Below are 56,781 nucleotides of genomic sequence, written 5' to 3' on the forward strand. Positions count from 1 at the left end.
CGAGGAGATTGCTAGCCTTGGACTGTCATGGGAGGCGGTCCGTGGGGGAGCGCTGCCGCTCGGGCCGACTATTGACTTGCTCAAGGAAGCGGCGAAGACATGGACATGACCGGTGCCCAGTGGCGGAAGCCGTCGAAATCGTCAACCAACGGCGGGGCTTGCGTAGAGGTCTCCGACAACCTCGTGGCGGCGGTCTACGTCCGCGACACGAAGGACGACGGGGCCGGGCCGGTCCTGGCGTTCTCCCGCGAATCCTGGGGAGCGTTCGTCGCCCAGCTCGCCGAGCGGGCCTGACCGGCGGAAACTCGACCCCCGTACCGGCGACCGAGCGCACCGGACCTGCTGCGCTGTTAGCGTTCGGGCTGTGCGCGGGGTAATCAGGCTCGATCATTGTGTGATCGCGGTGAGCGACTGGGACAGGTCGGCGGCCTTCTACCGGGACGTGCTCGGTGCCGAGGTCGTCGGGCATCCCGGCGGCCGGGTCGCGTACCGGTTCGGCGACCAGCAGCTCAATGTCCACGGCCCCGGCCTGGACGTCGGGGCGCTGGTCGCTCGTCCTCCTGTCGCCCCCGGCGGTAGCGACCTCTGTTTCTCCTGGCCCGGGACGGTGGACGAGATCCTCGACCATCTGCGGCGGCACGGCGTCGCTGTGGAGACCGGGCCGGTCGACCGGGACGGCGGGCGCGGCCCCGGCAGAAGCGTCTACTTCCGTGATCCCGACGGATCTCTGCTGGAGTTGATCAGCTACCGCTGCCCTTTGGACCTGATGTCGTAAACGACTTGCCGGGGCGATGTCGCAGACGACTCAGCTCCAAAGGCATCCTGCGGAGGGGGCCCGCCTCCGGCAGGGTGCCCCGGCGGCCTCGTCGCGGCTCTCGCCGACCTTGCTCACAGCCTCCGGCTACCGCGGCGGCTAGGCTGGCCGGCCGGAGGTGGTGGCAGGTGCGGCAGTCGGTCGCCGTGGCTAACGCGGCAGGTCTGGTGGCGGGGTACGCCCTTGACTCCCTCCTCGGCGACCCCCGGCGGTGGCATCCCGTGGCCGGCTTCGGCCGGGCGGCCGGGGCGCTGGAACAGCGCGTGTACCGGCCGGACCGTACCGCCGGGGTGGTGTTCACCGCGCTCGCCGTCGGGGTGCCGGTGCTGGTCGGCGCGGCGGCGACGGTGGCCACCCGGCACCGGCCGGTCGGCCGGGCCGTGCTGATGGCCGCCGCGACCTGGACCGTGCTCGGCGGGCGCACGCTGCGCCACGAGGCGAGGGTGATGGGCCGGGCGCTGCGCGGCGGGGACCTGCCGGCGGCCCGCCGCCGCCTGGGGCACCTATGCGGGCGGGACCCGTCGACGCTCGACGAGCCGGAGCTGGCCCGCGCCACCGTCGAGTCGGTCGCCGAGAACACCTCCGACGCGGTGGTGGCGCCGCTGCTGTGGGGGGCGGTCGCCGGCCTGCCCGGCCTGCTCGGCTACCGCGCGGCCAACACGCTCGACGCGATGGTCGGCCACCGGTCGCCCCGGTACGCCCGGTTCGGCACCCCGGCGGCCCGCCTCGACGACGTGCTCAATCTCGCCCCGGCGCGGCTGACCGGGCTGTTCACCATCGCGGTGGCCCCGGCGGCGTACGGGGACCGGGGCCGGGCGTGGCGGGTCTGGCTGCGGGACCGCCACGACCACCCCAGCCCGAACGCCGGACAGTGCGAGGCGGCGATGGCCGGGGCGCTCGGCGTGCGGCTCGGCGGGCGCAACGTCTACTTCGGGCGGTCGGAGGTGCGCCCGTACCTGGGCGACGGGCCCCGCCCGGAGGCGCGGCACCTGAAGCGGGCGGCGAGGATCTCCGGCGCGGTAGGTCTGGTCGCGCTCGGCGTGGCCGCCGCGTACCCGGTCACCGTGGGTCGGCTGGCCGGCGTCTTGGCGCGGGCGGGCCGGCGGGCCGTGGCCGCCCCGGTACGCGGGACGGGGGCGGGCCGGTGAGCGGGGGGCTGCTGGTCGCGGGGACCACCTCCGACGCGGGCAAGAGCGTGCTCACCGCCGGCATCTGCCGCTGGCTGCACCGGCGCGGGGTGCGGGTCGCGCCGTTCAAGGCGCAGAACATGTCGAACAACTCGGCGGTGGTGGTCGGCCCGGACGGCCGGGGCGGCGAGATCGGCCGGGCCCAGGCGATGCAGGCGGCGGCCAGCGGGATCGCCCCCGACCTGCGGTTCAATCCGGTGCTGCTCAAGCCGGGCAGCGACCGGTCCAGCCAGGTGGTGCTGCTCGGCGAGGCCGTCGACACGGTCACCGCCGGCAACTACCACGCCCTGCGGCCCCGGCTCGCCGAGGCGGCGTTCGCCGCGCTCGCCGAGCTGCGCGAGGCGTACGAGGTGGTGGTCTGCGAGGGGGCCGGCAGCCCGGCGGAGATCAACCTGCGGGCCGGCGACTACGTGAACATGGGGCTGGCCCGGCACGCCGACCTGCCCACGATCGTGGTCGGGGACATCGACCGGGGCGGGGTGTTCGCCTCGATGTTCGGCACGGTCGCCCTGCTCGACCCGGCCGACCAGGCGCTGATCGCCGGCTTCGTGATCAACAAGTTCCGGGGCGACCTCGGCCTGCTCCAGCCGGGGCTGGACATGCTGCACCGGGTCACCGGCCGCCCCACGTACGGGGTGCTGCCCTGGCACCTCGACCTGTGGCTCGACGCCGAGGACTCCCTCGCGTACGGCCGGGTGCTCGGCCGGCCGGCGGCCCCGCGCGGCACCGACTGGCTCGACGTGGCGGTCGTCCGGCTGCCCCGGATCAGCAACGCCACCGACGTCGAGGCGCTGGCCACCGAGCCCGGCGTCCGGGTCCGGCTGACCGTGGAGCCCGCCGAGCTGGCCGCCGCCGACCTGGTCGTGCTCCCGGGCTCCAAGTCCACCGTGGCCGACCTGGCCTGGCTGCGCGAGACCGGGCTGGCCGACGCCGTGCTCGCCCACGCGGCGGCCGGCAAGCCGCTGCTGGGCATCTGCGGCGGCTTCCAGATGCTCGGCCGGGCCGTGCACGACGCGGTGGAGAGCCGCGCCGGCAGCGTCCCGGGGCTGGGTCTGCTGCCCGTCGAGGTCACCTTCGAGAAGCGCAAGACCGTCCGGGTCTCGGCCGGCACCGCCGCCGCCGACCCGGGCGTCCCGGTTCGGGGGTACGAGATCCATTACGGGTACGTCTCGTCGGCCGACCCGGCGCTGTCGCCCCTGCTGACGTACGCGGACGGTGCCGGCGAGGGGGCGGTGCTCGGCGCGGTGTGCGGCACCCACTGGCACGGGGCCTTCGAGTCCGACGCGTTCCGCCGCCGGTTCCTCACCGAGGCGGCCCGGATCGCCGGCCGTACCGGCTTCCGGGTCGCCCCGGACAACGCGTTCGCCGCCGCCCGCGAGCGGTCCCTGGACCTGCTCGGCGACCTGGTCGAGGAGCACCTGGACACCGACGCCCTGTGGCGGCTGATCGAGTCCGGCCCGCCCGCCGCTCTCCCGTTCGTCCCACCCGGCGCGCCCGGCTGACCGACCCGCCCGTCGACAGTGACGTGTCGCACATAGCCGGACAGTCGCAGGTTGGCCACCCCGCGTCGATCAAGGGTTCGGCGGAGCGCCGTGACGGGCGGGCGCGCTCGCTAGGCTGCGCCGATGATCTTCAATCGCAGGGGGAAGCTGGCGGACCGGATCGCCGCCGTCGAGGCGGCCGTACGCGGGCGCGACGGCACCGCCATGACCAGGGCCGTGCCGAGGGTCTGGGAGGTGGCGCAGCAGGCGTCCGTCGCGGAACTGGACGCGGTCCTGCCCCGGTGCGTGGCGCTGCTGCCGCAGCTCGGCCCGGGGGCCGGGGGTCAGTTCTCCGTCCTCTGCGGCGCGCTGGTCGAGCTGGGCGCCCGCCCCGACCCGCTGGTCGCCCCGGTGGCCGACGGGTTCGCCGCCGCCCTCGACGGCGCGCACCGGTTCCGGTCCGGCTGGCAGCGGGTACGCGGCGACGAAGCGCTGCCCGACCCCGAGGACCCCGGCACCATGGACGCGGCGCTCGGTGTGCTGACCGAGGCGTACGGCGACGAGCAGCACGCCTTCGACGCGGTCCAGGGCTGGTACGCGGCCGGCACCTGGGCCATGCCCGCGATCACCCTGTTGCAGCAGTCCGCCGCCGTGCGGGCCACGTTCCCACACCGGGAGCGGCTGCTCGCGGTCGGGGCGGAGCTGGCCGGCGAGCGGCCCGACCTGGAATGCGTCCTCGGACTGCTGCGGGTGCTCGACGGCGAGCGGCTGCTCGTGCTGCACCGGGCGACGGGCCGGGGATGGCGGGTCACCATCGACGGCGTCGCCGACAACTTCCAGCTGCACACCCTGTTGGCGGGGGCGCTCGCCGGGTCGGCCGAGCGTGGGCTGATCGAGGGGCTGACCGTCGACCCGTCCTGGGTCGAGGTGGCCACCGACGCCCCCGAGGACCGGTTCGGCGGCACGGTGGTCGGCAGCTTCAACCTGGTCGACGGGCACGGCAAGTGGATCTGGAACGAGGGCGCGCCGGCGGACATCCCGCTCTTCGACGACGCCCGCGTCGTGGTCCTGGACCCGCCGCCGTACCAGCGGAGCTGGAACAACATCCGGCGGTTCCCGCTGATGTCCGCGGCGCTGACCGTGGAGGAGACGCTCGCTGCGACCGAGGCGGCCGACTGGCTGGCCCGGGTGGCCGAGCCCGCCTGACCGCCGCCTTTCGCGGGCCGGATCAGTAACGGATGTCGGCGGGGCGGTCGGACATCGGCAGTCCCGCCTCCCGCCAGGCCTGCACCCCGCCGACCATGTCGGTGGCGCGGTGCAGGCCGAGCGTCCGCAGGCTGGCCACGGCCAGGCTGGAGCTGTAGCCCTGCCGGCACACCAGCACGATCTCCCGGTCGTACCCGGTGGCCTCGGGAACGTGCCAGTCGCTGGCCGGGTCCAGCCGCCACTCCAGCACCGTCCGGTCGATGACGACCGCGCCGGGCAGCTCGCCCTGTTCCCGGCGCTGCGCCTCGGTTCGGGTGTCGACGAGCAGCGCGCCGAGGCGTACCGCCTCGACGGTCTCGTGCGGGGTCAGCCGGCGGACCCCTGCGCGGGCCTGTTCCAGCAGGGCGTCGACGCCCGGGCTCATCACGTTGTGGCGCACGGCACGAGCATGCCCGCCGCCCGGGTGGCCCGTGCGGTGAAACGGCCTCGGTTCGACCGGACGGCGTACCCGCCGTGGGCGGGGCGCCCCGGACCGCTAGCGTCGGGCCCGTGGTGGTTGCGGTCGTCGAGACGTACGCCGAACTGGGCCGGCGGGTGCTGGCCGGGCCGGCGCGGTTGGGGCGTACCCGACTGGTGGCGGTCGACGGGCGCAGCGGCGCGGGGAAGAGCGTCTTCGCCGCGCGCCTCGCGGACGCCCTCGCCGCGCTGCCCGGCGGCGGGCGACCGCCGGTGGTGCACACCGACGACCTGCTCGACGGCTGGGACGACCAGCTCACCTTCTGGCCCCGGCTGGAGGCGCGGGTGCTCGCGCCGCTGCGCGCCGGCCGGCCGGGCGGGTACCAGCGGTACAGCTGGGTACGCCGGTCCTTCCTGCCCCGCGAGGTGCCGGTGCCGCCCGCCCCCGTGGTGCTCGTCGAGGGGGTCAGCTCGGCGCGGGCCGCGGTCCGGCCCGAGCTGGCGCTGTCGGTCCTGGTCGTCGCGCCCGACGAGCTGCGGCTGACCCGGGCGGTGGCCCGGGACGGGCCGGGGATCCTGCCGGAGCTGCGCCGCTGGCACGCCGGCGAGCGGGCGCACTTCGCCGCCGACGCCACGGCCGACGCGGTGGACCTGATCGTCGACGGCGCCCCGGCGGTGCCGCACGATCCCGACCGGGAGTACGTCCGCCTGCCGGCCGGGGGCGGTCGGCGGAGGTAAGGCCGGCATACGATGCCGGTCATGACATCACCGATCATGTCCGACGCCGAGGTGCGGGCCGCCGTCGAGCGGGAACTGCCCGGCGTCCGCGCAGACCTGGAACGACTCGTCCGTATTCCCGGCGTCGCCTTCGAGGGCTTCGACCACTCGCACCTGGAACGCTCGGCCGAAGCCGTGGCGGAGCTGCTGCGCGGCTGCGGCCTCGACGTGCGGATCGTGCGCTCGGGCGGGCAGCCGGCGGTGATCGGGACGAGGGCCGCCCCGCCCGGCGCGCCGACCGTGCTGCTCTACGCCCATCACGACGTGCAGCCGGTCGGCGACCTGTCGCTGTGGGAGTCCGACCCGTTCGAGCCCGTCGAGCGCGACGGCCGCCTGTACGGGCGGGGCGCCGCCGACGACAAGGCGGGAATCATGGCGCACGTCGCGGCGTTGCGCGCGTTCGGCGACCGGCTCCCGGTCGGCGTGGTGCTGTTCATCGAGGGCGAGGAGGAGTACGGCTCGGACTCGCTGGAGCGGCTGCTCGCCGAGCACCGCGACGAGCTCGCCTCGGACGTGATCGTGATCGCCGACTCCGGTAACTGGGACATCGGCGTGCCGGCGCTGACCACCTCGCTGCGCGGCATCGTCAACTGCTTCGTCGAGGTCCGCACCCTGGACCACGCCGTGCACAGCGGCATGTTCGGCGGCGCGGTGCCGGACGCGCTGACCGCGCTGGCCCGGCTGCTGGCCACCCTGCACGACGACGCCGGTGACGTGGCCGTCGTCGGGTTGACCGGGCGCGAGGGCGCGACCGTCGACTACCCGCAGGACCGGTTCCGGGCCGAGGCCGGGCTGGCCGAGGGGGTGTCGTTCATCGGCACCGGTCGGCTCACCGACCGGCTGTGGACCAAGCCGGCGCTCGCCGTGCTCGGCATCGACGCGCCGGCCACCGGTGGGGCCCCGAACGCCCTGGTCCCGGCGGCAAAGGCCAAGCTGAGCGTACGGCTGGCACCGGGCGGCGACCCGAAGCGGGCGTACGAGGCGCTGAAGGAGCACCTCGCGAAGCACGCGCCGTGGGGTGCCCAGGTGACGGTGACGTTCGAGCACGACGGCGATCCGTGCGTCATCGACGCGTCCGGGCCGATGTTCGACGCGGCGCGGGACGCCTTCCGGACCGCCTGGGACGGCACCGAGCCGGTGGACATCGGCATCGGCGGCTCGATCCCGTTCATCGCCACCTTCCAGGAGATGTTCCCGCAGGCCGCGATCCTGGTGACCGGCGTCGAGGACCCGCAATCCCGGGCGCACGGGCCGAACGAGAGCCTGCACCTCGGCGAGTTCGCCCGGGTCTGCGGGGCCGAGGCGTTGCTGCTGGCCAAGGTGGCCGCTGCCGGCACGAACCGGAGTTAGGTGACGAAACGGTAACGCCCCGGTTCGGCGCGGTGGTTCTCGGCGTGTCGGGAGCTGGGCTGTTATAGCGTTTCGAACATGAGTACGAACGAGGTGATGGCCCGGCTCGAGGCCGCCGTCAGCGCTCTGGGGGACATCGACGTCTCCGCGTGGCCCGAGGACACGCTCAAGGAACGGATCGGTGATCTCTCCACCGCCCTGGTCGCGCTCGACGCGGTGCTCTCCCGGGTCGCCGACGAGGTGCGCGCCCGTGGCCTGCGCATCGAGGAGCCCGTTCCGGCCTGATCAAGGTCGTCGCCGGGCTGGTCTGGGGGGAGCGGCCCGGCGTCGGGGGGCGGCTGGGCGGCCGGAAGCGGCAACTTCCGGCCGCCGCCGCGTATCCCCAGCGGTGTCGGGGGTGGCTGGCAGGATGGGAGCGTGCGGTTCCTCGACCTGGCGGCCACCTCCGCCGCCGTGGGTGCCACCAGCGGCCGGCGGGCCAAGGTGGACCTGCTCGCCGCCGCCCTGAGGGCGCTCGACCCGGCCGAGGTCCCGGCGGGGGCGGGCTGGCTCGCCGGCGAGTTGCGACAACGCCAGACCGGTGTCGGCTGGGCCGGCCTGCGCGACCTGCCTCCGCCGGCCGCCGAGCCGACCCTGACCGTCGTCGCGGTCGACGCCGCCGTCGACGAGATCGCGGCGGTGCGCGGCCCCGGCTCCCAGGCCCGGCGCCGGGCGTTGCTCGACGCGCTCTTCGCCGCGGCCACCGCCGACGAGCAGCGCATGCTGCGCGGGTTGTTCAGCGGCGAGCTGCGCCAGGGCGCCCAGGCCGGGCTGCTCGCCGACGCGGTCGCCCGAGCAGCCGACGTGCCGATCGGCGCCGTCCGCCGGGCCCTGCTGCTCGCCGGTGACCTGCGCGCGGTCGCGGTGGCCGCCCTGCGCGGCGGTGCCGTGGCGCTGGCCGACTTCGGGCTCCAGGTCGGCCGCCCGCTCGCCCCGATGCTGGCGCAGAGCGCCCCCTCGGTCGACGAGGCGCTGGCCGCGACCGGCGTCCCCGCCGTGGTCGACGTGAAGCTCGACGGCATCCGCATCCAGGTGCACCGCGCCGGCTCCGACATCGCCGTCTTCACCCGCAGCCTGGACGAGATCACCGCCCGGGTGCCCGAGGTGGTCGCCGCCGTCCGGGCGCTGCCCGCCCGGCAGTTGGTGCTCGACGGCGAGGCGATCGGGCTGGACGCCACCGGCCGGCCGCTGCCGTTCCAGCAGACGTCCAGCCGGGCCGCCCGCCGCACCACGCCGAGCAACACCGGCCCCGTCCCGGTCGCGCCGGCGGTCCTCGCCGCCGCCGGGACCACCGGCGAGGCGGTGCTGACGCCGTACTTCTTCGACCTGCTGCACCTCGACGGGGAGGATCTGGTCGACCGGCCCGGCCGGGAGCGGTGGGCGGCGCTGGCCGGGGCCGTCGACCCGACGTTGCTGGTCGGGCGGGTGGAGGTCGACGGCCCGGAGGCGGCCGGGACGGCCTTCGCCGCCGCCCTGGACGCCGGCCAGGAGGGGGTGGTGGTCAAGTCCCTCGACGCCCCCTACGACGCCGGGCGGCGCGGCGCGGCCTGGGTGAAGGTGAAACCCCGGCACACCCTCGACCTGGTGGTGCTCGCGGTGGAATGGGGCAGCGGCCGGCGCAGCGGGTGGCTGTCGAACCTGCACCTCGGCGCGCGGGACCCGGGCAGCGGCGAGTTCGTCATGCTCGGCAAGACGTTCAAAGGGCTCACCGACGAGGTGCTGCGCTGGCAGACCGAGCGGTTCCTCGCCCTCGCCGTGGAGCGGGGCGACTGGGTGGTCCGCGTCCGCCCCGAGCAGGTCGTGGAGATCGCCTTCGACGGCGTGCAGGCCAGCTCCCGCTACCCGGGCGGGATGGCGCTGCGCTTCGCCCGTGTGGTCCGTTACCGCAGCGACAAGACCGCCGCCGAGGCGGACACGATCGACTCGGTCCGGGCCATCCACGCCGGCCGCCGCCCCTGACCGACCCCGGGGCCACCCCGTCGACCGGGCGCTGTCGGGCGACGGAGGCCCCGGGGCGGCGGCGTCGGGGTTCAGCCCATCGACAGGGACCGGGCGTAGTTGACCTGGTTGTTGACGTGCATGACCTGGCCCTGGTCGGTGACGGGGATGCGGGCCACGTACTGCCGGGACCCGCTGGTGACCGTGACCTGCACGGTGCCGTGGTGCCGGGTCTCCTTGATCAGCAGGAAGAGCAGGCTGAAGATGGTGAGGCAGAAGAACCCGAGGACGGCGCAGACGATCGCCCAGGGGGCGATCTTCTCCTCCCTCTGCCAGTAGTCGGCGACGTGCCACTGCGCCCCGGCCAGGGGCAGCACGCCCGCGGGCGTACGGATCTCCGGCGGCGTGACCATGATCTCGCCGATCTGCACCGCCACGGCGGACGGCGTCGCGTACTGCGGGCCGCCCGGGGCCGCGGTCGTCGGTGCCATCACGGGCGGGTGTGGCCCCGGCCGGCCGGCGACCGGCGGCGCGGAGTAGGGGTCCGGCGGTGCCGAGTACGGGTTCGGCGGCGCCGAGTACGGGTCCAGCGGCGCGGAGTACGGGTCCGGTGATGCCGAGTACGGGTTTGCCGGCGCGGAGTACGGGTTCGGTGGTGCCGAGTACTGAGCCGGAGGCACCGAGTACGGGTCCGGAGGCACCGAGTACGGGTTCGGCGGTGCGGAGTGCTGGGCGGGCGGCGGCGAGTGCGGGGCTGCCGGGACCTGGTCGCCCGACGCGGCGGTGAACGGTCGGGTGGCGGGCAACGCGGCCGGCGGGGGAGCGGCGAACGGGTCGGCCGTGGCCGGGAACCCTGCCGGTGGGGTCGAGTACGTCGTCGCCCGGGGCGTGACCGCCCAGGGATCGGTCGACGGGTGTGTCGCCGTCACCGGCTCCGACGGGTGGCCCGGGGGCGGCGGCTCCGGGGGCGGGGGTGGCGTGGGATCAGGGGTCACCGTGACCCCCCACGGGAGTTGATCACCCGCGGACACTACAACGTTCTGCCGGGTCGCGGGCCCGCCGACCGTACGGTAGCCGGTCGGACATCACTCCGAATCGTCGACATCGCGTCGTCCCGCGCTCGCGGGCCGGTGCTGTCGACAACACCGGGTCGCCCGCTCCAGCAGGCGTCAGGCCGGGGTGGTGGGCGTGGGCTCGGCGGCGCGGTCGAGCGGCTTGCGCGGCTCGTCCAGCCCAGCCATCCGGCGGGCCTCCCGCCGGGCCACCCAGCCGTAGCCGAAGAGCGTCATGACGGCGAACAGCCACCACTGCACCACGTACCCGAGGTTCTGCCAGTTGTTGGTGTGCCCGATCGGCACCGCCCGGAACAGCGGGTCGGCGGCCGGCGTCTGCTCGTCCAGCAGGACGTACGCGCCGTGCACCGGGTACGGCAGCTTGCCGGCCAGCCGGGGGACGGCGATCCGGCGGGTCTCCAGCCGGCCCGCGCGCCGGTCGACGGCCCCGCCGCCGCTCTCGGTCGGGTGCACCCGACCCACCACGGTCACCTCGCCCTGGGGCACCGGGGGAAGCTGCGGCTGGGCCATGGCCCCACCGGGCGCAGGCGGCACCCAGCCCTGGTCGACGAGCACGGCCGTACCGTCGGCGAGGATCAGCGGGGTGACCACCTCGAAGCCGACCCGGTTGTCGACCGTCCGGCCGCGCACCAGCACGATGTTCGCAGTGTCGTACCGGCCGGTCGCGGTCACCCGGGTCCAGGTGGCCTCGTCGGCGGGGGCCGGGCCGACGGTGCCGGCGCCCCCGCTCGGCTCGGGCACGGCGTCCCGCAGCGGCGTCGGGGCCATCCGCTCGCCGGCGTCGATCCGCTCGTTGATCGCCGTCCGGCCCTGGTACCGGTCCATCTGCCAGTTGCCGAGCATCACCATCACGGCCGCAGCGACCATGGTCAGTGCGAGGATGCCCAGCCAGCGTGGCGTCAGGAGGAACCGGTACACGGGTCGAGGCTACCCGTATGACGGCCACCACTGGTCCGCGGCAGCCCATCACGCCCGCGGCAGCCCACCCGGGCGCGGCCCGCCCGCCGCCGGGTCAGCCGACTATCGCGTCGGATGGTGGGGTGAACTGGCGGGTGGGTTGGCCCTTGAGGGCGTCGCGGAGGGTCTGGGCGACCGCGTTGACCGGGATCTGGGACTGGCCGTCGCCCACCGCGTTGAACGGGTTGTCCGGGTCGGCGATGAAGCTCGCCGCCGCCAGTTCCGGGGTGTATCCGACGAACCAGGCCGCCCGGGTGCTGTCCGTGGTGCCGGTCTTGCCGGCCACCGGCCGCCCCACGGTGCCCCGCACGCTGTCCGCCGTCGACCAGCCCCCGCAGCCGCCCTTCGCCGGGGTGTCCCCGGTCGGGCAGCGGGCGGCGTCGGTGGCGGCCCGGGCGGCGTCCGCGTTGACCACCTGCCGGCAGCGCGGCTTGGCGACCTCCCGCGTGATCCCGCCGACCGTGGTGTACGTCGTCGGGTTGCCGTCCCGGTTGCTGATCGACTGCACCGGCATCGCCTCGCAGTACCGGCCGTCCGCGGCTATCGCGGCGTAGGCGTTCGACATCTCCAGCGGCGTGGCGTCGGAGACGCCCAGGGTGAACGCGCCCCACTTCTTCGCCTTGCCGGGCGAAGCCTGCTCCCGGTCGACGTCGGTGCGCCAACGCAGCCCGAGCTGCTCGGCGAGCCGGACCGCCGCGTCCGCCCCGACCTTCTCCTCCAGTTGGACGAAGTACGTGTTCACCGACTTGCCGAAGCCGGACCACATGGTCTGTCGACCCGTCATGGCGCCGCTGGCGTTGGACGGCGCCCAGCCGTCATAGATCGCCGACTGGTACCTGTACGGCGAGTCGTACGCGGTGGACAGCGGCATGCCGGCGTTGAGCGCGGCCAGCATCGGGAACATCTTGAACGTCGAACCGGCCTGGTACCCGGGCAGGTCGCCGCCGCCGAGCAGCGGGGCCACCGTGTTCGGGTAGTTAGCCTTCACCTTCGGGCCGGCCTCCGGGTTCGAGCTGACCCCGTTCTCGCTGACGTCCAGCGAGTAGTTCCGGTTCACCGCCATCGCCTTCACCCGCCCGGTCCCCGGCTCGGCGAGCACGATGCCGTTGGCGAACGGGCTGCCGGTGCTGTCCTTGGCCCCGACGTTGTTCTCGGCCGCCGCCTGCATCTTCGGGTCGATGCTGAGCACGATCCGGTAGCCGCCCCGGCGCAGCTTGTCCATCCGTTCCAGCCGGTTCGCGCCGAACGCCGGCTGCGCGCTCCACCAGTTCTTCAGGTAGTCGCAGGCGAAGCCCCAGCTGTTGTACTTCTCGGGCAGCGAGGCGCAGTCGTTCGGCGGGTCGGTCAGCTGTAGCCGGATCGGCTCGGCCTTCGCCGCCGTCGCGGCGTTCGACGAGAGGTAACCGAGCTGGGTCATCCGGTCGAGCACGTAGTTGCGCCGCCCGGTGGCGTCCTTCTGGTCGGAGGTGACGGGGTCGTACTCCGACGGGGACTTGACCAGTCCGGCGAGGGTGGCCGCCTCGGCCTGGGTGAGGGTGGCCGGCGTCTTGGAGAAGAAGATCTGCGCGGCGGCGTAGATGCCGTACGCCCGGTGACCGAAGTACGCGGAGTTCAGGTAGCGCTCCAGGATCTCCTCCTTGCTCAGCTCCTTCTCCACGTCCAGGGCCATCCGCATCTCCTTGACCTTGCGCAGGCTGGTCTGCTGGGTGGCCTCCTGGACCTCCTTCGGGGTCCGGGCGCTGTCGCGCAGGGCCATCCGGACGAACTGCATGGTCAGGGTCGACGCGCCCTGGGACACCCCGCCGGAGCGGGAGTTGGCCACGAAGGCCCGGGCCACGCCCTTCGGGTCGACGCCGTGGTGCTGGTAGAAGCGGCTGTCCTCGGCGGCCACGATGGCCTGCTGGATGTTCGGGGACATGTCCGACAGCTTGGTGTAGCGCCGGTACTCCTCGTAGAACATCGTCAGCACGGTCCTGCCGTCGGGCGCGTACAGGTAGGAGGTCTCGGCGGGCAGCGCGGTGCGCAGGATGTCCGTCTTCTGTTCCACGGCGTGCGCGGTGGCCTTGGCGCCGAGCCCGGTGAGGGCGGCCAGCGGATAGAGGGCCCCGGCGATCACGATGCCCGCGATCAGCCCGGCACGTAGGAGAGGGACGAGACGACCAGCGCCAGCAAGGGGTCGGTTGCTCACAGGGTCAAGCTATGACATTTCCGATTCGGAAATGAGAAAAACTCATAAACGGGAAGGCGGGCCGGCGGGTGGTGACGCGGCCCACCCCGGGATGCGCTGTCCCGCACGGCGGCTTCCCGGCAGGATCGCGGACATGCGTGCTCAGCCGGCTTCGACGACCCCCACCCGGGATGAGCCGGACCTCGGCCACCACGGGGACGCCGAGGTCGGCGACGGCCTGGTCGACCTCGCGGTCAACGTGCGGCGGGCCCCGATGCCGGACTGGCTGGCCGAGCCGATCATCGCCGCGCTGGGCGACCTGGCCGCGTACCCGGACAACCGGGTCGCGCGCGCGGCCGTCGCCGGCCGGCACGGGCGTCCCCCGGAGGAGGTACTGCTCACCGCCGGGGCGGCCGAGGGGTTCGTGCTGCTCGCCAGGGCCCTGACCGGGGTGCGCCGGCCGGTGGTCGTGCATCCCCAGTTCACCGAGCCGGAGGCCGCGCTGCGGGCCGCCGGGCACGACGTCGAGCGGGTGCTGCTCGATCCCGCCGAGGACTTCCGGCTCGACCCCGCCCGGGTGCCGGACGACGCCGACCTCGTCATGATCGGCAACCCGACCAACCCGACCTCCGTGCTGCACCCGGCCGCCGACCTCGCCGCGCTGGCCCGCCCCGGTCGCGTCCTCGTCGTCGACGAGGCGTTCGCCGACACCACCGCCGCCCCCGGCGTGCCGGGGGAGCCGGAGTCCCTGGCCGCCCGCCGGGACCTGCCCGGCCTGGTCGTGGTGCGCAGCCTCACCAAGACCTGGGGGCTCGCCGGGCTGCGGATCGGCTACCTGCTCGGCGACGCCGCCCTGCTGGCCCGGCTGGCCGCGGCGCAGCCGCTCTGGGCGGTCTCCACCCCGGCGCTCGCCGCCGCCACCGCCTGCGCGTCCCCGGCCGCCGTCGCGGCCGAGCGCGCGATCGCCGCCGGGCTGACCGCCGACCGCGACCACCTGGCCGCCCGCCTGTCGGCCCTGCCCGGGGTACGCGTCGCGGGCCGCCCGGCCAGCGCGTTCGTGCTGGTCCACCTGCCCGGCGCGGCCGGGGTGCGGCAGCGCCTGCGCGAGCGCGGCTGGGCGGTACGCCGGGGCGACACCTTCCCCGGCCTCGGCCCCGACTGGCTGCGGGTGGCCGTGCGCGACCGGGCCACCATCGACGCGTTCACCGAGGTACTGGCGGAGATCCTGGAGGCATGATGCTCGAGTCCACGATCGCGGCGATCCGGCCGCTCGACGAGCCGGCGATGGTCGCCGCCGGGGAGCTGCACGGCCGGCTGACCAAGCCGGCCGGCTCGCTCGGTGCCCTGGAGGAACTCTCCGTCCGGCTCGCCGGCCTGGCCGCCGCCTGCCCCCCGCCGCTGCCCGAGCCGGCCGCCGTGGCGATCTTCGCGGGCGACCACGGTGTGCACGCCCAGGGGGTGACCCCCTGGCCGCAGGAGGTCACCGCGCAGATGATCGGCAACTTCCTGGCCGGCGGGGCGGTGGTCAACGCGTTCGCCCGGCAGGCTGGCGCCTCGGTCACCGTGATCGACGTCGGCGTGGCCACCCCGCTGCCGCCCGCCCCGCCGGCCGGCGTCGCGCCCCCCTGCGGCGGGGCGAACTCCGCCGCGCCCCGGCTCGTGGCGGCGAACGTGCGCCCCGGCACCCGGGACCTCGCCGTCACCGCGGCGCTGACCCGTGACGAGGCCCGCGCCGCCGTGGAGACCGGCATCCGGATCGCCCGCGAGCTGATCGATGCCGGGGCGGGCATCCTGCTCACCGGGGACATGGGCATCGGCAACACCACCCCGGCCGCCGCGCTGGTCGCCGCGTTCACCGGCGTCGACCCGGCCGAGGTGACGGGCCGGGGCACCGGGGTGGACGACCCGACGTACGCCCGGAAGATCGGCGTGGTCCGGGCGGCGCTGGCCCGGCACGCCCCCGATCCGGCCGACCCGCTCGGCGTGCTCGCCGCCGTCGGAGGGCTGGAGCACGCCGCCCTGGCCGGGCTGATCCTCGGTGCCGCCGCCCGCCGGGTGCCGGTGCTGCTCGACGGGGTGATCGCGGTCAGCGCCGCGCTCGTCGCCGCCGCGTTCGCCCCGGACGCCGTGGGCGCGATGGTCGCCGGGCACCGCTCGGCCGAGCCGGGCGCCACGGCCGCGCTGCGCCACCTCGGGCTCGATCCGCTGATCGACCTCGGGCTGCGCCTCGGCGAGGGAACCGGCGCGCTGCTCGCCCTGCCGGTGGTCACCGGCGCGGTCCGGGTGCTGCACGAGGTGGCCACCTTCGACTCTGCCGGGGTGGCCGAGAAATGAGCAGCCCGTACCCGCTCGGGCTGCGGCTGGCCGGCCGGCGGGTGGTCGTGGTGGGCGGGGGAGTGGTGGCCACCCGGCGGATGCCTGCGCTGCTCGACGCGGGCGCGGACGTCCTGCTGGTCTCGCCTGAGCTGACCCCGGCCCTGCGCGCACATGTCGACGCCGGCCGGCTGCGCTGGGAGCCGCGCCGCTTCGCCCCCGGCGACCTGGACGGCGCCTGGCTGGTCCAGGCCGCGATCGACGACCCGGTTGCCGCGGCGGCGGTCAGCGAGGCCGCCGCCGAGCGCCGGATCTTCTGCGTCCGCGCCGACGACCGGGTCGCCGCCACCGCCTGGACCCCCGCCGTCACCCGGCACGGCCCGGTCACCGTCGCCGTCCTCGGCGGCGGCGATCCCCTTCGGGCCATGTCGGTCCGCGACGCCGTCCGCGTCCTGCTGAGCGCCGGCCGGTCCCCCGGGGCGACGGCCCCGGTGGCGCAGGGGGCCCCTGCCGGTGCCCCTCGGCGGGGCGGGGCGGTCGAGGGGGGCGGGCCGGCCGCTGGACGGGTGGCGCTGGTCGGGGCCGGGCCGGGCGACCCGGAGCTGATCACCGTGAAGGGGTGGCGGCTGTTGACCGAGGCCGACGTGGTGGTCGCCGACCGGCTGGTGCCCGGGCTGCTGCTGGACGAGCTCCGTTCCGACGTCGAGCTGGTGGACGCCTCGAAGATCCCGTACGGGCCGTCCCGGGCCCAGGAGGAGATCAACCGCATCATCGTCGACCGGGCGCTGGCCGGCGCGTTCGTGGTCCGGCTCAAGGGCGGCGACCCGTACGTCTTCGGTCGGGGCGGCGAGGAGCTGCTGGCCTGCGCGGCGGCCGGGGTGCCGGTGACCGTGGTCCCCGGGGTGACCAGCTCGATCGCCGCCCCCGCGGCGGCCGGCATCCCGGTCACCCACCGTGCGGTGGCGCACGAGTTCACCGTGGTCTCCGGGCACGTCGCGCCCGACTCGCCGGCCTCCCTGGTGCGCTGGGAGGCCCTCGCCGGGCTGCGCGGCACGCTGGTGATCCTGATGGGCCTGAAGAACCTGGCCGCGATCACCGAGGCCCTGATCGCCCACGGCCGGCCCGCGCGGACCCCGGCCGCCGTCGTGCAGGAGGGAACGACCGGCGGCCAGCGGAGCCTCCGGTCGACGCTCGGCGCGGTGGCCGCCGACGTGGTCGCGGCGGGGCTCCGGCCGCCGGCCGTGGTGGTCGTCGGCGACGTGGTGGGCACGCTCGACGGCTGAGCCGGCCGCCGCCGGCCCCGCGTCGTCAGGACCGCCCGGTGCCCGGCTGCCGCTGTCCCCGCGTCGTCAGGCCCGGGCGGTGGCCGGGCGGCGCTGTCCCGCACACGCGACGGCGGCCGGAGACGGGTGGTCTCCGGCCGCCGTCGCGGTCAGGTCACTGCTTGAGCATGTTGTCCAGCAGCAGGGCGCAGCGGATCAGGCCGAGGTGGCTGTACGCCTGCGGGTGGTTGCCCAGCCCGCGCTCGGCCAGCGGGTCGTACTGCTCGGGGAGCAGCCCCGTCGGGCCCGCCGTGTCGACCATCTGGGTGAACAGCTCCTCCGCGTCGGTGCGCCGGCCGGTGCGCAGGTACGCCTCGATCAGCCACGCCGTGCAGATGTGGAAGCCGCCCTCGCGCCCCGGTAGGCCGTCGTCCCAGTGGTACCGGTAGACGACCGGGCCGCTGCGCAGGTCAGCCTCGATCTTCAGCACGGTGGACAGGAAGCGCGGGTCGTCGCCCGGTAGCAGCCCGGACAGGCCGATCCACAGGGACGAGGCGTCCATGTCCTCGTCGCCGTACGCGACGCTGTACGCCTCCACGTCGGCGTGCCAGCCGTGCTCCAGCACGTTGGCGCCGATCCGGTCGCGCAGGTCCACCCACTCCGCCCGGTCCTCGCCGCCGTGCTGGCGCACCACATGCAGCGCCCGGTCGACGGTCATCCAGCACATCACCTTCGAGAAGATGTGGTGCCGCGGGGGGAGGCGGGCCTCCCAGATGCCGTGGTCAGGCTCGTGCCAGCGGCGGCGGACCGCCTCGACCATGTTCTCCAGCACCCGCCACTCGTCCTCGCGGACCGAGCCCCGGGCGTCGGCGACGGCCGCGATCAGGTCGGCGATCGGCCCGAACACGTCGAGCTGGAGCTGGTGGTTGGCCAGGTTGCCGACCCGCACCGGCCGGGAGCCGGCGTACCCGGGCAGGGTGTCGATGACCGCCTCGGCGCCCAGCTCGTACCCGTCGACCGTGTAGAGCGGGTGCAGCCGCTCGGGGTGGCCGCCGGTGCGGTCGATGCAGCCGTCCACCCAGCGCAGCAGCGCCTCGGCCTCCTCGATGGAGCCGAGGTCGACCAGCGCCCGCGCGGTCATCGAGGCGTCGCGCAGCCAGCAGTACCGGTAGTCCCAGTTCCGGACGCCGCCCAGCTCCTCCGGCAGCGAGGTGGTCGCCGCGGCGAGGATCGAGCCGGTCGCCTCGTGGCAGAGCCCGCGCAGGGTCAGCGCGCTACGGGCGACCAGGTCCCGGGCGGTGGTGGGCAGCCGCAGCGAGGCCACCCAGTCCTTCCACGGCTGTTCGGCCGTGGCCTGCCGCTCGTGGACCGGCAGCCGGTGGTGCTCCAGGCTGTGCGTGGCGAAGCGCAGCTCCAGCACGACCTGCCCGCCGGCGGCGGAGAGATCCACGACGGCCTTGGCCGTCTCGTACCCGCCGTCGTTGCTGACCTGCCACTGGACCCCGGGGGAGTAGAGCGCGATCGGCTCGTTGGAGCCGAGCACCAGCAGGCCGTCGCCGACCGGCTGTAGCTGGGTGGCCACCTGGCCGAACTCGGGCCGGGGGGCGAACTCCACCCGGACCCGCCCGGAGCCGGTGAGCACCCGGACCAGGGTCGAGTCGCCGGTGACGACCGCCGGGCCGTCCGGGGTGGTCTCCCTGGCCGGCTTGTCCAGCCAGTCGGTGACCGTGAGGCCCGACCAGCGGGTCTCCACGGTCATCGTGCCGGAGCGGTAGCGCTGGCCGAGCGGGATGCCGCCGCGCTCGGGGGCGACGCTGAAGTGCCCGGCGGGGCCGCCGCCGACCAGGTCGGCGAAGATCGCCGCCGAGTCCGGCTTGGGGTGGCAGAGCCAGGTGACCTTGGCTTCGGGGGTGAGCAGGGCGACGGTCCGCCCGTTGGCGAGCATGGAGTGCCGCTCGATCGGCACGGCCCGCTCGCCGAAGAGCCAGTGCCGCCGGGTCTCCAGCAGCAGGCCGAGCGCGCGGGCGGCCTCGATCGGCTCGGCGACCCGGTAGTCGGCCTTCGTCTCCCCGATACCGATCTTGATGCCCATGTCGGGGCCGTGCAGGTTGCCGAAGGCGTTCTCATCGGTGACGTCGTCGCCGATGAACAGCACCGCGCTGGCCGAGAGCTGGGTGCGGAGCTGATCGACGGCGGTGCCCTTGTGGGTCGCCACCACCGACAGCTCGATGACCTCCTTGCCCTGGGTGACGGTGACGCCGTCCCAGGTGGCGGGGCCCTTGCGGACGGCGTCGACGGCGGCGGCGGCCACCTGCGGGTCGATCCCGCGGGTGTGCACCGCGACGCTGGCCGGCTTGCGCTCCAGCCGGACCCCGGGGTGGGCGGAGGCGATCTCACGCAGCGCGTCGCGCAGCCGGGTGCGCACGGCCACCAGCTCGGGGGAGAGCCGCTCGACGAAGCCGATGTCGAACTCGGAGCCGTGGCTGCCGACGAGGTGCACCTCGCTGGGCAGCCGGGACAGCGCGGCCAGGTCGCGCAGCGCCCGGCCGGAGACCACCGCGACGGTGGTCTGCGGCAGGGCGGCGAGCGCCCGGACGGCGGCGACGGACTCGGGCAGTGGCACGGCCTTGCTCGGGTCCTCAACGATCGGCGCGAGGGTGCCGTCGTAGTCGCAGGCGACCAGGAGCTGGGGGACCCGGGCTATCCGGCCGATTGCGGCCCTAAGCTCCGGATCCAGCACCTCCGCGGCCGAGACCGCTCCGTCGTGGACGGACGTGTTCACGCAGCCTCCGAATCAGGCACACCGAGCTCGGTGAGGAACGACTTCGCCCAGTGCCCCACGTCGTGGGTACGCAGGTGCCGCTGCATGACACGCATGCGTCGGCGGGCCTCGGGCTTCTCCACGTGCACGGCCTTGAGCAACGCGTCCTTGACGGCGTCGGGGTCGTGCGGGTTGCACAAAAACGCCTGGCGCAGCTCGGTGGCGGCGCCGGCGAACTCACTGAGCACGAGCGCGCCGCCCTGGTCGGCGCGCGATGCGACGTACTCCTTAGCCACCAGATTCATTCCGTCTCGAAGGGGGGTCACCATCATCACGTCGGCGGCCACGTACATGGCCGCCAGTTCACTGCGACTGTACGACTGGTGCAGGTAATGCACCGCAGGCACGCCGACCCTGCCAAATTCGCCATTAATTCGGCCAACTTCACGTTCGACCTTGACCCGTAGCGCCTGGTAGTGCTCCACCCGCTCGCGACTCGGGGTGGCGACCTGCACCATAACCGCCTCCGGAACTGTCAACTTTCCGTCAGCAAGAAGTTCGCGGAAGGCCTTGAGTCGAAGCTCGATGCCCTTCGTGTAGTCCAGACGGTCGACGCCCAGGATGATCGTCTTCGGGTTGCCCAACTCCTCGCGGATCTGCTTCGCCCGGGCCTGGATCGCCGGGTCCTCGGCCAGCCGCTCCATCTCCTTCGTCTCGATGGAGATGGGGAAGGCGCCCGCCTTCACCTGCCGACCGTCGACCTGGATCATCTGCCCCTCGTAGCGCAGCCCGAGCAGGTGCCGGGCCAGCCGGACGAAGTTCTGCGCGGCCAGCCGCTGCTGGAAGCCGACCAGGTCCGCCCCGAGCAGCCCGCGCAGGATCTCGGCGCGGAACGGCATCTGCATGAACAGCTCGATCGGCGGGAACGGGATGTGCAGGAAGAAGCCGATCCGCAGGTCGGGGCGCAGCTCGCGGAGCATCGCCGGCACCAGCTGGAGCTGGTAGTCCTGCACCCAGACCGTCGCGCCCTCGGCCGCGACCTCCGCCGCGGCCTCCGCGAACCGCGCATTGACCAGCCGGTACGCCTCGCGCCAGCGGCGCTTGTACGCCGGGGTCTCCACCGCGTCGTGGTAGAGCGGCCAGATCGTCGCGTTCGACTGGCCCTCGTAGTAGCGCTCCAACTCGTCGGCGCTCAGCGGCACCGGGTGCAGCCGGATCCCCTCCAGGTCGAACGGCTCCGGGGCGGCGCCCGTGCCGCCGGCCCAGCCCACCCACGTGCCCTGGTGCTCCGCGAGGACGGGGTGCAGCGCGGTGACCAGGCCGCCGGGGCTGCGGCGCCACTGCCGCCCCTCCGGGGTGTTCACCTCGTCGACCGGTAGTCGGTTCGCTACTACGACAAAGGAACTACGGACGGTCACGTTCGGCCACCTCCGGGTGCTGGCGGGTCCACCGCGATGAGCGTACTGAGCGTAGCTGCGGCGTCTGGTGCCCCGTGCCGGAGTTACCTACCCGTCCCACGACCGCCGAACCGTGAAGGTGATCACGCAGGTCAGGCCCGGTCAGGGGCCGTGCCCGACCGACGTGGCGACCACCGTTGCGGGCAGTGCGGCTCGCCGGCGTACTGCTGGGGCGGGGTGATGTGGGCGGAGCGGGTCGTACCTGTCAGGATTGAGGATGGCCTGCGTTGTGGCCGGCCCCGGCCGGCGGCGGCGAGCGGCACCCGGAGCCGCGCCGCGCCCGCACCCCGCAAGCTTCCAGATCACAACCAACGGAGGTAGCCCGCACCGTGGCCCAGTACATCTACGTCCTGGAAAAGGCGCGCAAGGCGCACGGCGACAAGGTCGTGCTCGACAACGTGACGCTGAGCTTCCTGCCGGGGGCCAAGATCGGTGTGGTCGGCCCGAACGGCGCCGGTAAGTCCAGCCTCCTCAAGATCATGGCAGGGTTGGACCGGCCGAGCAACGGCGAGGCCCGGCTGATGCCCGGCTACACCGTCGGCATGCTCGCCCAGGAGCCCCCGCTCAACGAAGCCAAGACCGTCCTCGGCAACGTCGAGGAGGCGGTCGCGGAGACCAAGGCCAAGCTGGAGCGGTTCAACAAGATCGCCGAGCAGATGGCGACGGACTACTCCGACGAGCTGATGGAGGAGATGGGCAAGCTCCAGGAGGAGCTGGACCACCTCGACGCCTGGGACATCGACTCCAAGCTCGAACTGGCCATGGACGCGCTGCGCTGCCCGCCGCCGGACGCCGACGTCACCGAGCTCTCCGGTGGCGAGCGCCGCAGGGTCGCGCTCTGCAAGCTGCTGCTGGAGGCGCCCGACCTGCTGCTGCTCGACGAGCCCACCAACCACCTGGACGCGGAGAGCGTCTCCTGGCTGGAGCAGCACCTGGCCAAGTACGCCGGCACCGTCATGGCGATCACGCACGACCGGTACTTCCTGGACAAGGTGGCCGGCTGGATCCTGGAGCTGGACCGCGGCCGGGCCATCGGTTACGAGGGCAACTACTCCACCTACCTGGAGAAGAAGGCCGCCCGGCTGGCCGTCGAGGGGCGCCGCGACGCCAAGATGAAGAAGCGGCTCACCGAGGAGCTGGAGTGGGTCCGCTCCAACGCCAAGGCGCGGCAGACCAAGTCCAAGGCCCGCCTCGACCGGTACGACGAGATGGCCTCGGAGGCGGAGAAGACCCGCAAGCTCGACTTCGAGGAGATCCAGATCCCGCCGGGCCCGCGCCTGGGCAGCACGGTGATCGAGGCGCAGAGCCTGAGCAAGGGCTTCGGCGACCGGCTGCTGATCGACAACCTGTCGTTCTCGCTGCCGCGCAACGGCATCGTCGGCATCATCGGCCCGAACGGTGTCGGCAAGACCACCCTGTTCAAGACCATCGTCGGGCTGGAGCAGCCGACCGACGGCGAGGTCCGGGTCGGCCCCACCGTCTCCCTGTCGTACGTCGACCAGAACCGGCAGGGCCTCGACGGCGACAAGAGCGTCTGGGAGGTCGTCTCCGACGGCCTGGACTACCTCATGGTGGGCAAGGTCGAGATGCCGTCGCGGGCGTACATCGCGGCGTTCGGGTTCAAGGGTCCGGACCAGCAGAAGCCGACCAAGGTCCTCTCCGGCGGCGAGCGCAACCGGCTCAACCTGGCGCTGACCCTGAAGATCGGCGGGAACGTCATCCTGCTCGACGAGCCGACCAACGACCTGGACGTGGAGACCCTGTCCAGCCTGGAGAACGCGCTGCTGGAGTTCCCCGGCTGCGCCGTGGTCATCTCCCACGACCGGATGTTCCTCGACCGGGTCTCCACGCACATCCTGGCCTGGGAGGGCGACGACCAGAACCCGGCGAAGTGGTTCTGGTTCGAGGGCAACTTCGAGGCGTACGAGAAGAACAAGATCGATCGGCTCGGGGCCGACGCCGCCCGCCCGCACCGGGTGACCTACCGCAAGCTCACCCGTGACTGACAGGTTCGTCTACCACTGCACGCTGCGCTGGTCCGACCTGGACGCGTACGGGCACGTCAACAACTCGCGCTTCCTCACCCTGTACGAGGAGGCGCGGGTGGCGTTGATGTTCGCCGGTGGCCGGGCGTGGGGGGTGGGCTCGTTCGCCGAGGGGGTGGTGATCCGCCGGCACGAGGTCGACTACCTGCGCCCGGTCGACTACGCGCTGGGCCGGGCCACCGCGGAGGCCGCCCCCACCGTGCGGATCGAGCTGTGGATCGAGGAGATCCGGGCCTCCCGGTTCACCGTCGGCTACGAGTTGTACGACGGTGACGTGCTGGCCAGCACCGCCCGCTCGGTGCTGGTCCCGTTCGACCTGGTCGCCAAGCGGCCCCGGCGGATCACCGAGGAGGAGCGGGCCTTCCTGCTCGCGTACGCCCCGGGCGTCGGCGCGGCGGGGGCCCGGGCGTGAGCGGCGCCCCGGCCCGCCGGCAGGGGTCCGACCTGGCCGGCGGCGGGCACGGGCTGGTCGGGGTGGCCGACGCGGGCGCGTTCCTGGCCCGGCTGGTCCGGCTCGACCCGGCGGCGCTGGTCCGGCTGCGTCCGGCCGGCCCGGCGGACCCGCCGGAATCCGTCCCGTCGACCCCGCCCGGCGTGTCGGCGGCGCCGTCCTCCACCCCGTCCCCCGCTCCGCCCCTTGCCTCGGCGGCCGGGACGGCGCCGGTCGGCCGTACGGTCCTCTGGGCCCGGCTGCCGTGGGGTGTGCTGGCCGTCCGGACGGTGGCCGGGGCCGGTTGCGGCGACGCCACGGTCGCCGCCCGGGAACTGCTGGCCGCGCTGACGGCCGGCGGGGACGCCCTGCCGCCCCGGCGGGACGCGCAGTGGCGCTGGCCGTTGCCCCCCTCGACGAGCCGCCCCGTGGAGGTGCTGCCGGCCGGGGAGCTGTGGCGGATCGCCGAGGCGGCGGCGGGGACGCTGCGCGAGGCCGCGGCCCACGGCCTGAACGGCCGGGCGGTGGGGCAGCGGGTGCTGCGGGACGCCCTGCTGGACCACGTCGCCGTGGTGGTCACCCCGGACGACCCGCCCGGCCCGCCGGTCGAGATCGCCCAGCGGCTGGTCCAGGGACTGCTCCGGATGGGCTTCCTGGGCCGCCCCGGCGACGGTGCCGGTACCCCGGTGGGGACCCCCCTACCTTTCGCTGCCGGGAGCGCCCGTGGCGACGTTCAGGTGCGAGTGGCTGGGCGATGGGTCAGCCTGGTGGGACCATACGGAGCCGTGTGGTCGCAGAAGGTTGCTGATCTTGCCGTCATGCCGCTCGGGGCTCAGCCGAAAGTATGACCCCTGTTCATTCTTCTGGATCGGTGCTGTCGTTGGGGGGATGCTTCAACCCGGCTGTCCGGGTACCGTCCATCCTCGGATCCAACGCACCGTAGGCGAGTGGATCCGCTGGGGAGTGAGGTGCGCGAGCGATGCCGTGGTGGTCATGGCGCCCCGGTCCCGCCGGTGACGGCGAACCGGAAACTCGAAGCGGGATCACAGTGGACAGCACCGTCCGGGTCGGACCACCGGCCCAACGTCAACCGGGCGACGACTGCCCGGCCGCCGACCGTGCCGTGATCACGGACATGTCGGCGACCATCGGGCCGGTCACCCTCCGCCGGGTCTGCGACGCGCTCGACCTGCTGGACGTGCGCTACCTGGCCGACGGCGACGGCAACCTGCTGGCCATGTGGGAGCGGCACGCGGTGCTGGTCACCCTGGAGGGCCCGGAGGACGAGATCCTGGTGATGCGGGCCCGTCCACACGCGACGGTCCCGCCCGACTGGGTCGACCGGGCCTACCGGGTGGTCAACGAGTGGAACCACACCCGTCGGTTCTGCAAGGCCTACATCGGCGACCCCACCGAGCGGGGTCAACTGCCGATCTACGCGGAGCTCCAGGTGCCCCTCGGCTCGGGGGCGCACGACGCGCTCCTGGTCGAGATGCTCGACTGTGGCGCGGCGGTGGCCACCACCTTCGTGGACTGGCTGCACGACGAGGGCGCGCTGCTCTGACCCGCCGGTCAGGCCGGGCCGGCGGCCGGGTCGTCCATCGCGTTCACCATGAAGTAGGCGGCCCGTTCCAGGTAGTCCCACAGCGCGGTGGCGATCTCCGGCGGCAGGTCCAGCCGGTCGACGGCCCGGCGCATGTGGTGCAGCCAGGCGTCCCGCTCGGCCGCGCCGATCCGGTACGGGGCGTGCCGCATCCGTAGCCGGGGATGCCCCCGCTGGGCGGAGTACGTGTTGGGGCCGCCCCAGTACTGGATCAGGAACAGCGTCAGCCGGTCCGCCGCGGGGCCGAGGTCCTCCTCCGGGTACATCGGCCGCAGCAGTGGATCGGTGGCGACGCCGACGTAGAACTCGTCCACCAGCTTGCGGAAGGTGGGTTCGCCGCCGACCGCCTCGAAGAGGGTCACGGCACGCTCGGACTCACCTGCGGGATTCACCGTTCCATCCTGCCAGGTGCGTCCGCGGCCGGCGGGGGCGTACCGGCCGGGGCCGCTGCCGTCCTCGTCACACCCGGGGGGGGTCAGCCCACCGGGTGGCTGCGTCGGCTGTGCCCGCCCGGCAGGTTGTCGAGCTGCCCGTCGCCCTTGCCGTCGCCCTTGCCCGCCGGCCGGGTCCGGCGTGGCCCGGCCTCGTTCCCAGCGGCCTCCACCGCCGCGTCGATCGTGCCCCGGCTGGGCCAGCGCGCGGCGGTGAGCAGCATCAGCAGGACCCCGGCGGCGCTCCACACGCCCACCACCAGCGGGATCGAGAACCGCTCGGCGAGCAGGCCGGTGATCAGCACGGCGGCGCCCTGGATCACCTGAACCCCGGTGGCCATCACCCCGAACGCGCGGGCCCGGTAGCCGTTCGGCAGCGCCCGGACGAACAGCCCGTTGGCGACCGGGAGCAGCCCGGCGACCGCGAAGCCGCAGAGGGCGGCGAGCAGGGCCACCACCAGCGGCGGCGGGTCGAGCAGCGCCGGCACCAGGGCCAGCGGCGCGAGCACCGCCAGCGGCCGGATCAGGAGCAGCCGGCGGGCCGGGGCGACCGCCCGGCCGACCAGCAGCCCGCCCAGGATGAAGCCGATCGGGTTGGCGGCCATGATGGCGGCCTGGGACGCGCCGGTGTCCAGGCCGCCGCCGGCGCCCTCCCGGGCCCAGGCGGCGGCCAGCCCCTCGGGCACGATCGAGAAGAGCATGGAGCTGAACACCAGCAGGGCGACCGCCCGCAGCACCGGGGTGCCGAAGACGATCCGGAAGCCCTCGGCCGTCTCCCGCAGCAGGTGGCTTCGGTGCGCCGCGCTCATCGCCGGTGGCCGGTCCTGGACGCCGAAGCGGACCAGGGCCGCCGAGAGGGCGAAGGTGCCCGCGTTGATCAGCAGGGCGGCGGTCGGGTTGACCGCGGCGATGGCCGCGCCGATCAGATAGCCGATCACCTGGGCGGCCTGCCCGGTGCTGCTGTTCAGTGAGAGCCCGACCACCAGCCGGTCGCCGGTCAGGATGAGGGGCATCAGCGCGGACCGGGCGGCCTGGCTCGGCGGGTTGGCCAGGGTGGTCGCGAAGAGCAGGCAGAGGATCAGCCACGGCGGATTCCACGGGATGGCGACCAGCACCATCAGGGCCATCCGGATCAGGTCGCAGGCCACCATCACCGACCGGTAGCGGTGCCGCTCCGCCAGCGTGGCCAGCAGCGGGCCGCCGATCAGCCAGGGCAGGAAGCTGACCGCGAACGCGGCGGCCGAGTAGGCCACGGACTCTGTCTCGCGGTAGACCAGCACGGTGACCGCGGCCTTCGCGATGAAGTCGCCGATCCAGGAGAGCGCGCTCGCGGCGAAGACCGCCCTGTACTCCCGTTGGGCGAACACCTCGCGGAAGGTAGCTGGCCCTTCCTGGGAGGGTCGCTCGTCGGACACCGTGGCCTCCATCGTCCCCACGGTGGCCACTCGTGATGGCCTGCCCGGGAAACCGTCGTCAGATCTACGGCTCAGCGATACGTGATCACGCTCCGGCAGATGGCGTGCGTACCGGATTCTGCCCGATCGTCTGAGAGCTGACTAGGGTGAACGGTTTGATCGTCGCATCTCCGACTGAACGAACGGACGATACCCGAGGGGCCGCGCGGTCCGCGACCCCTCGGGTCCATGGTCAGGCAAAGTCGCAGGTCATCGACGTTCTTCGCGGTTCAGGTGGGCCCGCTCTGGCCGGTTGCCCCGCCCTCGACGGTGCGCAGCGGGAAACCCGGGTAGAGACGGGCGGCGGCGATCTTCGCCGTGATGCCGGAGTTCTCCAGCGCCTCGGCGAGCCGCCGGCGCAGCTCCCGGCCGACCGCGAACTGCCCGTCGGCGGTGGTCTTGACGACGGTACGGATCACCGCGCCGTCCATCGTCATCTGCTCGACGCCCAGCACTTCGGGGGCCTCCACGATCTCCGGGGCCAGATCGGGGTCCATCGCCACCGATGCCGCGGCGGTCCGCAGCACCGCCGTCGCCTCCTCGGTGCCGGCGAACCCGATCGGCAGGTCGACCACGACCAGCGCCCAGCCCTGGCTCTTGTTGCCCACCCGGATGATCTCGCCGTTGCGGATGTACCAGAGCACGCCCCGGCCGTCCCGGACCGTGGTGACCCGTAGCCCCACCGACTCCACCACGCCGGTGGCCTCGCCGAGGTCGACCGTGTCGCCGACGCCGTACTGGTCCTCCACCAGCATGAACAGGCCGGCGATCAGGTCCTTGACCAGGCTCTGCGCGCCGAAGCCGAGCGCCACGCCGGCGATGCCCGCGCTGGCCAGCAGCGGCGCCAGGTCGAAGCTGAACTCGCGCAGGATCATCAGCAGCGCTATGCCGAAGACGAACGCGGTGACCATGCTGCGCAGCACCGAGCCGATGGCCTCCGCCCGCTGCCGGCGGCGCTCGGGGACGAACTCGCCGGGCTCGACCGCGGCGGTCGGCACCCGCTCCCGCAGCGGGCGCAGCATGGTCGGCACCCCGTCGGCGGTGGTGCGGACCAGCCGCTTGATCATCCGGTGCAGCGCCCAGCGGGCGATGAACGCCAGCACGAGGATCACCAGCACCCGCAGCGGCTTCAGCAGGATCCAGTAGCTGCCCTCGGCGAACCACGACGACCCGGTCGTCTCGTACACCCACTCGCAGGAGGTGCTGCCCTGGCAGTCGGCGCTCGGGGTGGTTCCCGGGGCGGGACTCGGGGCAACCACGGACAGGGCGGCGATCATCAGACTGGCGGCACTCACCCTGTCTTCGTACCCCACGGCCGTCGGGCACCGGCGGGCGGACCCACCCATCCGGTCCGCCGTCACCGGCGACCGTGGCGAACCGGTCATCCTTGCACGGCCCGAAAGAGCTTCACGAGGGACCCCGGATTAGTACGTGCAATCCTGGGTCTTATCAGGGACGATTGGCGCAGCGGACGTCGGTGGTCCTGCCGGCGTCGGGCGTGGTTCCGTCGTGCGCGGGCGTGCCCGGCGCAGCCAGCGGTGGGAGCGGCTGGACCGAGAGGGTGAGTTCGATGCCTGACATACGACCCACGGTGGGCTCCGGCGCGCTGGTTCTCAACGCCACCTACGAGCCGCTGTGTGTCGTGTCGGTGCGTCGCGCCGCGATCCTCGTCCTCTCCGCCAAGGCCGTCTGCGTGGCCGACGGTGAGGGTGTGCTGCACAGCGCCCGCAACGCGCTCCCGGTGCCCTCGGTGGTCCGGCTCACCCGGTTCGTCCGGGTGCCCTACCGCACCCACGTCGGGCTCTCCCGACGGGCGATCTTCGCCCGGGACGGCTGGCGGTGCGGGTACTGCCGGGGCCCGGCGGAGACCATCGACCACGTGTTCCCGCGCAGTCGGGGCGGCCGGCACGCCTGGGAGAACGTGGTGGCCGCGTGCGCCCGGTGCAACCACACCAAGGGCGACAAGACCCCGGCGGAGCTCGGCTGGCGGCTGCACTCGCCGCCCGTCGTCCCGATGGGGACGGCCTGGCGGGTGCTCGGGCACCGCACCCCAGACCCGCGCTGGGCCGACTGGCTCGACCTGCGCGAGCCCGAGACCGAGGCGGCGGCCTGAGCGGCGCCGGGACCGGGACGGGCCGGGGCCTCACTCGTGGCGGGCCTTCACCAGGGACGCGTAGACCACCACGTTGTCGGCGTACCCGGTCTCCCCGCCGACCCACCGGCCGCCGCAGGTGATCAGGCGCAGCCTCGGCCGGGTGAAGTCGCCGTAGACCTCGCTCACCGGCAGCTGGTCCTTGTCGTAGCGGTGCACCGAGTCGACCTCGAACACCGCCACCGAGCGGTCCTCCCGGCGGATCTCGACCCGGTCGCCGGAGCGCAGCTCCTTCAGCCCGTGGAAGACCGCCGGTCCGGTCCGGGTGTCGACGTGGCCGACGATCACCGCCGGCCCGTACTGGCCGGGGGTCGGCCCCTGGTCGTACCAGGCGGCCTCCTGGGCGCGGGCGGCGTCGGGCACCCCGATGCTGCCGTCCGCGGCGATGCCGACGTCGTGCACCGGGGCGTCCAGGTCGATCGGGTCGCTGCTGATGGCGACCGGCCGGCTGGCCGGCAGCACCGGGAACTTCTTCGGCGGGGGCCGCAGCCCGGCGATGAACCGGTCCGGCAGCACGCTGTGCCCGGTCACCCGCTCGACGCCGAGCATGGCCACGATCAGCACCATCAGGGCGGCGATGACCAGCGCCGGGGCGCCGGGGCCCCGGCGGGCCAGCCGCCACCGGTCCGCGCCCGGCCCGCCCCGGCCCGGGGCGACGGCCACCGGGCGGGCGGCCGGGTCGACCGTGGCGACGCTGGCCGAGAATGCCTGCCCGGTGACCCGGACGAACCGGCCGCACCCCCGGGCCACCAGCCGGGCCGCCGCCCGGAACCGGCCGGTGCCGCGGCGCGGGTCCCGCGCCGGGTCGACACGCGTACGTCGGCGGGCCATGGCGGACCTCGTCAGGTTCGCGTCCCGGTACGCCGGCGCGCGCCGAACGCCCCGAACCCGGCCGCCACGGCCGCCGCCGCGAGGCCGCCCACGAGCAGCAGCGGGCCGGTGCCCCGGTCGTCGCCGGCCGTGCCGCCGCCCCCGGTGTTGGGCCCCTTGCTGGGCTGGGCCATGTTCAGCACGGTGAGCGTGGTGGTCGCGGTGCCGTCGTTCTTGCAGTGCAGCTCGACGGAGTACTCGCCGGGCTGCTTGTTCTCCGGGATGGTGACCGCCCCGGTCAGGAAGCCGTTGTCGGGCCGGAGCACGACCCGCCCGAACGCGTCGGACCGCACGTCCGCCTGCCGGTTGTTGTCGTTGTCGCAGCTTGCCCGGATGTTGACCCGGGTGCCGGCCTGCGCGCTGTTCGGCGTGACCTCGACGAAGGTGTTCTCCCCGGCCCGGGCCGGCGCGACCGTGGCCAGGACGAACGCCCCGACCAGGCCGAACACGGTCAACACGGCCGACAGGACGCGATGTGACGCGGTGAGCCCCCGCATGATTCCCCCCTCCCGGTGCCGGGCACCGGAATCCTCCCCCGGGTAGTCCGCCCTGCATTCCCCCTGGCCTCGGGGCAAACCCGCCGACCGGCGGCGCGGCGGGTCGGGGGCACCGACAGGGGCTCTCCGGTGCGTGGGGCGCTACCGCTAGGCGGGCGACCCGCCGTCCAGCGGGGTGACGGGGTGCCAGTCGAGGGGAGTGGACAGGACCATGGTGCTCGACGGCTGGCCGTACGGGGCGAGCCGGTCGATCACCCGCTCGAACTCGCCGATCGACCCGGTCGCGACCTTGAGCATGCTGCACGCGTCGCCGGTGATCCGGTGGATCTCCAGGATCTCCGGCCAGTGCGGCACCTCCGGGTCGTGCAGGATGCACCGGGACCCGTAGCAGGACATCCGGATCAGGGCGACCACCGAGCGGCCGGCCCGGGCCAGGTCGACGTGGGCGCGGTAGCCGGTGATCACCCCCGACTCCTCCAACCGGCGGACCCGTTCGGCCACCGCCGGCGGTGACAGGTGCACCCGCCGGGACAGCTCGCTGAACGACAACCGGGCGTCGGCCTGGAGCTCGCGCAGCAGCGCCCAGTCCATGTGGTCCACGCCTGACCTTCCTTCCCGAAACCCCGAAGGGATGTTCGCCTTTGTCGCGGCAGGTCCGAGGCTGGCAGTGCCGTCGAATCGGCATTCCGTTCGGCCCTTCCACCAGGGCACCATGACGCTACCCGGCCGACTGGATGGAGACGACAGGTGAAGCAGACGGACCTGCGGGCCCCCGCGCTGGCCGCGGCGGTCCGTCCGGCGACCCCGCAGCAGCGGGCGGCCCGGGCTGCCCGCAACGGCGGCGAACCCACGCTGGAGTTCGCCGAGCGGGTGCCCTACGACGCGTACGTGCACGCCAGCACCCTGCACCGGTTGCAGCAGCCGCTCAGCGACGACCCGGGCGAGATGTCCTTCCTGATGGTCAGCCAGATCATGGAGCTGTACTTCGGGCTGACCTGCCACGAGCTGCGCGAGGCGCAGAGCTGCCTGCGCGCCGACCGGGTCTGGGACGCGCTGGTCCCGCTGCGCCGCGCGGCCATGCACCTGGAGGGGCTCAACGCGGCCTGGAAGGGGCTGCGCTGGATGACGCCGGCGGACTTCAACCGGTTCCGCAACCTGCTCGGCGAGGGCTCCGGCTTCCAGTCGGCGATGTACCGGCACCTGGAGTTCCTGCTCGGCCTGCGCGATCCGGCCCTGATCCGGCCGTTCCGTCGGCAGACCGAGGTGTACGACGAACTGTGCGCCGTGTTGGCCGCCCCGAGCCTCTGGGACGACGTGGTGGCCCTGCTGGCCCGGCGGGGCTCCGACGTGCCCGCCGAGGTGCTGGAGCGGGACGTCGCCGAGGAGCACCGGCCGCACCCGGCACTGGAGGCCGCCTGGGTGGCCGTGTACGCCGACAGCGGCCCGGACAACCACCTGCGGCTGCTCGGCGAGGCGCTGGCCGAGGTGGCCGAGCAGTTCGGCGACTGGCGGTGGAACCATGTCAAGGCGGTGCAGCGGACCATGGGCGCGAAGGTCGGCAGCGGCGGCTCGGCCGGCCTCGCCTGGTTGCAGCGCAGCATGGCCCGGGTGGTCTTCCCGGAGCTGTGGTCGGCCCGGACGGCAATGTGAGCGAGGAGCACGACATGGACACCCCGGAGCGGGACGCGATGCGCCCCTCGGAGCAGGAGGCGCACCGCCTCGACCAGGCAGATCCCGGGCACCGGCACCTGTTCCACGTGCCGCCGGCCGACGGCGGGCGCTACCCGCAGGCCGCGTACCTGGCCGGCAACTCCCTCGGCCTGCAACCCCGGGCCACCCGGGACGAACTGCTTGCCGACCTGGACGCGTGGGGCCGGCTCGGCGTCGAGGGGCACCTGGAGGCGGACCGGCCCTGGCTGCCGTACCACGAGCTGTTGACCGGGCCGGTCGCGCGACTGGTCGGCGCCCGGCCCGCGGAGGCCGTGGTGATGAACTCCCTCACGGTCAACCTGCACCTGCTGATGGTCGGCTTCTACCGACCGGCGGGGCAGCGCACCCGGATCGTCATCGAGGACAGCGCCTTCCCCTCGGACAGCTACGCGGTGCGCAGTCAGGCCCGCCTTCACGGCCTCGACCCCGACGCCACCGTGGTCCGGCTGCGCCCGCGCGACGGCGAGGACACCCTGCGCACCGCAGACGTGCTGGACTTCCTGGCCGCGGAGGGCGACACGGTCGCGCTGGTGCTGCTCGGCGGGGTCAACTACCTCACCGGCGAGCTGATGGACATCCCCGCGATCACCGCCGCCGGCCGGGCCGCCGGGGCGGTGGTCGGCTGGGACCTGGCGCACGCGGCCGGGAACGTGCCGCTGGCGCTGCACGACTGGGACGTCGACTTCGCCGCCTGGTGCTCCTACAAGTACCTGAACTCGGGTCCGGGCGCGCTGGCCGGCGTCTTCGTCCACGAGCGTCACCTCGGCCGGGCCGACCTGATCCGCTTCGAGGGCTGGTGGAGCACCGAGGCGGCCACCCGGTTCGAGATGACCCCGGTGTCCCGGCCGCCGGCCACCGCGGAGGCGTGGCAGGTCTCCAACCCGCCGATCTTCGCGATGGGCCCGGTGCGGACCTCGCTGGAGCTGTTCGACTCGGTCGGCATGCCGGCGTTGCGGGAGCGCAGCGTGCGGCTCACCGGATACCTGGAGCGGCTGCTCGACGAGGTCACGGCCGGCCGGCCGCTGCGGGTGGTCACCCCGCGCGATCCGGAGCGCCGGGGCTGCCAGCTCTCGGTGCGCATCGGCGGGGGCAGCGCGGGTGAGCTGACCAAGCGGCTGCGGCACGAGCACGGCGTGATCGCCGACGCCCGGGAGCCGGACGTCGTCCGGTTCGCCCCGGTGCCGCTGTACTCGACGTACCACGACTGCTGGCGGGTCGCCGACGCGCTGGCCGCGACGGTGGAGATGCCCTCATGAACGCGGAACGGGACGAGATCGCCGTCGTCGGGGCCGGGCTCGCCGGCTGCCTGCTGGCCTGCTTCCTGGCCCGGCGCGGGTACCGGGTGGCGCTCTACGAGCGGCGGGGAGACCCGCGCGCCGGGAGGGCCGAGCGGGGCCGCTCGATCAACCTGGCGCTGTCCGAGCGCGGGCTCGACGCGTTGCGCCGGATCGGCCTGGACGGCCAGGTCATGGCGGACGCGCTGCCGATGCGCGGCCGGATGATCCACCCGGTCGCGGGCGAGCCGCAGTTCCAGTCGTACAGCGCCGCCGGGGACCTGGCGATCAACTCGATCAGCCGGGGCGCGCTGAACAACGCCCTGCTCACCGCCGCCACCGCGCTGCCCGGGGTGCGGGTGGCGTTCGACCACCGGCTCGTCGGGCTCGACCCGGTCACCGGGGAGATGACCTTCGAGACGTCGCAGGGCAAGGTCACGGCCGCCGCGCCGGTCGTCCTCGGCGCGGACGGGGCCGGCTCCGCGGTGCGCGGGCAGCTCCTCGCGTACGGGGTGCTGAGCGAGAGCCTCGACTTCCTCGACTACGGATACAAGGAGCTGACCATCCCGGCGGTCGGCGGCGAGTTCGCCCTCGACCCGGCGGCGCTGCACATCTGGCCGCGCGGCACCTCGATGATGATCGCCCTGCCCAACCCGGACCGCTCCTTCACCTGCACGCTGTTCTGGCCCACCCACGGCACCGCGAGTTTCGCCTCGCTGAGCAGCCCGGCGGCGATCGAACGGCACTTCGCCACCCACTACCCGGACCTGGTCCCGCTCGCGCCCAACCTGGTCGACGACTACCAGCACAACCCGGTCGGGGTGCTCGGCACGGTCCGCTGCGCCCCGTGGCAGGCGAACGGGAGGGTCGGCCTGATCGGCGACGCCGCGCACGCCATCGTCCCGTTCTACGGCCAGGGCGCGAACTGCGCCTTCGAGGACGTGGTCGCGCTCGACCGCTGTCTCGACGAGTGCGACGACGACTGGGCGGAGGCGCTGCCGCTGTTCCAGGCGCGGCGGCAGGACGACGCGGAGGCGATCGCCCGGATGGCGCTGACCAACTTCGTGGAGATGCGCGACAAGGTGGCCTCCCCGGTGTTCCAGGCCCGGCGCGAGCTGGACCACGCGCTGGAGCGCGCCCTGCCCGGCCGGTACGTCTCGCAGTACGAGCTGGTCTCCTTCTCCACCACCCCGTACGCGCAGGTGCGGCGGCGGGTCCGCCGCCAGCAGGCGGTGCTCGGGGCGGTGGCCGCCACGGCGGCGACGCTGCTGGTCGGCGCGGTCGGCGCGGCACTGGCCCGGGGGCGGCGGCGATGAGCGTGAACTGGGATCCCGGCCTGATGGCCGGGCGGCCGAACCGGGAGCCGGGGCTGCTGCGCCACTTCGTCGGCGGCGAGTTCGTCGACGCCGGGCGACGGTTCACCAAGCGCAGTCCGGTGACCGGGGAGCCGGTGTTCGAGGTAGTGGAGGCGGGCCGTTCGACGGTGGACGACGCGGTCGCCGCCGCCCGGGCGGCGCTGCGCGGGCCGTGGGGCCGGATGGGTGAGCGGGAGCGCGCCGAGGTGCTGCGCCGGGTCGCCGACGAGTTGGAGCGCCGCTTCGACGACCTGGTCACCGCCGAGGTGGCCGACACGGGCAAGTCCGTCTCGCAGGCCCGGACCCTGGACGTCCCGCGCGGGGCGGCGAACTTCCGGGCGTTCGCGGAGATCGTGGCGACCGCGCCGACGGAGTCGTTCACCACGGTCACCCCGTCCGGCGGGCGGGCGTTGAACTACGCCGTCCGCAAGCCGGTGGGTGTGGTCGCGGTGGTGGTGCCGTGGAACCTGCCGTTGCTGCTGCTGACGTGGAAGGTCGCGCCGGCGCTGGCGTGCGGCAACGCGGTGGTGGTGAAGCCGAGCGAGGAGACGCCGGCGTCGGCGACGGTGCTGGCCGAGGTGATGGCCGCCGCCGGGGTGCCGGACGGGGTGTTCAACCTGGTGCACGGGTTCGGCCCGGACTCGGCGGGGGAGTTCCTGACCCGGCATCCGGGGGTGGACGCGATCACGTTCACCGGCGAGTCGTCGACCGGCGGGGCGATCATGCGGGCGGCGGCGGACGGGGTGAAGGCGGTCTCGTTCGAGCTGGGTGGGAAGAACGCGGGCCTGGTCTTCGCCGACGCCGACCTGGACGCGGCGGTCGCGGGCTCGGTGCGGTCGAGTTTCACCAACGGCGGCCAGGTGTGCCTGTGCACGGAGCGGATCTACGTGCAGCGGCCGGTCTTCGACGAGTTCGTCGAGCGGCTGGCGAAGGCCGCCGACGCGCTGGCGTACGGGTGGCCGGCGGACGAGGCGACGGTGAACATGCCGTTGATCTCGCAGCAGCACCGCAGGAAGGTGCTCGGCTACCACGACCTGGCCCGCGTCGAGGGCGCGCAGGTGCGTGCCGGGGGCGGCCGGCCCACGTTCGGTGACGCCCGCGACGGTGGCGCGTACGTGCGGCCCACCGTGCTCACCGGGCTCGGCCCGGACGCCCGGACCAACCGGGAGGAGATCTTCGGCCCGGTGGTGCACGTCGCCCCGTTCGACGTCGAGGAGGAGGCGTACGCGCTGGCCAACGGCACCGAGTACGGGCTCGCCGCGACGGTGTGGACCCGCGACGTGGGCCGGGCGCACCGGTCGGGGGCACGGCTGGACGCCGGGATCGTCTGGGTCAACACGTGGTTCCTGCGGGACCTGCGCACCCCGTTCGGCGGGGTGAAGGCGTCCGGCATCGGCCGGGAGGGCGGCGTGCACTCCCTGGGCTTCTACTCCGAACTGACCAACGTCTGCGTGGACCTCTCGTGAGCGGCGCGGCGGGCAGAATGCACGGCGTCGTGAGCGAGCGCACCGAGGAGCGGACATGAGTGTCGACATCGAGGCGGCCAACCGTGAGCTGGCCGAGGCCCGCAGCAGCGGGAAGCCCTGCCCACCACTGCGGGGCCGGCTGCTGCCGGAGGGGGACATCGAGTCCGCGTACCGGGTGCAGCAGCTCCAGACGCGGGCCTGGCAGGGCCGGGGCGAGCGCCGGGTGGGCGCGAAGATCGGGCTGACCTCCCGGGCGGCCCGGGAGAGCCTCGACGTGCACCAGCCGGACTTCGGGCTGCTGACCGACGCCATGGCGGTCGGGGACGGCGACGAGGTGCCGTTCGGCCGGCTGCTCCAGCCGAAGGTGGAGGCCGAGGTCGCCTTCGTGCTCGGCCGGGACCTGACCGACGAGCGGGTCACCGCCGTCGACCTGATCCGCGCGGTCGACCACGTGCTGCCGGCGATCGAGATCGTCGACTCCCGGATCGCCGGCTGGGACATCTCCATCGTGGACACCGTCGCCGACAACGCCTCCAGCGGCCTGTTCGTGCTCGGCACCACGCCCCGCCGGCTGGCGGACGTGGACCTGCGGCTGTGCGGGATGGTCCTCGAACACGCCGGGGAGCCGGTCTCGGTCGGCGCCGGGGCGGCCTGCATGGGCAACCCGCTGAACGCTTTGGAGTGGCTCGTCGGCACGCTCGTTCGCGCCGGTGACCCGCTGCGGGCGGGGGACCTGGTGCTCTCCGGGTCGCTCGGCCCGGTGGTGCCGGCGACGCCCGGCGCGGCCTACGAGGCGCGGATCTCCGGGCTCGGCTCGGTTCGTACCAGTTTCGGGAGGGAACCCTCATGAGTACCGGCGTGGCGGTGCTCGGGTCGGGCAACATCGGCACCGACCTGATGATCAAGGTGCTGCGGCGCAGCGGTGGCCCTGACGGGTCGCGTTCCTCGCCCTCACCGGGGAGCCTGCGGATGGTGGCGATGGCCGGCATCGACCCGGACTCCGACGGGCTGGCGCGGGCCCGCCGACTCGGCGTGGCAACCACGGCCGAGGGCGTCGACGGGCTCGTCGCGCTGCCCGAGTTCGCGGACGTGGAGTTGGTCTTCGACGCGACGTCGGCCGGCGCGCACCGGCGGCACGACGAGGTGCTCCGCGCTCTCGGCCGGACCGTGGTCGACCTGACCCCGGCGGCGATCGGCCCGTACGTGGTGCCGCCGGTCAACCTGGACGAGCACCTGCACGAACCGAACGTGAACATGGTGACCTGCGGTGGGCAGGCGACCGTGCCGATCGTGGCCGCCGTCGGCCGGGTCACGCCGGTGGCGTACGGGGAGATCGTCGCCTCGATCGCCTCGAAGTCGGCGGGGCCGGGGACCCGGGCGAACATCGACGAGTTCACCGAGACGACCGCGCGGGCGATCGAGGTGGTCGGCGGCGCGGGGCGCGGTAAGGCGATCATCGTGCTGAATCCGGCAGATCCGCCGCTGATGATGCGGGACACCGTCTACTGCCTGTGCCCCGACGCCGACGCCGACCGGGCCGCGATCGCCGGATCGGTGGCCGAGATGGTGGCGACCGTGCAGGAGTACGTCCCCGGGTACCGGCTCAAGCAGGACGTGCAGTTCGACCCGGTCGACACGTACGTGCCGGCTCTCGGTCGGCACCTCACCGGATTGCAGGTGTCGGTGTTCCTGGAGGTGTCCGGGGCCGGGCACCACCTGCCCGCGTACGCCGGGAACCTGGACATCATGACCTCGGCCGCGCTGCGCACCGCCGAGCGGCTGATCGCACTCCGGAAGGCGGTGACCGCATGACCGACCTGTACGTGCAGGACGTGACGTTGCGCGACGGGATGCACGCCGTCGCCCACCGGTACACCGTCGACCAGGTGCGCGAGATCGCGGCGGCGCTGGACGCGGCCGGGGTGGCGGCGATCGAGGTGGCGCACGGCGACGGGTTGGCCGGGTCCAGCGTCAACTACGGCCACGGCGCGGCCGGCGACGCCGACTGGATCTCCGCCGCGGCCGAGGTGCTGACCACCGCGCGGCTGACCACCCTGCTGCTGCCGGGGATCGGCACCATCGCCGACCTGCGGGCGGCGAAGGCGCTCGGGGTGACCAGCGTCCGGATCGCCACCCACTGCACCGAGGCGGACATCTCCGCCCAGCACATCTCCTGGGCGCGGGAGAACGACATGGACGTGTCCGGCTTCCTGATGATGTCGCACATGACCGACCCGGCCGGGTTGGCCGCGCAGGCCGCGCTGATGGAGTCGTACGGGGCGCACTGCGTCTACGTCACCGACTCGGGTGGCCGGTTGTTGATGTCGGACGTGGCGCAGCGGGTCGACGCGTACCGGCAGGTGCTGTCGCCGCAGACGCAGATCGGCATCCACGCGCATCACAACCTGTCGCTCGGGGTGGCCAACAGCGTGGTCGCCGTCGAGCACGGCCGGGTCGCCGGCGGCGTTCCGGCCGGGCCGGACGCCCCGCACGGGCGCACGGTGCGGGTGGACGCGTCGCTGGCGGGGATGGGCGCGGGGGCCGGCAACGCCCCGTTGGAGGTGTTCGTCGCGGTCGCCGAGCTGCACGGTTGGAAGCACGGCTGTGACGTGTTCGCCCTGATGGACGCCGCCGACGACCTGGTCCGGCCGATGCAGGACCGGCCGGTGCGGGTGGACCGGGAGACGCTGTCCCTCGGCTACGCCGGGGTGTACTCCAGCTTCCTGCGGCACGCCGAGCGCGCCTCGGCGAAGTACGGGGTGGACGTGCGGTCGATCCTGGTGGAGCTGGGGCGGCGGCGGATGGTCGGTGGTCAGGAGGACATGATCGTGGATGTGGCGTTGGACCTCGCGGGTCGGCGTGGGCAGGAGGAGGTCGCGTGATCGGGGTGGACACCGCGGGCGTCGCCGGCAGGCTGGGGGCGGCGGCCGACACGGCCACCGCGATCCCGCAGCTCGCCGCCGAGACCGGCCTGGACGGCGACGGCGCGTACGCGGTGCAGACCGCGCTGGTGCAGCGCAGGCTGGACCGGGGCGAGCGCCTCGTCGGGCTGAAGATGGGGCTGACCAGCCGGGCGAAGATGGCCCAGGTCGGCGTGGACGAGGTGATCTGGGGGCGGCTCACCGATGCGATGCGGGTCCCCGACGGCGGCACGGTAGACCCGGCCACGTTCATCCACCCCCGGGTCGAGCCGGAGGTGGCGTTCCTGCTGGACCGGTTGCCCGAGCCGGGCGAGCCGGTCGGGGCGTTCACCGACGCGGTGCGCGCGGTCGCCCCGGCGATCGAGCTGATCGACTCCCGGTACGCCAACTTCACCTTCAGCCTGCCCGACGTCATCGCCGACAATGCCTCCGCCGCCGCGTTCGCCATCGGAGCCTGGTCACCGGTGCCGGACGGGCTGGACAACCTCGGCGTGCTCCTGGAGATCGACGGACGCGTCGTCCAGGTCGGCTCGACCGCCGCGATCCTCGGCGACCCCCGCCGGACCCTGGACGAGGGGCTCCGCCTCGCCGGGCGGCACGGGGTGCGACTGCGGTCGGGCTGGGTCTTCCTCGCCGGGGCCGCCACCGCCGCCGTTCCCCTGCGCCCCGGCGCGCACGTCCGCGCCGTCGTGGAGAAGCTCGGCACCGCTTCGCTGCGGGCGTCGTCGTGAGCGCGCCGCCCGCCGTGGCGGGGGTCGCGGCGCGGCCGGGTGGCCGGTCGTGAGCGGCGAGGCGCGCGTGGTCGCCGGCAAGGCCGTGCCGCGCGGGGCGTTTCCGCACGTCAAGGTCGCCGGCGGGTTCGTCTTCGTCTCCGGTACGTCGTCCCGGCTGCCGGACAACACCTTCGCGGGCGTGTCGGTGGACGAGCTCGGCACGACCGACCTCGACGTCCGGGCGCAGACCCGGGCCGTGATCGGGAACGTCCGGGACCTGCTGCGGTCGGTCGGCGCGGACCTGCCCGATCTCGTGCAGGTGACGTCGTACCTGGTCAACATGAACGACTTCGGTGGCTACAACGAGGTGTGGGCGGAGTTCTTCGACGCCACGGGGCCGACCCGGACGACCGTGGCCGTGCACCAGCTTCCGCACCCGCACCTGCTCATCGAGATGCAGGCCGTGGCGCTTCTTCCGTCGGGAGGTCAGTCGTGAGTGAGATCGCTGAGCCGTTCAGCTTCCCCGGGTGGGTCGCCGAGAACCAGCACCTGCTGAAGCCGCCGGTGGGCAACCGGGAGATGTTCCCCGGCTCCGACGACTTCATCGTGATGGTGGTGGGCGGGCCGAACCAGCGCACCGACTTCCACGTCGACCCGTACGAGGAGTTCTTCTACCAGGTCAAGGGCAACATGCACATCAACCTGATGACCCCGCAGGGGCCGCGTACGGTGCACGTGCGCGAGGGCCAGATGTGGATGCTGCCGCGTGACACCCCGCACTCGCCGCAGCGCCCCGAGGTCGGCTCGATCGGCATGGTGGTCGAGCGGGTCCGCGAGGAGGGCACGCTGGAGAAGTTCCAGTGGTACTGCCCGGAGTGCGGGCACAAGGTGCACGAGGTGGAGTTGCAGGTCCGCGACATCGCCGCCGACCTGCCCCCGGTGTTCGGCACGTTCTACGCCGACGAGGCCGCCCGCACCTGCGGCGAGTGCGGCGCGCTGCACCCGGGCAAGGGCTGATGGGGGTGCCCGCCGGGCGGCTCCCGGTGGTCGACGTGCACACGCACGTCGTACCGAAGGGGTGGCCGGACCTCGGCGCGGCGTGCGGCGGGTCCGGCTGGCCCCGGCTGCGGATCGACTCCGAGCGGGCCGCCATGATCATGGTGGGGGAGACGGAGTTCCGGCCGGTCGGCGCGCAGTGCTGGGACGCGCCGACCCGGCTGGCCGACATGGCCGCCGACGGGGTCGACGTTCAGGTGGTGTCCCCGACCCCGGTCTTCTTCAGCTACGACCGCCCCGCCGACCAGGCGGTGAAGGTGGCCCGGATCTTCAACGACCTCACCCTGGAGGTCACCGCCGCCGGCGGCGACCGGCTGGTGCCGTTCTGCCAGGTGCCGTTGCAGGACCCGGACGCGGCCTGCGCCGAGCTGGACCGCTGCCTCGCGGCCGGGCACGTCGGGGTGGAGATCGGCAACCACGTCGGCGACCGGGACCTCGACGACGAGGGAGTGGTCACCTTCCTCCAGCACTGCGCCGAGGTCGGCGCGCCGGTGTTCGTGCACCCGTGGGACATGCCGGGCGGGCCCCGGCTGGACCGGTGGATGGCCCGCTGGCTGACCGGGATGCCCGCCGAGACGCACCTGTCGGTACTGGCGCTGATCCTCGGCGGCGTGTTCGACCGGGTGCCGGAGTCGCTGCGGCTCTGCTTCGCGCACGGCGGCGGGAGCTTCCCGTTCTGGCTGGGCCGCGCCGACAACGCCTGGCACCGCCGGGGCGACCTGGTCCGGGGCGCGTCCGCCGCGCCGCCCAGCGCGTACGTCGACCGGTTCTGCGTGGACTCGGTGGTGTTCGAACCGGCGGCGCTGCGGCTGTTGGTGGACACCATGGGCGAGGACCGGGTGCTGGTCGGCAGCGACTACCCGTACCCGCTGGGGGAGCGCCCGGCCGGGCGGGTGGTCCGCGCGGCCGACTTCCTCACCGCGGCCCAGCGCGACAAGCTGCTCTCCGCCAACGCCCTGCGCTTCCTCGGCATGTCGGGTATATAAGGCCGAGTCAGGGCGGCCGGCACTCTGCCGCAATCCGCCGCCTGCCGTGTCGGGGCGGCGACGGGCGGCCGGGCACCGGACAGGGCAGGATGGCGGAGTGGCTGAGCTGCCGTACTGCGCCGTGGTGAACGTCACGGGCGAATCGTCGGACGGCCGCACCGCCGAGGGCCTGCCGGTGGGTGTCCCGCTTCCCGGCGGCACCCTGATCGGGGCTGCCGGGCAGCTTGAGCACGCCAGTTGCGGGTGGGATCGCCACCCCGCAATCTGGCGGGCCGTCGACTCCGCTAACGTGAATACGAGCGGAGTCGGGCGGCCGATGTCATGATCGTCCAACCGACCCGGAAGTCCTGGTCTCTCTTTCCGCCTGGGGGCGTTGGGATTGTCTGTTACCGAGACGTTGCTGATCTTCGTCGGCATCCCGGCGGCCGTGGTGCTGGTGATCGCCGCGCTGGCATTCGCCGGCGGCCCGGGCAAGGGCGCCGCCGCCAAGCGTTACCGGCCGGGCCGGCCCTTCGACTTCACTCCGGTCTGGTTCCTGGGCCGCCCGGAGCAGCTGGCCGACTCGGCCGGCACCGTGCTGGCCGCGGGTGCGCAGGCACCGGCGCTGACCAGCCACAAGCTTGAGAAGGCCGGCATCGAGGCGCCGGCCGGGGGAACCGGAGGCGCAAGTGACCGTTGGTGAGATCCAGGCCGGCACGGAAACACCGCCCGAGGTGCTCGACGGGCCGTTCTCGACCCGTCAGCTGCTGCGCATCGACGAGGCGCTCCGCCTGGCCGACCAGGGGACCGGGCTCGTCTTCTCGGTCTACGTCGGCGGCCTCGACGAGCCGATCCGCGAGCACGCCCAGCGGCTGCACCGGCAGCTCGCCGACCCCGACCGGTCGGTCCTGATCGCGGTGTCGCCCAACCAGCGCAAGCTGGAGGTCGTCACCGGCCGGCACGCCCGCAAGCGCATCCCCGACACGTACGCCAAGCTGGCCGCCCTCTCCATGGTGGCGGCCTTCGGCGGCGGCGACCTGGCCGGCGGCATCATCAACGGCCTCGACCAGCTCGCCAGCCACGCCGGCAAGGGCTGAGACGCAGCCAGGGGCCGCGAGGGCCCGAGCGGCAGGGACGACGGCCGCGCCGGAGGGGCCCGCCCGCACGACGACGACACCCGGTCCGCGACTGCGGGCCGGGTGTCGGTGCGTTCGGGGTGGGCCGACCTTCGTGAACCGGGCGTGCCGCCGGCTGCCCGGCGACCCCGCCCCGACGGCGAGCGCCACGCCGGACGGCTGGCCGGGGCCGGCGGGGCCGTTCGCCCGCGCCGGCCCCGGGCCGGATGACACTTCGCCTCAGGCGCTGCGGGTATCCCGGTCGCGGGCCCTCAGCGCGCGGACGACCGCGTCGCGGCCCTCGGCGACCAACCGGCGCAGCGACGCCGGCTGCCCGTCGGCGGCGGCCAGCCACGCGTCGGTGGCCGCGACGGTGTCCTCGGAGACCTGCTGGTCCGGGTACGCCAGCTGGACGAACTCCTGCGCCGGCTCGCTGTCCCGCCGCGCCCAGACCTGGTCCACCACGGCGAAGTACTTCTCCCGGTACGGGGCGACCAGCTCCGCCTGCACGGACGGGGCGAAGCCCTGCAACAGCGCCCGGTTGCGCCAGTTCGGCAGCGCGTCGGGGCCGGTGAGCTGGGCCCAGACGGCGGCCTTGTTCTCCTCCGTCGGCACCAGGGCGTGCGCGTGCGCGGCTTCCCGCTCGCCGCTGGCGGTCCGGTCGGCGGCCAGCTCGGCCTCGATCTCCTCGGTGCCGGCGGCCCCGTTGGCCACCAGCTGCTGGAGGATCGTCCAGCGCAGCTCGGTGTCGACGGCCAGCCCGGCCGGCACGTCGTTGCCGGCCAGCCAGCCCCGCAGCATCGCCAGACCCTCGTCGGAGCGGGTCGCCGAGGCGACGGCGCGGGCCCAGGCGAGCTGGAACCCGCTGCCCGGCTCGGCAGCGGCCAGCGCGGCCTTCGCCGTCCGGTGCAGCTCGGCCCAGCCAGTCGGCGCCCAGGTCGGGTCGGCGTAGTAGGCCAGCGCGGTGGTCGCCTGGCGCAGGGTGGCGGTGACCACGTTGATGTCGGTCTCCGCGGGCAGCCCGGCCAGCACCAGCGCCACGTAGTCGCGGGCCGACAGCTCGGCGTCGCGGACCATGTCCCACGCGGCCATCCAGCACAGGGCGCGCGACAGCGACGACTCGAAGCCGGCGATGTGCTGCACCACCGTGGCCATCGACCGCTCGTCCAGCCGCAGCTTCGCGTACGTCAGGTCGTCGTCGTTGAGCAGCAGCACGTCCGCCGCCCGCACGCCGTGCAGGTCGGTCAGCTCGGTGAGCTCGCCGGTCACGTCGATCTCGATCCGCTCCCGGCGGACGAGCCGGCCGTCGGTCAGGTCGTACAGGCCCACGCCGATGCGGTGGGTGCGCAGCGTCGGGTACTCGGCCGGCGACTCCTGCCGTACCACCACCCGCTGGTAGCTGCCGTCGGCGTCGATCGTCACCTCGGCGCGCAGGGTGTTGACCTGTGCGGTCTCCAGCCACTGCGCGGCGAACTTGCGCAGCTCCCGGCCGGAGGCCGCCTCAAGCTCCGACAGCAGGTCGTCGAAGGTGGCGTTGCCCCAGGCGTGCTTGCCGAAGTACGCCCGCAGCCCGGCCAGGAACGGCTCCTCGCCGACGTACGCGACGAGCTGCTTGAGCACGCTCGCGCCCTTGGCGTACGTGATTCCGTCGAAGTTGACCTCGACCGCCTCCAGGTCCGGCATCTCGCAGTAGACCGGGTGGGTGGAGGAGAGCTGGTCCTGCCGGTAGCCCCAGTTCTTGCGCACCGACAGGAACGTCGTCCAGGCGTCGGAGAAGCGGGTGGCGTTGGCGTTGCACCAGTGGCTGGCCCACTCGGCGAACGACTCGTTCAGCCACAGGTCGTTCCACCAGCGCATGGTGACCAGGTCGCCGAACCACATGTGGGCCAGCTCGTGCAGGATCGTGTTGGCCCGCTGCTCGTACTCGAAGTCGGTGACCTGGGAGCGGAAGAGGTAGTGCCCCTCGGCGTGCGTGACGCAGCCGAAGTTCTCCATCGCGCCGGCGTTGAAGTCCGGCACCCAGAGCTGGTCGTACTTCGGCAGCGGGTAGCGCACGCCGAACTGCTGGTGGAAGAAGTCGAAGCCCTGCTTGGTGACGAGGAACAGGTCGTCCGGGTCGAGGTACTGCGCCATCGAGGCCCGGCAGTACACCCCCAGGTCGATGCCGTCGTGGCTGTCCCGCACCTCGTGGTACGGGCCGGCGCAGAGCGCGGTGATGTAGGTGCTCATCCGGGCCGACGGGACGAAGTGGACGGTCTTGAGCCCCTCGCCGGCCGGCACCTCGCGCTCGACCGGCATGTTGGACACCACCCGCCAGTGCTCCGGGACGGTGGCGTGCCAGGTGTAGACGCTCTTCAGGTCGGGCTGGTCGAAGCAGGCGAAGACCTTCTGGGCGTCCGCCGTCTCGAACTGGCTGTAGAGGTAGGTCTCCCCGTCGACCGGGTCGACCGTGCGGTGCAGCCCCTGCCCGCTGTTCGAGTAGGCGAAGTCGGCGTCGACCACGAGGGTGTTCTCCTCGGCCAGCCCGGTCAGCGTCAGCCCGCTGTCCGCCGACCAGCCGGAGACGTCGACCGGGACGCCGTTGAGCGTCGCCGAGCGCACCGACTCGGCGGCCGCCTCGATGAAGGTGGATGTGCCCGGTTCGGCGCAGCGGAAGCGGACCTCGGTCACCGACCGGAAGGTCCGGGCGTCGGCGGCCTGGACGGCGGTCGACAGGTCCAGACTGATGTCGTACCCGGTGACCTCGAGCAGGCGGGCCCGCTCGGTGGCCTCGACCTGGGTCAGGTTGCGCACTCCCGGCACTGTTCGTCTCCATCCCGCTCTCGCCGTGCGCCGCTGCGGCGCCAGCCCACCGTCCGCTCGTGACGGCCGGTGGATCCGAGTCTTCCATGGGCGGGCACCTCTCGGTGGCCGAGGTCACGCTCTCATTCGGGTACCGGTCGATGCCGGGTGGGGTGGAGGATCGGGGGACGAGCCGCCGACCCCCGGCGCTGCCGTCGCGAAGGGAACCGCACCGTGACTGATCGTGCCACCGTCGACATGTGGTTCGACCCGCTCTGTCCGTGGGCGTGGATCACCTCCCGCTGGTTGCTGGAGGTGGAGCAGGTCCGCGACGTGGACGTCCGCTTCCACGTGATGAGCCTGTCGGTGCTCAACGAGGGGCGCGACCTGCCGGAGCAGTACCAGAAACTGCTGAGCATCGGCTGGGGCCCGGTGCGGATCTGCGTCGCGGCCGGGCAGAAGCACGGCCCGGACGCCGTCCGCGCGCTGTACACCGCGCTGGGCACCCGGATCCACCTCGGCAAGGAGGACCTGGGCCCGGAGCTGTTCGCGGCGGCGCTCACCGACGCCGGGCTGGACCCGCAGCTGGCCGCCGCCGCCGACAGCACCGCGTACGACGAGGCCCTGCGGGCCAGCCACGAGGCCGGAATGCGGCCGGTCGGCACCGACGTGGGCACCCCGGTCATCCACGCCCCGGGCCCGGACGGCACGCCGGTGGCCTTCTTCGGCCCGGTGGTCACCCCGCGCCCGAAGGGGGAGGCCGCCGGCCGGCTCTGGGACGGCGTGCTGCTGGTCGCCGGCACGCCGGGCTTCTACGAGCTGAAGCGTTCCCGCGAGGTCGACCCCACCTTCGACTGAGGGCGGGGAGCAGCCCGGGGCGCGACTCCGGCGGGCGGGGTCCCCTCCCGGCGCGCCCCGGGGCCCACGTGGAGCCCGGCGGCGCGCCGTGCGGGCGTCACCGGGCGGCGCGGGGGTCGTTCCACCGGTTGTCCCGCCAACGGCCCGCAGGGCCGCGTCCGGCAGCTCGTGGAGGCATCCGATGGGTAAGCACCGCTGTACGTCCGACGAAGCGTCGCCGCAGGCGGTGACCGGGGAATCCGGTGCGGCGTACTGGTCCGTGGCGGACGCCGGCTGGCCGGCGGTCCGGCCGGCGCTGCCGGCCGAGATGGTCGACCTGCTGGCCCCGCCGATCGTGGTCGGGGTCGCCCGGATGGCGGTCACCTCCCGGCCGGCCCCGCCCCCCGGCGCGCCGGCCACCTCCTTTCAACTGGTGGACGGGGTGCGGGGCCCGCTTCGGGGCATGACCGGCCGGCGGTAGCGTCAGCGGACATGACGGTCGTACATCCGATCGCCCGGGCCTGGATCACCACTGGCGGCACCGGCGCGCAGAACTACGACGAGTTCGCCGACGACGCGGAGATCACCGCGATCATCGAGGCGAACCCGCACAGTGCCCTCGGCATCGAGATGCCGCACCGGGCGCCGGAGACCCTGGGGAAGTCCTTCCTCGACGCCCTTCCCGACGCAGCGGCCCGCCTCGCCGAGGCCAAGGCCGACGGCAGCTACACCCCGGCCGAGCAGGTGGTGGTCCTCTACCGGATCAGCGCGCCGGGGGAGGAGACCGCGTACGGGCTGTTCGCCATGGTCGACACCGACCAGATCTCCACCAGCGCCGACGAGCCGGGCCTGGTCATCCGCAACGAGGACGTCTTCATCGCCAAGGTCCGCGAGCGGGTCGCCCTCGCCGAGGCGCTCGGGCACCTGCTCTCGCCCGTGCTGCTGCTCCAGACCGGCCGGGGCGACGAGCTGCACGCCGCGCTCGCGGCGGCGACCGAGTCGGCCGGGGCGCCCGCCGCGACCGACACCGACCAGTCCGGGCGCACGCACGCCGTGTGGCTGCTCGGCCCCGGCCCCGAGCAGGACGCGCTGGCCGCCCTGGCCGGCGGCGGCGAGCTGGTGGTCGCCGACGGCAACCACCGCAGCCTCGCCGCCCAGACCGGTGGCCTGCCCCGCTTCCTGGCGGTGGTGACCACCCCCGCGTCGGTCGCGATCCAGCCGTACAACCGGCTGGTCAGCGAGCTGACCGTCACCCCGGCGGAGCTGGTCGACCGGCTCCGCGCGGCGGGCGCCGAGGTCACCGGGATCGACGGTCCGGTCGAGGTCCCGACGGCCGGCGGCACCGTCGCGCTCCGGCTGGCCGACCAGGGGTACGCGGTGCGACTGCCGCACGTCGACGGCGGCCGGCTGGAGAACCTCGACCACGCGCTGGTGGAGCGGGTGCTGATGCGCGACGCGCTCGGCCTCGACCCGGGCGACAAGCGGATCACCTACGTCGGCGGGGACTACCCGGCGAGCTGGCTGACCGGCGAGGTCGAGGCGGGCCGGGCCGAGCTGGCGGTGCTGATCGCCCCGGTGACCGTGGACGACTTCGTCGCGGTCAACCTGGCCCGGGAGAAGATGCCGCGCAAGAGCACCTGGTTCACCCCGAAGGCCCGCGGCGGCCTGGTGGTGGCCGAACTGTCCCGCTGAGCGCGCGACACGCCGGCCGGCGACCCGGGTGACCAGCCCTTCTGTGACGAAGCCGGCTCCGCGCCGCCGCCCGCTCGGCGGCGCGGTAGTCGGCCTGACAGACTGCGCGGTATGCGCGTCTATCTGGGATCCGACCATGCCGGTTTCGAGCTGAAGGTGCACCTGGCCGGCCACCTCGCCAAGCAGGGGTACGAGCTGGTCGACGTCGGCCCGCACGTCTTCGACCCGGACGACGACTACCCGGCGTTCTGTCTGCACACTGGTGCCCGGGTGGTCGCCGACCCCGGCAGCCTCGGCGTGGTCATCGGCGGCTCGGGCAACGGCGAGCAGATCGCCGCCAACAAGGTCGCGGGCGTCCGGGCGGCGCTGGCCTGGAACATCGACACCGCCCAGCTCGGCCGGGAGCACAACGACGCCAACGTGGTGGCCGTCGGCGCCCGCCAGCACACCCTGGACGAGGCCACCGCCATCGTCGAGGCGTTCCTCACCACCTCGTTCTCCGGCAACCCCCGGCACTCCCGCCGGATCGACCAGGTCGCCGCGTACGAGCAGAGCCGGGAACTGCCCGACCTACCCTGACCCGTCAGCGGCCCGGCCGGGTCAGCGGCCCGGGCCGGGGCAGGTCCTCGCGGGGCACCCAGTTGCGCCGGACGACGACAATCCGGGCCTCCGCCTCGGCCAGGTCCTCCGCGGTCGGTCGGGCCGCGTCCCGGGCCCGCAGCGCCGCCAGGGGCCCCACCTGGGAGGCGCCGGGCCCGACCAGGCTGCGCAGGCCCCGCTCGCCGTCGCGTTCCTCGCCGGCCGGACCGCCCCGGCGGCGGGGCGGCTCGCCCACGTCCTGCACCCCGGCAGTGGGCGCCGTGGGAACCTCGGCGTCGGAGTGGTGCCTCATCCGGCGTCGCCGTCGATCCCCGTCACCCATCAGCCGACCGTACCGCCCGCGCCGCCGCCGCGCCCGCCCCACGGGGAGGCCCGGCCGGCGGGGCGGGGGCGGGGCGGTCAGAAGATGCCCATTCCCGCCGGGGCCCGGTGCCAGGCGAATGCGGGCCCGGCGTCGGCCAGCGCGCCCGGGCGCCGTTCGTGGATCCGCCCGGCGTCGGCCAGCGTCGCCAGTGCCGTCCCGCCCAGGTACAGCTCGCCGAGCGCCCGCACGTCGCAGGCGAGGTCGGCCGGCCGGCCGGTGGGTTCACACCGGGCGTCGTCCGGCCCGCCGGTCAGCCGCCAGCGCCCCGAGTTCTCCGGAAGCAACTCGTCGGTGACCTCGACGACGATGTCCACGTCGGCGGCGTACCGGCGGGCGGCCAGCGCGGCCGGCACGTCCACCACCCGCACCCAGAGCGCGTCGGAGAGCCGGGCCACCAGCCGGCGCGGCTCGTCGACCAGGCGCAGCAACGGGTCGTCCACCGGCCCCCGGTAGGAGAGCCGGCGGGTCAGGTCGAGCGAGAGCAGCAGCCGCCACAGCGCCGAACGGGCCGCCGGGTTCGTGGCCACCATCTCCTCGACGATCGTCACGCCGCGCGGGCCGGCGGCGTCGGAGTCCCGGCGCGAGCGCCACAGCGCGTACCCGTCGACCTCACCGTCCGGGCCCTCGTGCAGCATCACCCGGCGTTCGGTCGCGCCCGCGCGCTCGTCGGCCGGGTCCGACAGCACGTACCGCCACCACCGGTCGTCCCGGTCGGACCAGCCGGGACGGTCGGCGCGCAGCCGGTCGTACAGCCGGGCCAGGTCGGCCTGCTGCGCCACCGGCCGGTCCAGGCGCAGCCGGCCTTCGGCGGCGGCCGGGGCGGGCAGCCGCAGTTCGGTGGTGGAGCACTCGACGGAGAGTTCCTGGGCGGCTAGGCCGTAACCGAACCGGGGGTAGATCCGGCCCTCGCTGGCCCAGAGCACGGCCACCGGCTCCCGGCCGGCGTCCCGGATGTCGCGCAACTGCCGGCGGATGAGCCGGGTGAGCAGGCCGCGGCGGCGGTGGGTCGGCAGTACCCCGACCATGGTCACGTGGGCCGCCGGCAGCGTGGCGCCCGGGACGGTCAGCTCCCGGGTGAACGCCGAGACGTGCGCCACGAGCTCCGCGCCGTCCCGGACCAGCAGGCTCCGGTGCGGCTCCCAGATGCCCCGTTCGGCCTCGCGGGTCTCCTCGCCGAGGGTGGTGTGGAACGTGATCTCGATCATCCGGGCCAGGTCGTCGAAGTCGTCGGGCCGGCCGACCCGGATCGGCGGTGGAGGGTTCGTCATCGCTCGTGTCTATCGGACACCCCACGGGGCGGGCGACCGATTTGCCGGCTCGTTACCCTCGGAGGCGGGGCCGGCCGGTGCCGGCACCGACGTCAGGGGGAGGACACGAGATGGCAGACCAGACACAGCCGTGGGCGGAGCGGACCGTCGAGGTGTCGCCGCAACCGGGTGTCGGGGTGCCGCCACAGCGCGACGCCTTCCGCCGGGGGGTGGCCTCCGTGGGGCAGGCGCGCCCTCCACGTACCGAACCGTTCCCCACCGTCGACCAGGGCGGGCACGACGGGCACGACGGGCACGGCGGGCACGGCGGGCTCTGGTCCGGCGACGTGCCGGCACCGCGCCGCCCGTTGAGCTGGCACCTGGCCCAGTTGCGGGTCGGCGGCGAGTGGAGCGCCGCAGGGGGCCTCTTCGCCTTCGTCTGCTGGGGCATCTGGGCCATCTCCGGGCGGGGCGACCTCGGCGCGCCGCTGCTCACCTTCCTGCTGAGCCTGCTGGTCGCGGCCGGCCTGTTCGGGCTGTCCCGGCTGCTCGGCCGGGTGATCTGGGAGCGGCAGCTCGGGCGGGTCCGGCGCAGCGCGCGGGGCGCCCACATCGTGACGGCGGTCTTCCTGGTGGGCCTGGGGGTCGCCTACCTCCAGCAGACCGAGTGGGTGGTCTCCGCCTGGAACTGGGTCACCGGCAACTGACCCGGGCCGGGCCGGCGCCGCACCTGTGCGGTGGTCCCGCGCCCGGGCGGGCCGGCGCGGAGCCGCCCGCCCGGGCGCCGGAGTCGCGGTCCGCCGCGACGCCGGCCGTTCCTCACCAGGCGGCGCTGCTTACCCGCCCCACGCGCCTTCATCCGCGGCGGGCACCGACGACTGACAACTGCCGGGTCGGCCGTCCGGTCCGCCGTTCGGCGACCCGGCAGGTGCGTCCGGCGCACCGGAGCGGGCCGGCCGTCGTGCCGGCCGGGCGGCACGCCCCACCATGGCGGGATGGGTGCGTATCGAGCAGCGTACGAGCGGAGCATCGCCGACCCGACCGCCTTCTGGCGGGACGCGGCGGCGGACATCGACTGGCACCGGCCGCCGGAGCGGATTCTCGACGACGGCCGGGCCCCGCTGTACCGCTGGTTCCCCGACGGGGAGCTGAACACCTGCCACAACGCACTGGACCGGCACGTGGCGGCGGGACGCGGCGACCAGCCCGCGCTGATCCACGACAGCCCGGTCACCGGCACGACCCGCACGTACACGTACGCCGAGCTGTGCGACGCGACCGCCCGGTTCGCCGGGGCCCTGCGCCGGCTCGGGGTCGGCCGGGGCGACCGGGTGCTGCTCTACCTGGCGATGGTCCCCGAGGCGGTGGTCGCCATGCTGGCCTGCGCCCGGATCGGCGCGGTGCACTCCGTGGTGTTCGGTGGCTTCGCCGCCCACGAGCTGGCGGTCCGCGTCGACGACGCCCGGCCGAAGGTGGTGGTCGCCACCTCGTGCGGGATCGAGGTGGACCGGATCGTGCCCTACCACCCGATTCTCGACGCGGCGCTGGCGGAGGCCGAGCACGCCCCGGAGCGCTGCGTCATCGTGCAGCGCCCCCAGCACTCCGCGCCGCTCACCCCCGGCCGGGACCTGACCTGGGACGAGGCCCTCGACGGCGCCGAGCCGGTTGACTGCGTCCCGGTCGCCGCCACCGACCCGCTCTACGTCCTCTACACGTCCGGCACGACGGGCCGGCCGAAGGGCGTGGTCCGGGACAACGGCGGCCACGCGGTGGCGCTGCGCTGGTCGATGGCCAACGTCTTCGGCATCGGGCCCGGCGACGTGTTCTGGGCCGCCTCCGACGTCGGCTGGGTCGTCGGCCACTCCTACATCGTGTACGGACCGCTGCTCGCCGGGGCGACGACGGTGCTCTACGAGGGCAAGCCGGTCGGCACTCCGGACGCGGGCGCGTTCTGGCGGGTCGTGTCGCAGCACCGGGTCGCCGCCCTGTTCACCGCCCCCACCGCGATCCGGGCGATCCGCCGGCAGGACCCGGACGGCACGCGGATCGGCCGGTACGACCTCTCCAGCCTCCGCACGCTGTTCCTGGCCGGCGAGCGCCTCGACCCGGACACCTTCGCCTGGGCCGGCGCGCGGCTGGGCGTGCCCGTGGTGGACAACTGGTGGCAGACCGAGACCGGCTGGCCGGTGGCGGCGAACCCGCGCGGGCTGGAGCCGCTGCCGATCAAGGCCGGCTCGCCGTCGGTGCCCGTCCCCGGGTACGACGTGCGGGTGGTGGACCCGCGGGGCGAGCAGCTGCCGGCGGGCGTCGACGGCTCGATCGTGATCAGGCTGCCGCTGCCCCCGGGCTGCCTGCCCACCCTCTGGGGCGACGACGAGCGCTACGTCCGGTCGTACCTGAGCACCTTCCCCGGCTACTACCTGACCGGCGACGGCGGCCGGTTCGACGACGACGGCTACCTGTACGTGATGGGCCGCACCGACGACGTGATCAACGTGGCCGGGCACCGGCTCTCCACCGGGGCGATGGAGGAGGTGCTGGCCGGCCACCCGGCGGTGGCCGAGTGCGCCGTGATCGGCGTGGCGGACCAGCTCAAGGGCCAGGTGCCCAGCGGGTACGTGGTGCTCAAGGCCGGCGTCGAGGTGGACCCGGGCGTCCTCGCCGCCGAGCTGGTCGCCCGGATGCGGGAGCGGATCGGCCCGGTCGCCGCGTTCCGTCGGGTCACCGTCGTGCCGGCCCTGCCGAAGACCCGCTCCGGCAAGATCCTGCGCCGGACGATGCGGGGCCTGGTGGAGGGGCGCGACGAGCCGGTCCCGGCCACCATCGACGACCCGGCCACGCTCGGCTTCTTCCGGAACCTGGCCGCCGCCGACTGAGGCCCGCCCGGCCCCGACCGCATCGCACCGACGGTCGGGGCCGGGCGGTGCTTCGCCGGCCGGCGGGCTGGGTCAGGTGCCCGGGGCCGGTCAGGGGAAGTGGCTGGTCAGGGGGTGGGGGCGAAGCGGTACAGCACGAAGTCCTTCGCCGCGCCGCAGAGCAGCACGCTGGTGTTCCACGAGCAGGACTCGCCGCGCACGTCCTTGGCCCGGCCCAGCTCGGCCGGGTCGGGGGAGCCGACCGCCATCCCGGCGACGCTGGGGTCCGACTCGCTGCCGCTCAGCCTGTCGGCGAAGACCAGGATGTTGCCGGCGTCCAGCCGGACCGCCACCCCGTCCCGGTCCCGCAGCACCGCCTTGCCCTCCGGGTCGAACAGGGTCGACGTCGATTCCGGGTACTGGCGCCGCACGATCAGGTGCTCGCCCACCGGCACCAGGTCCTTCGCCCCCGGCGTCGCCCAGCGCCGGAGGCCCGCGCCCTCGGTGGCCGCCACCACCTCGGCGCGGTCCGCGTCGCCGGACGGCACCTCCAGCACGCACGCCCGGTGTTCGCCGCAGGCCACCAGCGCCTCCGCCCGCCGCCCGTCCTCCGTGGCGCTGTGCAGGATCGTCGGCTGGGCCACCCGGGTCAGGTCGTAGCCGAGCAGCCGGTACCGGCCGACGGTGGAATCGTCGACCACGTACAGCCGGTCGTCCCGGGCGACCAGGAGGTCGTCGCGGTCCGCGACCCCGGACCAGGTCCGCAGCACCGAGCCGGTGTCCAGGTCGATCAGCCGGGCCGAGCGGTCCGCGCCGATCTGCACGAGCCGGTCGGCCTTCCCGCGCCACGGGTCGCGGGGCGTCCCGTCGGCGTACGCCGGCCCGCCGGCCCCCTCGGCGGTCTCGACGCGCAGCACGGTGCTGCGGGCGTCACCCGACCCGTCGCGCGGGTTGTCCAGCTTCCAGGCCTCCGTGCCGTCGCTCATCCGCAGGCCGACGAGCCGGTTGCCGTCCCGGTCGACGAGCACTGCCACATCCTCGCCGAAGAACACCCGGTCGTCGTCCTGGATCGTCCGGGACCACCGCTGCTCGCCGGAGGTGGCCTTGTGCACCACCAGCTTGCGGAAGGTGCCGACGCCGGACGCGTCGGAGAAGGCCGCCACCGCCCCGGGCACGGCGACGAGCGACTGCCACCGCTCTGACGTCTGCGTAGTCTGCTTGCGCCACCGCTGCGCGCCGGTCTCCGCGTCGACCGCCACGATCTCCAGCCGGTCGTCCGGCAGCGGGTACGCCGCGTAGCCGGTGTCGCCGAGCAGCGCGGTGAAGGTCTCCGCCGGCCGGTCCGTCCCGGCGGGGACGCGCTTGACCTCGGTCAGGGTCTTCTGGAACTCCAGGCCCGGGTAGCGGTCCCGGGTGTACCACAGCGCGACGCCGCCGGCGACCCCGGCGAGGGCGAGCACCGCCGCGACCGTGATCCACAGCGCCCGCCGCCGGGTGGCGGCCGGCGGCGTCGGCGTACCGGAGACGGGCGCGCCCCACGGGGCTTCCGGCGTTACATGCATCCCGGGCGGCCCGGCGGGCGCGGTCGGCGGTAGCCCCGGCCCGCCGTCGACCCAGGTGGGTGGGGGGCCGCCGAGCCCGGCCACCGCAGGCGCGGCCGCCGGTACGCCCCCGCCGCCACCCGCCGGCGCGGCCTGTCGTGGCGGGCGGGGGGCCGGCAGGTCCGTCAGCGCCCCCTCGGCCACCGGCAGTTCCGGCTGTTCCAGCACGGTCGGTGCGACGCCCAACTCGGCGTGCAGCATCCGGGCCACCAGCGGCATCCGGGTCGGGCCGCCCACCAGGAACAGGCCGGCGAGCCGATCGGGGGTGAGGCCGGCGGCGGCGATCACCCGCCCGGTCTCGGCCACGGCCCGGGCCAGCAGCGGGGTGGCCACCCGCTCCAGGTCGTCCCGGGTGAGCTGGACGACCTCCTGTGATCCCGGCACGACCACCGGTGCGACCGGGGCCCGGGACAGCATCTCCCGCGCCTCGCGGACGCCCTCCCGGAGCCGGTGCAGGTCCCGCCACTGCCCGGCGTCAGCCGGCTGGGTCAGCCGGGCCCACCGCGCCGGGTCGGTCGCGGACACCAGCTCGCCGAGCCGGCTCGTCAGGGCGGCGTCCAGGTCGAGCCCGCCGAGGTCGGGCACGCCCCCGGTGGCGGTCACGGCGAAGCCGGAGTCGCCCCACGGGTCGGCACCCTCGTTGCGCAGCACCGCCACGTCCAGGGTGCCGCCGCCCAGGTCGAACACGGCGATGGAGCCGCCGACCGGTACCGGCCGGCGCAGCACCTGGGCGTAGTAGCGGGCGGCGGCGACGGGCTCGCGCAGCAGCCGGGTGCCGAGCGGGGTGGGGCCGGAGAGGGTGTGTTCGGCAGCCTGCGGCCAGCCCGCCCGCAGCAGCGCGTCGGCGAGAACCTGACGTCGGGCGTCGTCCCAGGACGCGGGGCAGGTCAGCACCGCCGGGGGGAGGAAACCGACCGTGGCGACCGCGGTCTGGCCCACCGCGTGCAGGATCGCGGCCAGCAGGTCGGCTGGGGCGTACTCGCGGTCGCCGAGCGGCACGGTGAGGGAGTCGATCAGGCGTTTCGGGTTCGGCTCGTAGCGGCCCGGGTCGGCCTGCGCCAGCCGCTGCGCGTCCCGGCCGACGTGCAGGCGTCCGTCGGCGTCGGCGTACACCCCGGAGGGGACGACCGGCTGCCCGTCGACGAGCAGCGGCCGGGTCCGCCCGTCCGGCCAGCGGAGCACGGCCACGGTGTTGGACGTGCCGAGGTCGACGCCGAGGGCGAAGCCCTCGTGCTGGCCTGCCATGTGCCGCTACCTCCGCCGGGGACGAGGGGATGTCCGGCCCCGCATCGTACGCAGGCGGAACACCCGTCCGACCAGCGCCTGCGGGACGGCCAGGCACGACGGGAGCCGGGGCCGGCCCGACGAGCCGGGGAGCGTGGCCTCCCCTCGCCGCCCGGAGGAGCCCGGGTGTCGGCGATTACTGTCGGCTTTGTGCTTGACACTGCTGCCGTGGGCCGGGCTAGCTGGTAGGCGGATCATCTGCCCGGCCAACGTTCGACTGTGGAG

At 74.1% G+C, this 56,781-nt stretch carries 53 protein-coding genes and 2 pseudogenes (1 of these 55 cut by a window edge); 39 read left to right on the top strand and 16 right to left on the bottom strand.

The genetic code is table 11. The features are described from left to right. The 6 genes from ABT023_RS16450 to ABT023_RS16475 all read left to right on the top strand — a co-directional run. Positions 1-109: the 3' end of a helix-turn-helix domain-containing protein gene (locus ABT023_RS16450; protein ID WP_350886256.1), read on the top strand. Its footprint begins 689 nt before the window's first position; only the last 109 of its 798 coding nucleotides appear in the window; its start codon lies off the left edge, out of view; the stop codon is at positions 107-109. Beyond that, entirely contained in the window at positions 100-294 is a 195-nt protein-coding gene (locus ABT023_RS16455) for a DUF397 domain-containing protein (protein ID WP_350886152.1), read from the top strand. Before ABT023_RS16450 ends, ABT023_RS16455 begins: the two co-directional genes overlap by 10 nt. A gap of 70 nt (positions 295-364) precedes the next feature. Then, positions 365-775: a VOC family protein gene (locus ABT023_RS16460; RefSeq protein ID WP_350886154.1), complete on the top strand. Its 411-nt coding sequence runs from the start codon at positions 365-367 to the stop codon at positions 773-775. Positions 776-942: 167 nt separating this feature from the next. Beyond that, positions 943-1,962, top strand: coding sequence for a cobalamin biosynthesis protein (locus tag ABT023_RS16465; RefSeq protein ID WP_350886156.1), 1,020 nt, complete (start codon positions 943-945; stop codon positions 1,960-1,962). Then, positions 1,959-3,503 carry a cobyric acid synthase gene (locus ABT023_RS16470; RefSeq protein ID WP_350886158.1) on the top strand — a complete coding sequence of 515 codons (1,545 nt, stop codon included), beginning with the start codon at positions 1,959-1,961 and terminating at the stop codon, positions 3,501-3,503. The genes ABT023_RS16465 and ABT023_RS16470 overlap by 4 nt, the downstream gene beginning before the upstream one ends. Positions 3,504-3,626: 123 nt before the next feature. Beyond that, positions 3,627-4,688 carry a hypothetical protein gene (locus ABT023_RS16475; protein ID WP_350886160.1) on the top strand — a complete coding sequence of 354 codons (1,062 nt, stop codon included), beginning with the start codon at positions 3,627-3,629 and terminating at the stop codon, positions 4,686-4,688. Positions 4,689-4,710: 22 nt separating this feature from the next. Here the strand turns inward: ABT023_RS16475 and ABT023_RS16480 are convergent, their stop codons facing one another. After that, a complete protein-coding gene (locus tag ABT023_RS16480) occupies positions 4,711-5,112 on the bottom strand; it encodes a rhodanese-like domain-containing protein (RefSeq protein ID WP_350886258.1) in 402 nt (133 codons plus the stop codon). A gap of 125 nt (positions 5,113-5,237) precedes the next feature. Here ABT023_RS16480 and ABT023_RS16485 point away from each other — a divergent pair, with 125 nt between their 5' ends. From ABT023_RS16485 to ABT023_RS16500, 4 genes are all read left to right on the top strand, one after another. Continuing rightward, positions 5,238-5,882, top strand: a complete 645-nt coding sequence (locus ABT023_RS16485; protein ID WP_502890687.1) for a hypothetical protein — start codon at positions 5,238-5,240, stop codon at positions 5,880-5,882. A gap of 36 nt (positions 5,883-5,918) precedes the next feature. After that, a complete protein-coding gene (locus ABT023_RS16490) occupies positions 5,919-7,271 on the top strand; it encodes a dipeptidase (RefSeq protein ID WP_350886260.1) in 1,353 nt (450 codons plus the stop codon). Positions 7,272-7,349: 78 nt separating this feature from the next. Then, positions 7,350-7,556, top strand: coding sequence for a hypothetical protein (locus ABT023_RS16495; RefSeq protein ID WP_350886162.1), 207 nt, complete (start codon positions 7,350-7,352; stop codon positions 7,554-7,556). Positions 7,557-7,688: 132 nt separating this feature from the next. Next, complete coding sequence (locus ABT023_RS16500) at positions 7,689-9,269, top strand: ATP-dependent DNA ligase (RefSeq protein WP_350886163.1); 1,581 nt, start codon at positions 7,689-7,691, stop codon at positions 9,267-9,269. Between the two features lie 71 nt (positions 9,270-9,340). On the opposite strand, the gene ABT023_RS16505 is transcribed toward ABT023_RS16500, so the two are convergent. The 3 genes from ABT023_RS16505 to ABT023_RS16515 all read right to left on the bottom strand — a co-directional run bounded on the left by ABT023_RS16505 (position 9,341) and on the right by ABT023_RS16515 (position 13,466). Then, positions 9,341-10,243: a ribosomal eL19 family protein gene (locus ABT023_RS16505; RefSeq protein WP_350886165.1), complete on the bottom strand. Its 903-nt coding sequence runs from the start codon at positions 10,241-10,243 to the stop codon at positions 9,341-9,343. 174 nt (positions 10,244-10,417) lie between these two features. Next, entirely contained in the window at positions 10,418-11,239 is an 822-nt protein-coding gene (locus tag ABT023_RS16510) for an SURF1 family cytochrome oxidase biogenesis protein (protein ID WP_502890688.1), read from the bottom strand. Between the two features lie 94 nt (positions 11,240-11,333). Beyond that, positions 11,334-13,466: a transglycosylase domain-containing protein gene (locus ABT023_RS16515; RefSeq protein WP_350886167.1), complete on the bottom strand. Its 2,133-nt coding sequence runs from the start codon at positions 13,464-13,466 to the stop codon at positions 11,334-11,336. 133 nt (positions 13,467-13,599) lie between these two features. Here ABT023_RS16515 and cobC point away from each other — a divergent pair, with 133 nt between their 5' ends. Genes cobC through cobA form a run of 3 tightly spaced genes read left to right on the top strand, consistent with a single transcriptional unit; the run spans position 13,600 to position 17,041 of the window. Further along, complete coding sequence (cobC, locus tag ABT023_RS16520; RefSeq protein WP_350886169.1) at positions 13,600-14,682, top strand: Rv2231c family histidinol phosphate aminotransferase CobC; 1,083 nt, start codon at positions 13,600-13,602, stop codon at positions 14,680-14,682. Beyond that, positions 14,682-15,779 carry a nicotinate-nucleotide--dimethylbenzimidazole phosphoribosyltransferase gene (gene cobT, locus ABT023_RS16525; RefSeq protein WP_350886264.1) on the top strand — a complete coding sequence of 366 codons (1,098 nt, stop codon included), beginning with the start codon at positions 14,682-14,684 and terminating at the stop codon, positions 15,777-15,779. The genes cobC and cobT overlap by 1 nt, the downstream gene beginning before the upstream one ends. Next, entirely contained in the window at positions 15,776-17,041 is a 1,266-nt protein-coding gene (gene cobA, locus ABT023_RS16530; protein ID WP_350886171.1) for a uroporphyrinogen-III C-methyltransferase, read from the top strand. Before cobT ends, cobA begins: the two co-directional genes overlap by 4 nt. A gap of 154 nt (positions 17,042-17,195) precedes the next feature. Here the strand turns inward: cobA and otsB are convergent, their stop codons facing one another. Both otsB and ABT023_RS16540 read right to left on the bottom strand, forming a co-directional pair. Further along, positions 17,196-19,802, bottom strand: a complete 2,607-nt coding sequence (gene otsB, locus ABT023_RS16535) for a trehalose-phosphatase (protein ID WP_350886173.1) — start codon at positions 19,800-19,802, stop codon at positions 17,196-17,198. Continuing rightward, a complete protein-coding gene (locus ABT023_RS16540) occupies positions 19,799-21,199 on the bottom strand; it encodes an alpha,alpha-trehalose-phosphate synthase (UDP-forming) (RefSeq protein WP_350886175.1) in 1,401 nt (466 codons plus the stop codon). The genes otsB and ABT023_RS16540 overlap by 4 nt, the downstream gene beginning before the upstream one ends. 368 nt (positions 21,200-21,567) lie before the next feature. On the opposite strand from ABT023_RS16540, the gene ettA reads away from it, so the two are divergent. From ettA to ABT023_RS16560, 5 genes and pseudogenes are all read left to right on the top strand, one after another. After that, complete coding sequence (ettA, locus tag ABT023_RS16545; protein WP_350886177.1) at positions 21,568-23,244, top strand: energy-dependent translational throttle protein EttA; 1,677 nt, start codon at positions 21,568-21,570, stop codon at positions 23,242-23,244. Continuing rightward, complete coding sequence (locus tag ABT023_RS16550) at positions 23,237-23,695, top strand: acyl-CoA thioesterase (RefSeq protein WP_350886179.1); 459 nt, start codon at positions 23,237-23,239, stop codon at positions 23,693-23,695. Before ettA ends, ABT023_RS16550 begins: the two co-directional genes overlap by 8 nt. Continuing rightward, positions 23,692-23,844: pseudogene (locus tag ABT023_RS29130) on the top strand (DUF8010 domain-containing protein); the annotation flags it as partial. The gene ABT023_RS16550 and the pseudogene ABT023_RS29130, both read left to right, overlap by 4 nt. A gap of 303 nt (positions 23,845-24,147) precedes the next feature. Next, positions 24,148-24,561, top strand: coding sequence for a DUF8185 domain-containing protein (locus ABT023_RS29135; protein ID WP_502890691.1), 414 nt, complete (start codon positions 24,148-24,150; stop codon positions 24,559-24,561). Positions 24,562-24,692: 131 nt separating this feature from the next. Continuing rightward, positions 24,693-25,277, top strand: a complete 585-nt coding sequence (locus ABT023_RS16560; protein WP_350886183.1) for a type III secretion system chaperone family protein — start codon at positions 24,693-24,695, stop codon at positions 25,275-25,277. 8 nt (positions 25,278-25,285) lie between these two features. Here the strand turns inward: ABT023_RS16560 and ABT023_RS16565 are convergent, their stop codons facing one another. The 3 genes from ABT023_RS16565 to ABT023_RS16575 form a co-directional block, all read right to left on the bottom strand. Beyond that, positions 25,286-25,708, bottom strand: a complete 423-nt coding sequence (locus ABT023_RS16565; RefSeq protein ID WP_350886185.1) for a globin — start codon at positions 25,706-25,708, stop codon at positions 25,286-25,288. Between the two features lie 83 nt (positions 25,709-25,791). Beyond that, on the bottom strand, positions 25,792-27,174 hold the full coding sequence (locus tag ABT023_RS16570; RefSeq protein WP_350886187.1) for an MFS transporter: 1,383 nt from the start codon (positions 27,172-27,174) through the stop codon (positions 25,792-25,794). Positions 27,175-27,431: 257 nt separating this feature from the next. Then, positions 27,432-28,478, bottom strand: coding sequence for a mechanosensitive ion channel family protein (locus ABT023_RS16575; RefSeq protein ID WP_350886266.1), 1,047 nt, complete (start codon positions 28,476-28,478; stop codon positions 27,432-27,434). A 293-nt stretch (positions 28,479-28,771) separates the two neighbouring features. On the opposite strand from ABT023_RS16575, the gene ABT023_RS16580 reads away from it, so the two are divergent. Then, a complete protein-coding gene (locus ABT023_RS16580) occupies positions 28,772-29,314 on the top strand; it encodes an HNH endonuclease (protein ID WP_350886189.1) in 543 nt (180 codons plus the stop codon). A gap of 30 nt (positions 29,315-29,344) precedes the next feature. Here ABT023_RS16580 and ABT023_RS16585 read toward each other — a convergent pair whose 3' ends face one another. The 3 genes from ABT023_RS16585 to ABT023_RS16595 form a co-directional block, all read right to left on the bottom strand. Further along, positions 29,345-30,184 (bottom strand): class F sortase, encoded by an 840-nt coding sequence (locus ABT023_RS16585; protein ID WP_350886191.1) that lies wholly within the window; start codon positions 30,182-30,184, stop codon positions 29,345-29,347. 11 nt (positions 30,185-30,195) lie between these two features. Further along, positions 30,196-30,720 (bottom strand): hypothetical protein, encoded by a 525-nt coding sequence (locus ABT023_RS16590; protein ID WP_350886193.1) that lies wholly within the window; start codon positions 30,718-30,720, stop codon positions 30,196-30,198. 147 nt (positions 30,721-30,867) lie between these two features. Next, a complete protein-coding gene (locus tag ABT023_RS16595; protein ID WP_350886195.1) occupies positions 30,868-31,320 on the bottom strand; it encodes an Lrp/AsnC family transcriptional regulator in 453 nt (150 codons plus the stop codon). 147 nt (positions 31,321-31,467) lie between these two features. Here ABT023_RS16595 and ABT023_RS16600 point away from each other — a divergent pair, with 147 nt between their 5' ends. The 14 genes and pseudogenes from ABT023_RS16600 (at position 31,468) to ABT023_RS16665 (ending at position 43,277) form a co-directional block, all read left to right on the top strand. Continuing rightward, the gene (locus ABT023_RS16600; protein ID WP_350886197.1) at positions 31,468-32,370 is read left to right on the top strand and encodes a tryptophan 2,3-dioxygenase; all 903 of its coding nucleotides are present in this window, start codon (positions 31,468-31,470) and stop codon (positions 32,368-32,370) included. Between the two features lie 14 nt (positions 32,371-32,384). Next, positions 32,385-33,686, top strand: a complete 1,302-nt coding sequence (gene kynU / locus ABT023_RS16605) for a kynureninase (protein WP_350886199.1) — start codon at positions 32,385-32,387, stop codon at positions 33,684-33,686. Next, positions 33,683-35,020, top strand: a complete 1,338-nt coding sequence (locus tag ABT023_RS16610) for an FAD-dependent oxidoreductase (RefSeq protein ID WP_350886201.1) — start codon at positions 33,683-33,685, stop codon at positions 35,018-35,020. Before kynU ends, ABT023_RS16610 begins: the two co-directional genes overlap by 4 nt. Positions 35,021-35,043: 23 nt before the next feature. After that, entirely contained in the window at positions 35,044-36,525 is a 1,482-nt protein-coding gene (locus ABT023_RS16615; RefSeq protein WP_350886268.1) for a 2-hydroxymuconic semialdehyde dehydrogenase, read from the top strand. A gap of 55 nt (positions 36,526-36,580) precedes the next feature. Continuing rightward, complete coding sequence (locus ABT023_RS16620; RefSeq protein WP_350886203.1) at positions 36,581-37,375, top strand: 2-keto-4-pentenoate hydratase; 795 nt, start codon at positions 36,581-36,583, stop codon at positions 37,373-37,375. Continuing rightward, positions 37,372-38,337, top strand: coding sequence for an acetaldehyde dehydrogenase (acetylating) (locus tag ABT023_RS16625; protein ID WP_350886205.1), 966 nt, complete (start codon positions 37,372-37,374; stop codon positions 38,335-38,337). Before ABT023_RS16620 ends, ABT023_RS16625 begins: the two co-directional genes overlap by 4 nt. Beyond that, positions 38,334-39,407, top strand: a complete 1,074-nt coding sequence (dmpG, locus tag ABT023_RS16630; RefSeq protein WP_350886207.1) for a 4-hydroxy-2-oxovalerate aldolase — start codon at positions 38,334-38,336, stop codon at positions 39,405-39,407. Before ABT023_RS16625 ends, dmpG begins: the two co-directional genes overlap by 4 nt. Continuing rightward, positions 39,404-40,177, top strand: coding sequence for a 2-keto-4-pentenoate hydratase (locus ABT023_RS16635; protein WP_350886209.1), 774 nt, complete (start codon positions 39,404-39,406; stop codon positions 40,175-40,177). Before dmpG ends, ABT023_RS16635 begins: the two co-directional genes overlap by 4 nt. Positions 40,178-40,226: 49 nt before the next feature. Beyond that, positions 40,227-40,655 carry a RidA family protein gene (locus ABT023_RS16640; protein ID WP_350886211.1) on the top strand — a complete coding sequence of 143 codons (429 nt, stop codon included), beginning with the start codon at positions 40,227-40,229 and terminating at the stop codon, positions 40,653-40,655. Continuing rightward, the gene (locus ABT023_RS16645) at positions 40,652-41,176 is read left to right on the top strand and encodes a 3-hydroxyanthranilate 3,4-dioxygenase (protein ID WP_350886213.1); all 525 of its coding nucleotides are present in this window, start codon (positions 40,652-40,654) and stop codon (positions 41,174-41,176) included. Before ABT023_RS16640 ends, ABT023_RS16645 begins: the two co-directional genes overlap by 4 nt. Next, positions 41,176-42,201 carry an amidohydrolase family protein gene (locus ABT023_RS16650; protein ID WP_350886215.1) on the top strand — a complete coding sequence of 342 codons (1,026 nt, stop codon included), beginning with the start codon at positions 41,176-41,178 and terminating at the stop codon, positions 42,199-42,201. The genes ABT023_RS16645 and ABT023_RS16650 overlap by 1 nt, the downstream gene beginning before the upstream one ends. Before the next feature lie 109 nt (positions 42,202-42,310). Further along, positions 42,311-42,526, top strand: a pseudogene (locus ABT023_RS16655) (amidase); the annotation flags it as partial. Between the two features lie 48 nt (positions 42,527-42,574). Then, on the top strand, positions 42,575-42,883 hold the full coding sequence (gene ctaJ, locus ABT023_RS16660; RefSeq protein WP_502890690.1) for an aa3-type cytochrome oxidase subunit CtaJ: 309 nt from the start codon (positions 42,575-42,577) through the stop codon (positions 42,881-42,883). Next, positions 42,870-43,277, top strand: a complete 408-nt coding sequence (locus ABT023_RS16665; protein ID WP_350886217.1) for a DUF5130 family protein — start codon at positions 42,870-42,872, stop codon at positions 43,275-43,277. Before ctaJ ends, ABT023_RS16665 begins: the two co-directional genes overlap by 14 nt. Positions 43,278-43,535: 258 nt before the next feature. Here ABT023_RS16665 and pepN read toward each other — a convergent pair whose 3' ends face one another. Continuing rightward, positions 43,536-46,088 carry an aminopeptidase N gene (gene pepN / locus ABT023_RS16670; protein WP_350886219.1) on the bottom strand — a complete coding sequence of 851 codons (2,553 nt, stop codon included), beginning with the start codon at positions 46,086-46,088 and terminating at the stop codon, positions 43,536-43,538. Between the two features lie 246 nt (positions 46,089-46,334). Here pepN and ABT023_RS16675 point away from each other — a divergent pair, with 246 nt between their 5' ends. The 4 genes from ABT023_RS16675 to ABT023_RS16690 all read left to right on the top strand — a co-directional run bounded on the left by ABT023_RS16675 (position 46,335) and on the right by ABT023_RS16690 (position 49,184). Continuing rightward, the gene (locus tag ABT023_RS16675; protein ID WP_502890692.1) at positions 46,335-46,934 is read left to right on the top strand and encodes a mycothiol-dependent nitroreductase Rv2466c family protein; all 600 of its coding nucleotides are present in this window, start codon (positions 46,335-46,337) and stop codon (positions 46,932-46,934) included. A 181-nt stretch (positions 46,935-47,115) separates the two neighbouring features. After that, positions 47,116-47,394: a hypothetical protein gene (locus ABT023_RS16680; RefSeq protein ID WP_350886222.1), complete on the top strand. Its 279-nt coding sequence runs from the start codon at positions 47,116-47,118 to the stop codon at positions 47,392-47,394. Positions 47,395-47,405: 11 nt separating this feature from the next. Then, positions 47,406-48,605: a DUF1015 family protein gene (locus ABT023_RS16685; protein ID WP_350886224.1), complete on the top strand. Its 1,200-nt coding sequence runs from the start codon at positions 47,406-47,408 to the stop codon at positions 48,603-48,605. Between the two features lie 111 nt (positions 48,606-48,716). Further along, the gene (locus ABT023_RS16690) at positions 48,717-49,184 is read left to right on the top strand and encodes a ribose-5-phosphate isomerase (RefSeq protein ID WP_350886225.1); all 468 of its coding nucleotides are present in this window, start codon (positions 48,717-48,719) and stop codon (positions 49,182-49,184) included. A gap of 4 nt (positions 49,185-49,188) precedes the next feature. Here the strand turns inward: ABT023_RS16690 and ABT023_RS16695 are convergent, their stop codons facing one another. Together ABT023_RS16695 and ABT023_RS16700 are read right to left on the bottom strand one after the other, a co-directional pair. After that, positions 49,189-49,497, bottom strand: coding sequence for a hypothetical protein (locus ABT023_RS16695; RefSeq protein WP_502890693.1), 309 nt, complete (start codon positions 49,495-49,497; stop codon positions 49,189-49,191). Between the two features lie 107 nt (positions 49,498-49,604). Then, on the bottom strand, positions 49,605-50,837 hold the full coding sequence (locus ABT023_RS16700) for a GNAT family N-acetyltransferase (protein ID WP_350886229.1): 1,233 nt from the start codon (positions 50,835-50,837) through the stop codon (positions 49,605-49,607). 110 nt (positions 50,838-50,947) lie between these two features. On the opposite strand from ABT023_RS16700, the gene ABT023_RS16705 reads away from it, so the two are divergent. Together ABT023_RS16705 and ABT023_RS16710 are read left to right on the top strand one after the other, a co-directional pair. After that, complete coding sequence (locus tag ABT023_RS16705; protein WP_350886231.1) at positions 50,948-51,523, top strand: hypothetical protein; 576 nt, start codon at positions 50,948-50,950, stop codon at positions 51,521-51,523. A 288-nt stretch (positions 51,524-51,811) separates the two neighbouring features. Beyond that, a complete protein-coding gene (locus ABT023_RS16710; protein ID WP_350886233.1) occupies positions 51,812-53,692 on the top strand; it encodes a propionyl-CoA synthetase in 1,881 nt (626 codons plus the stop codon). A gap of 107 nt (positions 53,693-53,799) precedes the next feature. Here the strand turns inward: ABT023_RS16710 and ABT023_RS16715 are convergent, their stop codons facing one another. After that, a complete protein-coding gene (locus tag ABT023_RS16715; protein WP_350886234.1) occupies positions 53,800-56,517 on the bottom strand; it encodes an Hsp70 family protein in 2,718 nt (905 codons plus the stop codon). Between the last annotated feature and the right edge of the window lie 264 nt (positions 56,518-56,781).

It is taken from the genome of Micromonospora sp. NPDC002296 (assembly GCF_040296145.1).
GTDB lineage: Bacteria > Actinomycetota > Actinomycetes > Mycobacteriales > Micromonosporaceae > Micromonospora.

Coding starts and splice junctions, on each gene's coding strand:
- ABT023_RS16610 (WP_350886201.1), top strand. CDS start 33,683: ATGAACGCGGAACGGGACGAGATCGCCGTCGTCGGGGCCGGGCTCGCC.
- ABT023_RS16710 (WP_350886233.1), top strand. CDS start 51,812: ATGGGTGCGTATCGAGCAGCGTACGAGCGGAGCATCGCCGACCCGACC.
- ABT023_RS16560 (WP_350886183.1), top strand. CDS start 24,693: ATGCCGTGGTGGTCATGGCGCCCCGGTCCCGCCGGTGACGGCGAACCG.
- ABT023_RS16650 (WP_350886215.1), top strand. CDS start 41,176: ATGGGGGTGCCCGCCGGGCGGCTCCCGGTGGTCGACGTGCACACGCAC.
- ABT023_RS16675 (WP_502890692.1), top strand. CDS start 46,335: ATGTGGTTCGACCCGCTCTGTCCGTGGGCGTGGATCACCTCCCGCTGG.
- ABT023_RS16570 (WP_350886187.1), bottom strand. CDS start 27,174: ATGGAGGCCACGGTGTCCGACGAGCGACCCTCCCAGGAAGGGCCAGCT.
- ABT023_RS16615 (WP_350886268.1), top strand. CDS start 35,044: ATGGCCGGGCGGCCGAACCGGGAGCCGGGGCTGCTGCGCCACTTCGTC.
- ABT023_RS16700 (WP_350886229.1), bottom strand. CDS start 50,837: ATGACGAACCCTCCACCGCCGATCCGGGTCGGCCGGCCCGACGACTTC.
- ABT023_RS16490 (WP_350886260.1), top strand. CDS start 5,919: ATGTCCGACGCCGAGGTGCGGGCCGCCGTCGAGCGGGAACTGCCCGGC.
- cobT (WP_350886264.1), top strand. CDS start 14,682: ATGCTCGAGTCCACGATCGCGGCGATCCGGCCGCTCGACGAGCCGGCG.
- ABT023_RS16590 (WP_350886193.1), bottom strand. CDS start 30,720: ATGCGGGGGCTCACCGCGTCACATCGCGTCCTGTCGGCCGTGTTGACC.
- ABT023_RS16625 (WP_350886205.1), top strand. CDS start 37,372: ATGAGTACCGGCGTGGCGGTGCTCGGGTCGGGCAACATCGGCACCGAC.
- ABT023_RS16705 (WP_350886231.1), top strand. CDS start 50,948: ATGGCAGACCAGACACAGCCGTGGGCGGAGCGGACCGTCGAGGTGTCG.
- ABT023_RS16685 (WP_350886224.1), top strand. CDS start 47,406: ATGACGGTCGTACATCCGATCGCCCGGGCCTGGATCACCACTGGCGGC.
- ABT023_RS16475 (WP_350886160.1), top strand. CDS start 3,627: ATGATCTTCAATCGCAGGGGGAAGCTGGCGGACCGGATCGCCGCCGTC.
- ABT023_RS16690 (WP_350886225.1), top strand. CDS start 48,717: ATGCGCGTCTATCTGGGATCCGACCATGCCGGTTTCGAGCTGAAGGTG.
- cobA (WP_350886171.1), top strand. CDS start 15,776: ATGAGCAGCCCGTACCCGCTCGGGCTGCGGCTGGCCGGCCGGCGGGTG.
- ABT023_RS16495 (WP_350886162.1), top strand. CDS start 7,350: ATGAGTACGAACGAGGTGATGGCCCGGCTCGAGGCCGCCGTCAGCGCT.
- kynU (WP_350886199.1), top strand. CDS start 32,385: ATGGACACCCCGGAGCGGGACGCGATGCGCCCCTCGGAGCAGGAGGCG.
- ABT023_RS16455 (WP_350886152.1), top strand. CDS start 100: ATGGACATGACCGGTGCCCAGTGGCGGAAGCCGTCGAAATCGTCAACC.
- dmpG (WP_350886207.1), top strand. CDS start 38,334: ATGACCGACCTGTACGTGCAGGACGTGACGTTGCGCGACGGGATGCAC.
- cobC (WP_350886169.1), top strand. CDS start 13,600: ATGCGTGCTCAGCCGGCTTCGACGACCCCCACCCGGGATGAGCCGGAC.
- ABT023_RS16715 (WP_350886234.1), bottom strand. CDS start 56,517: ATGGCAGGCCAGCACGAGGGCTTCGCCCTCGGCGTCGACCTCGGCACG.
- ABT023_RS16575 (WP_350886266.1), bottom strand. CDS start 28,478: ATGATCGCCGCCCTGTCCGTGGTTGCCCCGAGTCCCGCCCCGGGAACC.
- ABT023_RS16695 (WP_502890693.1), bottom strand. CDS start 49,497: ATGAGGCACCACTCCGACGCCGAGGTTCCCACGGCGCCCACTGCCGGG.
- ABT023_RS16585 (WP_350886191.1), bottom strand. CDS start 30,184: ATGGCCCGCCGACGTACGCGTGTCGACCCGGCGCGGGACCCGCGCCGC.
- ABT023_RS16480 (WP_350886258.1), bottom strand. CDS start 5,112: ATGAGCCCGGGCGTCGACGCCCTGCTGGAACAGGCCCGCGCAGGGGTC.
- ABT023_RS16620 (WP_350886203.1), top strand. CDS start 36,581: ATGAGTGTCGACATCGAGGCGGCCAACCGTGAGCTGGCCGAGGCCCGC.
- ABT023_RS16680 (WP_350886222.1), top strand. CDS start 47,116: ATGGGTAAGCACCGCTGTACGTCCGACGAAGCGTCGCCGCAGGCGGTG.
- ABT023_RS16580 (WP_350886189.1), top strand. CDS start 28,772: ATGCCTGACATACGACCCACGGTGGGCTCCGGCGCGCTGGTTCTCAAC.